Consider the following 56,396-nt stretch of genomic DNA (forward strand, 5'->3'; position numbering starts at 1 on the left):
GAGCGTTGGAGACGATCACGAGCGATACGCCGGCGGCGCGTAGCTTGTCGCCGTGCGCCTCGACCGCGGCCCGCCCGACCGCGGTCCGCACTGCCATCTCGGCGTAGCTAGTCATCTGCCACGTGCGCCCGCCCTTGTCGACGAACGTCCGCAAGCCGCGGTCGGCGAACCGTTCGAGGGCTCGCTGCGTGGCCTGTCGGCGGGTGTCGATGCCGAGGAGCGGCGTCGCCGATACCTCGCTGATCACCTGCCGGTATCCGTCCTCGACGCCGCGGAGAATCCCGCGGTGCGTCTCGGTGACGAGCTCGATCGTCTCGGCGGCGAGGCGATCAACGGCCCGGGTGTTCGGGGTGCTGTCGCCGATCCTCCGGGCGTCGGCATCGGAGAGGGCGCCGAGCTCGGCGAGGCCGGCCCGCGCCCCGACGTCGTATGCCTCGGTGACTGCCGAGAACACTTCAAGGTCGAGAGCGGTCGCGAGGGCGTCGACGACACCCTGCGCTGCTCGCCGTAGGGGCTGGATGTCGCGCAGTTTGGCGACCGCCCATCCGGGGGCGTCGAAACCCTCGGCGAGCTGCCGCGCGACGATGCCGAGCAGGCGCTGCTCGGCGTCCGCGTACAAGTCGCGGACGGCGGTCGAGAGGTCCTCGGCCATTCCTGGATGGATTGGCACGAAGGAAATCACCTCCTTGCCACCCGAGGCGACAAGTTACGCAGAGCTCTGTAGCATTGCTCTACGTAATCGTCGCTGGCTTGAAGGGTAGGAAGTGCCGTGGCTGCCGCGTTCCCGCGTATGAGCTTTGAGCAGGCTGAGAAGATCGCCAAGTCCATTCCGGAGCCCACTGCCTCCACCGTGGTCGAGCTCTATTCGCTTCGTCAGCAGGCCCTAGTAGGCGATAACCAAACCGCCAGGCCAGACGACCCTATGGAAGGGCTCAAGTGGGACACCTGGAAAGCGAAGGCGGGTATGTCGAAGGAGGACGCCCAGGCCCAGTTCATCAGCCTGGTCGAGAAGTTCCAGGAAAGGAATATGAGTCTCTGAGCTGTGGGTGGCCTCCCCAGCTCGGGATCAGGCGAGGGTGCCAGCCTGCATGGGGTCCGGCACAGCGGCGCCGGTCTCAATGAGGATCCGGTCGACCTCGGCCTGTACGTCGGCCGCGTCCCACTCGGGATGAAGTATCCGAACGCGCGTCTCGGCCGAAACTGCTTGCGCTTGCTGGAGGAGCGACAGGGTCTGAGCGACCGAGGATGTGTCCTCGGTGATCGTGTCGCCGAAAGTGACGCGGGGCCGCTCGGGCACGATCCGCGGCGTGAACAGCGTCCGGTCGAGCAGTAGCAGAACGAGCAGCAGGTCGGCGACGGGCGGTGTCCAGTACCTCACTTTCTTGCCCCGGGTGACCATGCTCTTTCGCTCGCGCGCCTTGATCTCGGTCGCGGTCACGGCGGCGCCCTGGTCGCCGAGACCGAACGTCGCCGCCGAGTATCCGGCGCTCATCACGGCTTGCCGGGTGATCGCGGCCGAGGTGCGCTCGTGCTCGTCGACCCTGATCGAGAACTGATTCAGGGTGATGCCGGCGCCGCCCTGCTCGGTCGGCGGGATGTTGAGCAGCGTCCAGATTTCCCGGTCGTCGTCAAAGCTCGCGCCGCGCCCGGGCCCGTGGTCGCGTAGGTACCCGTCGGGCACGAGCAGCCGCGCCCGGGCGAGCCGCAGATCGCGAATCCAACTCGTCCATGTCGTGTCGAGGCTGTCGAACAGGTCGTACAGCGGGGCGGCGTAGTCGCTGCGCCCGAACGGTGAGCCGCGGTGCTTGCGGTGGGGGCGGATGTTCGGGCAGTAGGCGGCGGTCAGTAGGTCGATACCGGTCTCGATCGCGTCGCCCTCGGGGCCGAGCGAGTCGGCGAGCGCGGCGACGTCGGGGTGCTCGGTGAGGGGCACCCGTACGCCGAGGGCATCCTGCGATCCCTGGTAGAGCCCGTGCTCGATCCGGCCCGGGGAGTGGCGTTCGAGGTGGCGCCATACGGTGACCGAGTCCGAGGTGAGCTCGCGCCAGAACGTGACGGCGACGAGCTGCCCCCAGCGCCATTCGGGCACGGCGGCGTCGGGGTGCACGGTGGTGAGCAGGGGCCGGCCGGCGAGCGAGCGATCCCACGTGACGCGCAGATAGACGCCGCCAAGCGCGGCGGCGACCTCGGCCGCTTCGAGCAGGGTGTTCGCGATGCCGTCCGACTCGGCGAGCTCGTCGAGTCGGTCCTGCGTCGCGGTGTCGGCGACGGTGAACTCGGGCGGCTCGGCGAACAGAAGATCGGCGCTTGCGGTGGCGATGTCACCGGGCAGGGGAATGTGCAGCCGCTGATCGGGCACCCCGGGCTGCTCGGCCCGGTCGCGCCCCCACAGGCGACGCCGCCCGTCGCGGCGCTGCGGCTGGTTGCGGTAGACGGCGGCGAGCTTGTCGCGATCACCGGAGTACCACGCATCATCCACCCGGACCTCGGCATAGTGCCGTGCGAGGGCCGACGGCGGCCACGACACGCCGTTGTCAGGAAGCGCCACAGCTCACCCCCTGCCGACGAGCCCGAGCTCGCAACGCTGCGCACGGCCGGCAGTGCCGGGTGCCGTTCGGTGCGACGTAGGTGTTTGCTCGGTTGAACTGGTGCCCGCGGGCGCAATGGGTCTGACGCGCGCGGCGCGCGGCGGGGGAGATCCCGCGCCGGATGTTGGTCCGGTGGCTCACCACTTCGAGGTGGTCCGGGTTCACACAGTGGCGCCGACGGCACAGGTGGTCGATCACGAGACCGCGGGGAATGCGCCCGCGGGTGAGCTCGTACGCGACGCGGTGGGCATACTGCGGCCGGCCGCAGATCTTGAATTGCCCGTATCCGTTGGGCTTGACGTGTGCGGTCCAGTCCCAGCACCCGAGGGGGCCGGGTGCGACCTTGTCGAGGAACCGGTCGGTCAGCTCACGCACGCGATCACCCCCTCGCGTGCTCGGGCCCGGGCGCAGTGCTGCACCCGGGCGGGGGAGTGGGGGGCGATCAGGCGGCGGTCGTTAGCAGCCCGCGCCACTCATGCACGGTGGAGTGCACCGCGTACCGCAGCGCGTCGAGCGAGTGGTCGTCCGCCTTGACGGGGCGGTCTTCACCGCGGGCCGCGGCGGCGTCGTCCCACACGTACGTGGGGAACTCGGCGAGCAGCCCCTCGCACGAGCGGTGAATGAGCAGGGCGCCGGCGTCGAGGGCGTTCGCCACGCTGCGGATGCCGTCGAGCACTGCGTTATTGGCTCGGGCGACGTTCGGGTACCCGTCGGCCCATAGCTGTGTTGAGAAGCTCGCGGCCGAGGGGTCGACGAACGTCCACTCGGGCCGCACGCCGAGCGTGTCGATCCAGTCGCGGACGGCGCGGCTGTACTGCGCGTCGGTCATCTGCCGATGCGCGGCGCGGGCGTCGTGCCTCCACTCGCTCACCGCGTACAGCCGGCCGTCGACGCCGAGGCCGAGCAGGATCGCCACGAACGGATTGCTTGTGCCGTAGTCGATGCCGACCCAGTAGCGGCGCATCTCGGGCAGCTCGTCGACGACGTGCTGCTGCTCGTCGTACATGTCGAAGATCGCGCCCTCGGCGACGACCCACTCGCCGAGGATCATTCGGCGCCGCCATAGTCCGGTGTACTCGGCAGACAGTGCCTTGACGTAGGCGGATGACAGGGCCGGATTGTCGGCGAGCTTGAAGTGCCAGGAAGCGAGGTCGAGCTCGTGCTGCCGGTCGAGGTACTTCGCTTTGAGCCAGTGCCGCGGCCCGTCCGGGTTCGTGGTGCCGATCAGGATTGCGCCGGCGACAGACAGGCGGGCGAGTAGCTGCGTGAAAAAGGCTTCCGGCAGCAGCGTGACCTCATCCGCGTACGCGACCGACGCGGTCAGACCGCGCAGCCGCCCCTCGGACCGGGAGTCACTCGCGCCGATCAGGTGCACAACCCTGCCGAGGATCACGGCGGTTGTCGCGCCTCGGGTGTGGTGGACCTCGGCCGCGGTGTCCGAGAACAACTCGGGGTCTTGCAGCGGCTCGATCACGTTCCGCTCGATCGTGGCGAGCGATCGACCCACGATCAGAATGAGTCCCGAGGCGGGCGCCCGCCGGACGGCGAGCAGGAAGCGCAGCAGCGACGAGATCGTTTTGCCGGAGCGCACCGACCCGTGCCAGAGATTGATACGGGCGGTCGCTTCGCGGATCGACCGTAGTTGCTTGTCGGACAGGTGGCCCGTCGAGGGAATCACCCCCCGTCGGCGTCGTCCCCCGTGGGCCCGAGCAGGGCGTCGGCGAGGCGGTCGAGCATCCCGCCGGCGCTCGTCGACTTGTTGGAGCGTGCGAGCTCGGCGACCTTGGCGTGTACCTCGGTCAGGGCCCGGGCGGCGGTGGCGTAGTCGCGGGCGTCGCGCGCCGAGTCGGCGGCGCCGACCCGCTCGACTTGAGCGAGCGCGCCGTCGAGGGCGTCGTCGGCGAGCTGCTCGCGCCGGGCCGATGCGTCGGCCCTACGGGCATCGGTGGCGGCGGCGACCCGCGCACCGCCGGAGAAGGTGAGCCCCTCGGCGGCGGCGATCTTCGAGACGGTCGCGGCGCCGCGGCCGAGCTCGCGAGCGATCTGGTTACGGGACTTGCCCTCGGCGTGCAGGCGCCGGACTGCTGCTCGGTCGGCGTCCGTGATCGGGTCGGCCACGGGATCACCTCCCGACCTGGGGACACGCGAACGCCCCGCCACGGGGGGATGTGGCGGGGCGTCGAGGTCAGAGTGTTTCCGGGCACGCCGGAGGCGCTCCCGACTATAGGTCACGGATTGATAACGGCGCAAGTGGTTGTCCCGGCGCGATGGCGGGGCGACCGGCATCCTGCCTGTGGCCCCTGCTGCGCTGCCGCACGATGCAAGGCAGGTGATGCCCTCCTTCAGCACCCCGAGGCATCCGCCCGGGAGAGGAAAACTGGGAGTAGCGCCCCGTTCCAAAAAAACCGAATACCCGAGTACGGCGTGCGGGCTTGGTTCTCGACTCGATCACTAGAGCAGGTGGTCGATTCGAGCTGCCATGCGCCCGGATCGACCGCCCTTCCCGAGAGGTGAAGCGGTCCGTATGGAATCGGTCGGTTGGGCTGCGGCGGCGGTGGCCGGACTCGGTGGCTGTGTGCTCGTCGTGGGGCACGCCCTCGATCAAGTGCCCGCCCTCGTCGACAAGGCGGTACGCGCGCTCGCAGCTGTACGTCGGTTACGCGACGAGTGGCGGCGCTAGTAGGAAGCGCCCCCCCCTTCATCCCCAGCACTGCTTGGGCGGGCGCAAGCGCCTTACGGTGCTGGGGATTTGGTGGGTACAGTCGTATCGCCTCACTCCGTGAGTGGCCTCCGGTCGAGAGCCCGGGGGTTCATGGGGGCCCGGCCGCACAAGGCGGCGGGGCGCGCTTACGGAGGTGGACCGATGGCCGACAAGCACGAGTCGACCACACGAGGGACGTGGTTGCGCGAGTTCGCTTCGCGATTCGCCGTAGCCCTGAGCGTGAAAGCGCTTTGGGTGGTGATCGTGGAGCTCGTACGCCACGACTCTTAGCAGTCTTTGACTGCTTGGCGAGGTTGGAGCGCCGGGGTGGCGCCCCCACCGCCCCAGTGCTCAACCTCGCCGCTTTGCACGCTGCCTCCTCTCCTACGACGCGGCAGGGACCTGCACCCCCAGCGCAGAGATCAGCTCGGGCAAGTCGTCCCACTCCCACACCCGCACCCGTTCGGCGCGGTCGAGGGGGACCAAAGCCGAGCAAGCGCGCCCGCCCGAGCAGGTCACGGCTGGCGGCCCGTCGGGCGCACTGTGCAGGGTGAGCTCGCCCTCGCACCATGGGCACGGCTCGGGCAGCGGGGTCTCGCGCTGGTCGAGGCCGAGGGCGCGCAGCACCCGGGCCTCGGCGATCCGCGCGGTACGCCGTGCCTCGTGCAGCAGGTGCAACGGCAGCACCTCGAACGGCGGCGCGGCGAGGGCGCCGTCGAGCTCGTGCTCGGGCGCGGTGTCCTCATCCTGCACGCGCCCCTCGATCCACACGCACGCCCAGTGCAGCCCGTGCGCCCGCGATCCGGCGGCGCGCCGAGTGTCGGGTGCGCTCGGGTCGGCGCACAGCCATGCCCGGGGGTCGCCCTGCTCGGTGCGCTGTACGGCGGCGGCGAGGGTGTCGGCGAGGTCGAACACGAGCCGCTCGACGCCGCGGCCGGCGTCGAGCGCGCCGAGGTTGAGCGGGGCGGGGTGCTCGCGCAACACGAGCGGGGCCCGGTCCTCGACGACGAGCTGCTCGTCGTCGCCGTCGCGCATCGTGTGTGCGAGCTGCCGCGGGGGCCAGTGATCGGCGGGCGGTTCCTCGATCGCGAGCAGCAGCTCGGCCCACCGGCCGCGGATCGTCCGCAGCGCGCGCACCGTTTCCTGCACAGCCTGCGCGTAACTCACTGTCCCCCCTTGTTGGCTGCTCGCAGCGCCTCGACCTCGGCGGCGTACTGGTCGCGCTCGGCCTCGGCCTCGACGATGGCCTGCTCGGCTGCGGCGACGCGGTGCGTCAGCCGCAGGGCCGCGGCCTGCTGTCCCGTGGCCGAGCGCCGGAAGGCGTCGCCGTCGGCGACCTCGACCTCGACGAGCTGCCGCAGCTTCACCGTGTCCTCGGGGCCGAGCACCCCGCGGTCGGCGCGGGCGAGCAGGACTCGGATCGCTGCGCGCCGCTCGTCGCGCACGGCCTCGCGGGCGTCGCTCCGACCGCGCCGAGACCGGGTACGGGTACGGGTGATCTGGTTCATGGGGTCGTCTCTCCGTTCTCGGCTCGGCGCGGCGTCGTCGAGCAGGTGGTGCAGGTGGTCGGGCACGGCCGGCGGCCGAGGCGGCGCAGCTCGCGGTCGAGGCGGTCGTCGATCCGGACGGCGTACGCGAGGGTGGCGCCGAGGGCGAGCGCGAGCGTCACGGCGAGGGCGAGCAGTGCGGCGCTCATGGGGTGGTCTCTCCGTTCGGTCGGGCACGGTGCAGCAGTCGATCGAGGGCGCGCCGAGCGCCGCGGGTCTCCCGCGCGCGAGGCGCGACCGGTCGCGCGGGAGATTGGTGTTCATGGCGTTGGTGAATACCGACGTGCCGCAGACGTACGTCGTCTGTGACGTGCCATCCCTCGCGAGCGAGGCGGTCGGTCAGGCTGGCGACCACGAGCGAGGCGAGGTGCGGGTGCACGTTGAGCTCGTCGGTCAGGTGCGCAGCGATCACGGCGCGGGCGGCGGCGGGGATCACCGGGCCTCGCCCCCGCCGCTGGTGTGGCGGGCGCGGCCGTCGCGGCGCGGGGCCGGCGGCTGGCACATGATCCGGGCGAGGCGCACCTGCTCGGCGTCGGTCTCTCCGTTGCTGAGCTCGGCGATCAGCGCTTCGACGCGCGAGGGGTGAACGCCGGTGAGCGGGCGCCGGCCCTTCCCGCGGTTGCGGAAGCTGCTCCGGCATTGCTCGTCGACGGCGGCGAGGCAGTGCGGGCACTGGACGCCGAGCGGGTCGGGCAGACCCTTGGCGACGAGCTGCTCGCGGTGGGCCCGGGCCGGCCTGAACTGCCGCAGCTCGGCCGCAACATGAGCGGGCATGTACCGGCGCGGGCCGGCGCCGACTCCGGACATTAGCGCGGCGAGACGTTTCTGCCCTGCTGCGTTGATCTCGGCCCGGTACTGCGCCGGCGCGGCGTGGCCACGGGCGACGGCGGCCCGGGTGCCGAGCAGTTCCTCACGCCATGCCTGCGGGTTGTCCGGATCGGCGGACGGCACCGGGTCGGTGTGGCGGTTCATGAGCTCGGCACGGTGCGGCCCCCACGCGGCGAGCAGGTCGTGCGGCTCGATCGCCCGGAACTGCGAGCTCTTGTTCCCGCCCTGCTGCTCGTAGTAGCGGCGGGCGGCGCGGGCGGCGTCCCATCCGGTTTCGGGCATGGTCGCCGGCACCTCGGCGACGGCGGCGGTCCACTCCGAGATGGTGCGGGCGGACTGCTGCGGGTCGGCGAGGGCGCGGCGCACTCGGCTGTCGAGCGTTCCGGCGAACGCGAGCAGGGCGGCGATCTGTTCGGGCGTCATGGGCGGCTCTCCTTTTGGGTGAGCAGGGCGAGGCCGGCGGCGAGGTTGTCGGCGTAGTTCGCGGTCGAGGCGGACACCCGAGGTGGCGTGTTCGACGCCGACCGGTCGAGGTCGCTCCAGACCTTGAGCCAGTAGCGGGCACTCTTCGGTGCCTCGCCCGGGGTGGTGCGGCGGGCGGCGAGGTCGACAAGGGCCTCGACGCCGTGCGCCTGTACGAGCCGGTAGACGTCACGCTGCTCGCCAAGGCCGAGCGACCACCGGACGGCGATCGAGGCGGCGACGAGAGCGGCGTCGAGCGGACGCAGTTCGGGAACCAGCGCAGCCGCGGTGTTCGTCGCGCGCGGCTGCTGCTGTTCGTCTTGTAGAGAGCTTCTTTTGTTCTGGGGGCCGGTAGCAGGCCCCCCGGGGGCCGGTGTCCGGCCCTCCCCGGGGCCGCTGACCGGTCCCCCGGGGGCCGATGTTCGGCCCGGGTCGGTGACCGGCCCGGGCCGGTCACCGGTCCCCCTCTCGTCGAGCAGGGGGAGGCGGTAAACCGTTTCTCCGCCGGGGCCGAGCTCGCCCTCGACGATGCCGAGCTCGCCCGAGGCGAGCAGGGAGTCGACGGCGTCCCGGACGGTGGAGCGCGCGGCACGGGTGCGGCGGATGAGCGAGGCGGTACCGGCGTAGGCGACGCCGTCGGCGCCTGCCCGATCAGCGATCGCGAGCAGCACCAGACGAGCGGCGCCTCGACTGTCGGACTGGGACCAAACCCAATCCGTCGCGGCGAGGCTCAACGGTTCGTCTCCTTACGGGGATCGGCGAGCCCGGAGGTTCGGGCCGACCGGCGAGTGCGGCGGGCGTGTGGGCGGGGCAGCGGTTGCCGACGACGTAGCGGCGGGTACCTATCGCGCGGCAATAGTCGCCGGCGGCACCGTCCCAGTGATCGCAGATCACGCCGCAGATTCAGCGGCGCCGATGTACCGGGCGTAGACGCGGTACTCGGTCGTGCCGCCCTCGGTCACCGTGCGGGCGACCGCTTCAAATGAGCCAGCCGGCGCGTAAGCGGGCAGACGTGCATCGCGGATCGCGCGGGCGGCCGAGGCGGCGCTGTCCAGACTTGCCGGCTTGCGGACAACTCCCCACACCTGCGGGTGTGTCCGCAGCTCGTTCGCGATGCGGCGGTGCTTGGTGTTGCGCTGCGCGGGCGGCGGCCCGAGGTACTCCACTGAACTCATGATCAACCCCCTGTGTCAACAGACGTGAACAGCCTTGGTTACGGCACGGCAAAACCGGCAGGTAGGCTGTAAACGTTCATGAACACTGACGACCCTAGGTCGACCAAAAGTGCACGTCAACGAGATTCGAGACTGGGTGTTTCGGGTGCTGGCTGATTAGATGGCCCTCGACGTTCACGTTTGCTGACAAGGAACGGGGGTGCCGGGGCCGTGCCCGACGCCGACATACACGCGCCCGAGCCCGAGCTCGGCACACCCTTTGCCGACCTCGTACGCGAGGCGCGCGCGGAGCGAAAGTGGTCGTTCCGGGATTTCGCCGAGGCAGCGGTCGACCCTGCAACGGGCTACAGCCCTTCACACACAACCGTTTGGAACATCGAGAAGGGCAACCCGGTGAAGGTGTCGCCCGCGCTCGTGCGAGCGGTCGCTGTTGTGGTGCCTCAGTCTCTTCGGGAAGTCCAGATAGCTGCCGCAGCGCAGTACATCGGCATGACGACGAGCACCTCGGGGGCTGAGCGCGCGCCGCTCATCGCCGAGTCGTCGGGTGAGCGGACGGTCGTTGCCCACGTGCCGGGTCTCGACCTGACCGCGGAAGAGATGCCGCTCGTTCGCAAGCTGTTGGAGAAGATCGACCAAGCGGCGCAGCGGGCCAGCTAGTCCTGCTCGATCGCCCGCTCGCACGCACCCTCGGGGCCCATCCACCACGCGATGAGCTGATACACCGTGGCCACGTCCAGCCGTGCACGCAGCTCCGACAGGGCGTTGCTGATCGTTTTCGAGCTGTATCCGAGGTGCTTGGCGATCTGCTGCTGATCGCGCCCGTCACACAGCTCGCGCAGGATCGTGCGCTGTAGAGCGGTCGTGATGGCCGATCGCTGCGGCGGCTCCTGCGTGTGCCAGTCGAGCGCGAGCTGCCACTCTTGCTCAAACTGGGCGGCGAAGAAACCACACGCGGCCCGGTCCCGGACGACGTACGCGCCGTCGAAGCTCGGCCGGCCGTCGGCGTGGTCCTCAACGATCGCGAACTCGCGGTCGATCAGCACCAGTCGCATGAACGGACGGGTCAAGGTCCGAAACTGCGCACCGTGAGCGGTGAGCAGCGAGACGCGCTCGACCGCCCCGGGATTCGAGCGGGTGCTCGTGCTGTAGAGCGTCCGCATCGCGACGCCCCTGTCTACCGCGTCGCGGTCGCGATCCGTCGACAGGTCGATGACCTTTCGAGGCCGGGGGCCGGGCTGCGCGGTGAGCATCTCGTGCCGCGCGCCGTCGACCGCAACCGCGATCGCCGCGTTCACAGCATCCTTGCCCTCAATCCATACCGACCCGGTACCCACGCCGCGAGTGCGGGGGCGACCGCATGCCCGCAGTTTCTCGACGAACTCGGGGATCTCGGCGAGCAGCCGCGCCGCTCCTTCGAGTTGCTGCTGTACCGAGGTCCGCAGGCGGCCCTCTATCTCGTCGATGTCGACGGCGGCGTACCCACTCGGCTGGAACGCGTCGGGGACGATCAGCCCCGCCCCGAGCAGCCGCCCGGCCGCCCCTTTGTCGGTGTCCGCGATCGGCTTCCCGTCGGCGATCAGGCCGTAGGCACACAGCTCGGCCTCAGACAACAGCGGCGCCCCCGACACACGTCCCCCTACGGTTCGGATCTTGGAACTTCCTACCTTTGACCAGGGGAAACGGTTGTTCGAACCCCCCGGAATCGTGCAGCGTATCCCGTAGTGGAATCTATGTCGCTGGTGTATCTACGTGGCATATCCAACATACGGGAGGGGAACCCAACAAATGATCATGAAGCGCCTTCGGGCAAGTGTGGTCGCGGCACTGGCGATCGGTGCCGTACTCGTCGGACTCACTGCGATCGAGGTCGAGGCCCCCGGCGCCGTCCGCGCAGACAGCTCATGGAACTTCGTCCCGCTGCCGGTCGAGCCGACGCCCGCGGCATCGACGCCCGCGCCGGCCGACAGCTCCTGGAACTAGGCGCCCGCCGAGGGGCGTTGCAGGCACACAGCGAAGGACAGACAGAACCAACGGATAGGCGTAAATGGGGAGCGTCCACGCAGGGCGCGACCGCGGGGGGCGGTAATGATCTCTGTAATCCGAGCACCACTCGACAGCGGCGTATGGGCCGTCGCCACGACGCGAGGGGGGCGGGTGTACGTCGCCCTTGACGAGCAGCACATCACGGCGGCCGGTGCCCAGGCTCTCGAACAGGTGCTCAATGATCTCCGCGAACCCGGGCCGGGCGCACCGGGTGCCGAGGGGGACGCCCCCCGGGCCGCATGACAAATGGGCCGCACGGTGCGAACCGTGCGGCCCCTTCTGCGTGTCGGTGGGCCGGTGTAGCGTGTAGTTCGAGCAAGCGACGTTTATGCAGGTCAAGGGCCGTTTTCTGAGTGCCCGTTGCGTGCCCAATGCGTGCCCATTGCGTGCCCGAACTGCTCTGTACCGGTTGTCATGAGTCGGCACGGGAAGGCACCGCCGCACGGCTTGACCTGCGGTTATCGCTATACGGCGGCACCCCGTGGAACTATCCGACAGGACTCATCTAGCGCTCGTAATGCGTAGGTCTCGGGTTCGAATCCCGAAGGCGGCTCAGAGAAACCCCAGGTCACGTCACTCATGACGTGACCTGGGGTTTTCTGTTGCTCGGGGCTTCGGGGCAGGGGAAACGATCTTCGCGTCCTGGCTGACAGTGGGCTCCGCTAGCCTGCTCTGCGTGATGACTGGTGAGCTGAAGAGCAAGATCGACCGACTGTGGGATGCCTTCTGGTCCGGTGGCATCTCCAATCCACTCGAGGTCATCGAGCAGATCACCAACCTGATGTTCATCCGGCGCCTCGACATCCTGGAGCAGGCCAAGGAGAACAGGGCCAATCGCACCGGGCGGCCGGTCGACAATCCGATCTACGCGGACGACGCCCAGGTCCTGCGCTGGTCGGTGTTCATCAACGAGTCCCCTGAGAACATGCTCGCCCGGGTTCGCGACGGCGTCTTCCCCTGGCTGCGCGCGCTGGGCGGTGAGCAGTCCACCTACGCGCACCACATGAAGGACGCGCGCTTCACGATCACCACGTCGAATCTGCTCACCAAAGCCGTCGACATGATCAACGGCATCGACATGGGAGACAGGGACACCAAGGGCGATCTCTACGAGTACATGCTCAGCAAGATCGCCACGGCCGGGCAGAACGGCCAGTTCCGTACGCCCCGGCACATCATCCAGCTCATGGTGGAGATGATGGCCCCTCAGCCCGGTGATGAGATCTGCGACCCGGCGTGCGGTACGGCCGGCTTCCTGGTCGCCTCCGCCGAGTACGTCGAGCGCACGCACCGTGAGGCGCTGTTCGAGCCGGCTCAGAGGCAGCACTTCAACGCGAGCATGTTTCACGGGTTCGACTTCGACAACACCATGCTCCGCATCGGCAGCATGAACATGCTGCTGCACTCGGTCGAGAACCCCGACATCCGCTACCGGGACTCGCTGGCTCAAAGCGCGGCGGGCGAAGCCGACCGGTACTCGCTCATCCTTGCCAACCCGCCCTTCGCCGGCAGCCTCGACCACGACGCGACGGCAGCCGACCTGCAGAAGGTCGTCAAGACGAAGAAGACCGAACTTCTGTTTCTCGCGCTCTTCCTGCGTCTGCTCAAGCCCGGCGGCAGGGCTGCAGTCATCGTCCCGGACGGGGTGCTGTTCGGCTCCAGCAAGGTGCACAGGGAGCTGCGGAAGCTGCTGGTCGAGGGCCACAAGCTGGACGCGGTGGTCAAACTGCCGAGTGGCGTGTTCAAGCCGTACGCAGGAGTGTCGACGTCCATCCTGTTCTTCACCAAGACCAACAGCGGTGGCACGGACCACGTTTGGTTCTACGAGGTCGCGGCAGATGGCTGGAGCCTCGACGACAAGCGCACACCCCTCCTCTCCACGGACAAACTAGGGCCGCTCGTCGGGGACGGCGCCCTGAACGAGGATGAGCACGCCAAGAACAACCTGCCCGATGTGTTGTCCCGCTGGCGACGCCGGAACGGCAGTGAGCAGGAGCGGGCAAGGACCGAGCAGAGTTTCTGTGTGCCCAAGGCTGAGATTTCCGATCAGGACTACGATCTGAGCTTCAACCGGTACAAGCGGGTCGTCCACGCGGAGGTCGTGCACCGTGCACCGCGTGAGCTCATGGACGAGCTGGCAGGTATTGAGGCGGAGATCCAGCAGGGGATGAGCGCGCTGAAAGGGCTGCTGGCATGAGCTCGATCCGCCGACTCGACGAGGCGTGCACGCTCATCATGGGGCAGGCGCCGAAAGGTGACGCGTACAATAATTCCGGCAACGGATGGCCGTTGATTGCCGGGGCCGGAGACTTTCGCGAAGGCCGGCCGGCGCCAAAGAAGCACACGACCGAGGCTTCCAAGCTGTCCGGACCGGGCGACATCATCCTGGGGATCCGCGCTTCAATTGGTGACAAAGTTCTTTCGGATGGCGAATACTGCCTGGGGCGCGGTGTTGCGGCACTGAGGCCGAATTCTGACGTCGATTCGCGTTTTCTGTGGCATTGGCTCACCTATAGTGCGCCCATCCTGGCGGCCAAAGGCAAAGGGGCGACATTCAAGCAGGTGAACCGGAAGGACATCGGGGAGATGTCATTTCCGGTCCTTGCGCTTCCTGAGCAGCAGCGTATCGCTCAGGTGCTGGATCGGGCCGACGCGATGTGCGTCAAGCGCCGAAAGACCCTCGGCCTCCTCGATGACCTCGCACATTCCATCTTCGCGGATATGTTCGATGAGGGGATCCGGTCGGAACGGTGGAAGGTGTTGCCCCTTGCGGATGCGGTGAGGACCGGGACGATCGTGACCTACGGGATCGTGCAAGCCGGCGATGAATATCCCGGTGGGGTTCCGTACATCCGCACGGGAGACATCAAGAACGGCGAGATTGCAGCTGATCAGCTCCGACGAACCGATCCAGCCATCGCCGCGAAATTCTCGCGGTCTCGGGTCGATGTCGGAGATATCGTCATGAGTATCCGCGCAACTGTGGGAACCACAGCGGCGGTGACTTCGGAAATCTCTGGCGCGAACCTTACCCAGGGAACGGCCAGAATCTCCCCTGGTGATTCCACTGACCACTCCTATTTGCTCTACTACCTTCGCTCCAGGTGGTCTCAGGAGTGGATCGCAAGGCAGGTTAAGGGGGCGACGTTCCGGGAGATTACGCTCGCCAGGCTGCGCGAGTTGCGTATCTCTATTCCTCCTCCGGAGCTCCAGGATGAATTTGCCCGGAGAATTGCGGAGCTAGATCGCCTACGGCAGGCGCAGGTCAGGCATCTTGCAGGGCTGGAATCGCTCTTCGCCTCTCTCCAATATTGCGCCTTTCAGGGTGGGCTGTAGCCCAACGGGCTCGACGCGAAAGGGTTGTCGATGTGAGCAACTTCGGGTTTCTCCAGGCAGAGTGGCCTGAGCTCCACCGTGAGGCGGTGCACGCCGAGCGCCTGGCGTACGCGGACCCCCGGGCGTCTGCGTTCTACGCGCGCCGGGTGCTGGAGCTTGCAGTGACGTGGCTGTACGAGGCGGATGACAGTCTCAAGCCGCCGTACCACGATGATCTGGCTGCGTTGATCGCCGAGCCGACGCTGGTGAAGGTGGCCGGCCCCGCGATCCGGGCGAAGATGGACGTGATCCGTCGGCAGGGCAACATCGCTGTGCACCGCAAGAACCCCGTGGCCTCGAAGGACGCGGTACGCACGGTCGCCGAACTCTTCCACGTCCTGTACTGGATGGTTCGCACCTACACCCGGGACCAGACCCAACTGCCGTCCGCCACCCTCGCCTTCGACACGGTGCTCATACCTCGACCGGTTCCGTCCGAGGTTCGGATCGCCAAGCAGGCCGAGCTGAAGGCGCAGGCCGAGAAGTACGCCGAGCAGGACGCCGCGCTGGCCGCCGTGCGGAAGAAGAACGAGGACCTTGACGCCGAGATCGCCCGGCTGCGCGCGGAGATCAAGGCAGCCAAGGCCGCGAACGGGGCGCAGCCGGACACTCACGACTACAACGAGGCCGAGACCCGTACCCTGATCATCGACCTCCTTCTCAAGGAGGCCGGCTGGGCACTGGATCAGCCGAAGGACCGGGAATATCCGGTCACCGGCTTGCCCGCCTCGGCATCGCCCTCGGGTAATGGCAAGGTCGACTACGTCCTGTGGGACGACGACGGTAAGCCTCTGGCTGTCGTCGAGGCCAAGCGGACCACCCGCGATCCGAAGCAGGGCAAGTTCCAAGCGACGCTCTACGCCAAAGCCCTGGGAGAGCAGTTCAACCAGCGCCCGGTCATTTTCTACACCAACGGGTACCGCACCTACCTCTTCGACGACCTCGACTACCCGCCCCGCGAGGTCCAGGGCTTCTACACCAAGGACGAGTTGCGGCTCCTGATCCAGCGCCGGGCCAGCCGTCGGAGCCTCGCCAAGCTGCCGATCAACGAGCAGATCGCCGGCCGCCACTACCAGTCCCGCGCAATCAGACGGATCGCCGACTCGTTCGAGAAGGACTCGCTGCGCCACGCGCTGCTCGTCATGGCGACCGGTTCCGGCAAGACCCGCACCGTGATCGCGCTCAGCGACTTGATGATGCGTGCCAACTGGGCCAAGCGCATCCTCTTCCTCGCCGACCGTACGGCCCTGGTCAAGCAGGCGACCAACGAGTTCAAGAAGCACCTTCCGGGCGCTCCCGTGGTCAACCTGCTGGAGGAGAAGGACCCGAACGCGCGTGTGTTCGTCTCCACCTACCCGACGATGATGAACCTGATTGACCAGACCGATACTGAAGGCCGCCGGCTCTTCGGCCCTGGGTTCTTCGATCTGATCGTCGTCGACGAGGCACACCGATCGATCTATCAGCGGTATGGGGCGATCTTCGACTACTTCGACGCGCTGCTCGTCGGCCTGACAGCGACTCCCAAGGACGAGGTCGACCGGAACACCTACCGGCGCTTCGAGCTTGAGGACGGCGTGCCGACTGACGTCTACAGCCTGGACGAGGCCGTGTCCGAGGGCTACCTGGTGGCACCACGTGCTGTCGACGTCCCGCTGAAGTTCCAGCGCGGCGGCATCAAGTACGACGACTTGTCCGACGAAGACAAAGAGAAGTGGGACGAGACGGAGTGGAACGAAGATGGTGAGATCCCTGACGAGATCACCACGGAGGAGCTGAACAAGTACCTCTTCAACGCCGACACCGTCGACAAGGTCCTGCAGACCCTCATGACGCACGGCCTGAAGGTCGACGGCGGGGACAAGCTAGGCAAGACCATCATCTTCGCGGCCAACAACCACCACGCGGAGTTCATCGCCGAGCGGTTCGACAAGAACTACCCGCACCTCAAGGGTGCCTTCGCGCAGGTCATCACCTACCGCAAGGAGTACGCCCAGAGCCTGATCGACGACTTCTCCGATACGGCAAGGCTTCCCCAGATCGCCATCTCCGTGGACATGCTGGACACCGGCATCGACGTTCCGGAAGTCGTCAACCTCGTCTTCTTCAAGTTGGTGCGGTCCAAGACCAAGTTCTGGCAGATGATCGGCCGAGGCACCCGGCTCGCCCCGGACCTTTTCGGTCCCAACCGGAGCAAGGACGGCTTCCTCGTCTTCGACCTCTGCCAGAACATCGAGTTCTTCAACCAGAACCTGATGCGCGCCGAGGGAAAGGTCGCCCCGTCGCTGAGCCAGCGGATCTTCGAGCGCCGCGCTGACCTGCTCCTCGCCCTCGGCGAGCCCGCAGACTCCGGCGAGGAGCGAGCAGCCGGGGCTGCAACGCGCCCCGAGTCGGACGGCACGGTCAGTGAGTACGGCCTGCGCTGGGACCTGGCCAATCGACTGCACGAAGAGGTCACGGCGATGAACCCGGACAACTTCCTGGTCCGCCCGCACCGCGAGCAGGTCGAAGCCTTCGCCGACTTCGATGCCTGGCTTGCGTTCACGCCCGACGCACACGGTCAGGCGGTTGATCATCTGGCCGGCCTTCCGACTGCGTTCCGCGACAAGGACGACACCGGCGAGGAGGCCAAGCGGTTCGATCTGCTCGCGCTCCGACTCCAGCTCGCCGTGGTGAACGCAGATCCGGGCTTCACCCGTCTTCGCGATCAAGTCCAGGAGATCGCTTCCGCCCTGCTCGACCAGCTGACGATCCCGGTGATCAAGGCCCAGCAGATCCTGCTGGACGAAGTCGCAGGCGACGAGTGGTGGCAGGACGTGACCCTGCCCTTGCTGGAGTCCATGAGACGGCGCCTGCGCGGGCTTGTCCGACTGATCGAGAAGACGAAGCGCGGCGTCGTTTACACCGACTTCGAGGACGAGCTGGGCGAACTGACCGCTGCCTCGCTCAAGGGGATGGAGATCGGTACCGACCTCACCCGCTTCGAGCAGAAGATCCGTATCTACCTCAACACGCACCAGGACCACCTCGCGATACAGAAGATCCGTCGCAACAGGCAGATCACGGCCCTGGACCTGGCCGAGCTGGAGGCGATCTTCGTCGAGGCGGGCATCGGCACCGCGGAGGACATCACCTACGTCAAGGACGCCAACGGCGGCCTGGGGTTGTTCCTGCGGTCTCTGACCGGCCTGGAGAGGGAGGCAGCGGCCCTGGCCTTCGATGCGTTCCAGCAGGGCAAGTCGTTCACTGCGAACCAGCTCCGCTTCGTCAACGAACTGATCGACCATGTGGCTTGCAACGGCACGATCGACGTCGACGCGCTGTACGAATCGCCGTTCACGGCATTTGCACCGACCGGCCCGGAGGCGATCTTCCCCGAAGGCGACGTGGACGTCATGGTGGCCGTCATTCACTCGATCCGCTTGACCGCCGTTGCCGCAGAAGGCGTGGCCTGACCAAGCGTTGGTTTTTGTCACGGGGCGGGGGAGGGCATCGGTCGCGCTCGCCGGTGTCCTCCACCGCCCCGGGGGTGTGGGTCAGGAGGTTCGGGCTCGCTGGGTTACCACGATGCAGGTGAGCACGATGGCGGCGGTGAGGGGGACGGCCGCGGTGATCTGTTCGCCGAGCAGGAGGACCGCCCACACCAGCGTCAGCAGCGGCTGCGCCAGCTGGAGCTGGCTCGCCCGGGCCACGCCGATCAGGCCCATGCCCTTGTACCAGACCACGAATCCGCCGAACTGCGATATGCCGGCGATGTAGGCCATGCCGAGGAGGGCCTTCGCGGTGAGGTGCACGGGCTCGTGCGGGAGGGCCCACAGGGTGACGGCGAGGTTGACCGGGGCGGCGAGGACGACGCCCCAGGCGATGACGCGCCAGCCCGGCATGCCCGCCGCGGAGAGCCGGCCGCCGAAGGCGTAGCCCGCCGCGCAGACCAGCAGGGCGCCGAAGAGGAAGAGGTCCGCGACCGTCGGGCGGCCGTGGTTCTGCGACAGCGTGAACACGAGGACGGTCGCCGCTCCGACGCCGGCCGCGGCCCAGAAGACCTTCGACGGGCTGCGCCGGGTGAGGACCGCGGAGAACACCGCCGTGGCCATCGGCAGCGCACCGATCACGACCGCCGAGTTCGCGGTGGACGAGGTCTGCAGGGCGAGCGTCGTGAGCAGCGGGAAGCCGACGGCGCAGCCGCCCGCGACGACCGCGAGCGCGGGCCAGTCCTTGCGTGCCGGAAGCGGCGCCCGGGTGATCAGGAGCGCGACGACCGCGATGACGGCCGCCAGGACGCCGCGCACCCCGATGGCGCTCCACGGCCCGAACCCGTCGAGCGCCCACACCGTTCCGGGGAAGCTGAAGGAGAAGCTGACCACTCCGAGCGCGGCGTAGAGGGTGCCGCCGGAGACCGCCGGTGTGGTGGTGAGGGGGGCGAGGGAACCCTGTTGCACGGTCATGACTGTCCGTTCTTTCGCTTCCGGGAGATTTCTTCGAGCCGGGCGGAGATTACCTGCGCGAATCGCATGGCGGAGGTTTCCGAGAACGGCATGCTGAGTGACGGTTCGCCGAGCTCGAGTTCGAGCACCAGGGGCTGTCCGTCGGGGCCGCGGATGAGGTCGACGCGGCTGTAGAGGAGGGGTTCTTCCAGTTCCAGGTGTGCGGCCGCGGCGTCCAGCGCGGCCTCGGCGACGGCGCGTTCGTCCTCGGCGGCCTCCCGCGCCGTACGGGCCTCCTGCGTCGGCTCGTCCACCCTGCCGTCCGGCAGGAGCAGCGCCCGCTTGCGGATGGCGTGGCTGTAGACGCCGCCGAAGAGGATGAGGTCGGTCTCGCCGTACTGGTCGATCGAGTCCATGTAGGGCTGCAGGATGACGTGGGAGTCCTGGTCGAGCAGCTTGGCGACGTAGGCCGCGGCCTCGGTCTGCGACGACCGGGCGAAGCGCTGCACGTCCTTGGAGTAGGCGCCGATGGTCGGCTTGACGACGATCTCCCGCGCCCCCTCGTGCCGGGCGAGGAAGGAGCGTACGGCGGCCTCCGGGTCCGTGCCGGGGGCCACGAAGCCGCTCGGTACGACCGGTACGCCGGCTTCGGCCAGATCGGCCAGGTAGTGCTTGTCGAGGTTCCAGCGCACCACCGGGAGCGGGTTGAACAGGTACGTCACGTCAGTGACGTACTCGCACCATTCCAGGAACTCCTGGAGGCTCTCGACGTAGCTCCAGGGCGAACGCAGGAGGACCGCGTCGAAGCGATCCCATTCGATGTCGGGATCTCGCCAGGAACAGATCTCGGCTCTGATGCCGACCGCCTGGCAGGCTTCGAGCAGCAACGGCATGTCGTAATCAATGGCAAGGCTGGTCTCGTCGGTGACCAAAGCCAGATGGCTGCCCATCGGGTGACTCCAATACGGGAAGGACGGCAGGGGGGAAGGACTGCCGTTCGGGGGCGGCTACCAGGGGACGGTTTCGCCGCTGTGGGTGTAGGTGCCGGTCGGGCCGTCGGCGTCGAGCAGGGCCATGGCGACGCTCGTCCTGGCTCCGTCGGTGACGTCCAGATCGCCGGCGCCGTCGTTCATCCCGGTCTTCGTGTAGCCCGGGTGCACGGCGTTGACCTTGACCGGGGTGTCGCGCAGTTCGTAGGCCAGGTGGACGGTCCAGGAGTTGACCGCGCTCTTGGACGCGCTGTAGGCCGGGAGGGACTTGAACATGGGGCTGTACGCGTAGGAGTCCGGGTCGCTGTGCGTGGTCAGCGAGCCGAGCAGGCTGGACACGTTGACGATGCGTCCGGCCGTGGACCGGGCGAGCAGCGGGAGGAAGGCCGTGGTCACCTCCACGACGCCGAACAGGTTCGTGTCGAAGGTCTCGCGCCACTGCCGCATCGGCTGCTCGGAGGGCTGCTTGCCGTACTCCTCGATGCGGATGGCGGCGTTGTTGACCAGGATGTCGAGGCGGCCGTGGCTGCCGTCGACCTCCGCGGCCGCGGCCCGGATGCTCTCCGGGTCCGTGACGTCGAGTACGAGGGGGTCGGCGGCGAGGCCGTCGGCGCGCAGCTCGTCCGCGGCCCCGTTGACGGCTTCGCGGTCGCGGCCCGCGAGGAGCACCCGGATGCCGGCGGAGGCGAGCTGGCGCGCGGTCTCGAGGCCGATGCCGCGGTTGGCGCCGGTGACGAGGGCGAGGGGGGAGGAGGGGTCGGGCATTGCGGTGCTCCAAGTGAGGGGGGAGGGGGGACTGCGGCCGCGGTCCGGCTAGAGCGTGGTCAGGAACTTGGCCACGGGTGTGCCGAAGCGGGCGGTGTCGATCAGGAAGGCGTCGTGTCCCTCGGGCGAGTCCATCGCCAGGAATTCGACGTCCGTGCCGCCGGCGGCGAGGCCGTCGGCGATCTGCTGCTGCTGGCGCAGCGGGAAGAGGAGGTCGGTTTCCACCCCGATGACCAGCGCCTTCTCCAGCCGGATGCGGGAGAGGGCCTCGTCGGTGGTGCCACCGCAGGACTCGCCGAGGTCGAACCGGTCCATGCAGCGGCTGAGGCAGAGGTAGCTGTTGGGGTCGAAGCGGTGCGCGAAGCGGCGGGCGTGCCGTTCCAGATAGTTCTCCACCTGGAATTCGTGGCCGAAGGGGTCGTCGTCCGTACGGTCCTGCGGCGCGATCCGCGCACGGCCGAACCGGCTGTCCCACTCCTGGGCCGACCGGTAGGTCATCATGCCGAGCTTGCGCGCGGTGAACATGCCGCGCTGCGGGTAGTTCTCGTCGTCGTAGCGGCCCTGGTTCCACTGCGGGTCGCACCGGATCGCCTCACGCTGCAGGGAGCGGATGGCTATCGAGAACGGCAGGGCGCCCGCCGCGCCGCAGATGTTGATGTGGCCGCGGGTCAGGCCGGGATGGCGCGCCAGCAGGGACAGCGAGCTCATGCCGCCCATGGAGGTGCCGATCACGCATGCCAGCCGGTCGACGCCCAGGGCGCGCACCGTGTGGGCGGCGGCGTCGGCGATGTCCTCCATCGACAGCTCCGGGAAGCCGGGGCCGTAGGGCTCGCCGGTGCCGGGGTCGACCGAGGCGGGGCCGGTCGATCCCTTGCAACTGCCGAGCGAGTTCAGGCAGATCACGTACCAGCGATCGGTGTCGACGGGCTTGCCGGGGCCCACCATCGCCTCCCACCAGCCGGGCGCGGTGTCCGCAGGGTGGGAGGCCGCATGAGCGTCGGGCGAGAGACCGGTGAGGATCAGGACCGCGTTGTCGCGTTCCGGGGACAGCCGTCCGACGGTCTCGTACGCGATGCGCGCGCCGGTCAGCGTTCCGCCGCGGCGCATGGCGAATGCTGCGGGGAGGTCGATGAAACGGGCCGCGGGGGGGATGAATTCCCTCATGTGTCTGGTTCCTGCCAGGTGTGGGTGTGCCGCGAGGCGAGGGCGCCGTCTGCCGGGTCAGGCCGCGCCGTCCCCGGTCTCCAGGGAGGCGAGCCATTCGTCGTCCGAGCCCTCGACCATGCCCTCCATGAGGAACGTGGAGAGGTAGCGCTCGCCGGTGTCCGGGAGCATGGCGAGGAGTACGGAGCCCGCCGGTGCGGTCTCGGCGACGCGCAGGGCGGTCGCCAGGGTGGCGCCGGCCGAGATGCCGGTGAAGATGCCTTCCTCGGCGGCGAGCCGGCGGGCGGTGTCGCGTCCCTCCACCTCGTCGATGGTCACCAGTTCGTCGATGACGCTCCGGTCCATCACGCCCGGTACGAAGTTCGGTGCCCAGCCCTGGATCCGGTGGACGTTCCACTCCTGGCCGGCGAGGACGGCGGCGTTGTCCGGCTCCGCGGCGATGATCTGCACCGCGGGGCGGGCGGCCTTCAGCATCTGGCCGACGCCGGTGAGGGTGCCGCTGGTGCCGAAGCCGGTGACGAAGTAGTCGAGCCGCTTGCCGGCGAAGTCGCCGAGGATCTCCGAGGCGGTGGTCTCGCGGTGGTAGGCGGGGTTGGCCGGGTTGTCGAACTGGTTGGCCCGGAACCAGCCGTGCCTCTCGGCGAGTTCGTCCGCGATCCGGTTGCCGCCGCTGCTGCCGAGGTGGCCCGGGAAGAGGAGCACCTTGCCGCCGTACGCGCGGATCAGCTTGCGCCGTTCCGCCGAGTAGGTGTCGCCCATCACCGCCACGAACCGGTAGCCGCGGGCGGCGGCCACCATCGCCAGGGCGATCCCGACGTTTCCGGAGGTGCACTCGACGATGGTGTCGCCCGGCTTCAGCAGCCCCTTCGCCTCGGCGTCGAGGACGACGGAGAGGGCGAGGCGGTCCTTGACCGAGCCGCCGGGGTTGAACGACTCCACCTTCACGTAGACCGAGGTGTGCGCGGGGGCGAGGCGGTTGAGCCTGACGATCGGGGTGCGGCCGATGGTGTCGAGGATGCTGTCGTAGAGGGGCATGGGGGAGTACTCCTTGGCAGGGCGGTGCCGGCGGCGCCGGCTGCGGGGATCGAGGGGGATCGGGGGGGGGGGGCTCGGGGGCTCGGGTGCTCGGGCGGCTCGGGGAACCCGGTCGCGGCCGGTCCCGGCGGGGGCCGGCCGCCGGAGGGTCCGGGTCGGCCGCGCCCGCCGTGTGCGTTCTCGGGGCGGATGCCGCCCGGTCCCCGGCAGGGGCAGTCGCCGGAGGGTTCGGCGGCCAGGCCGCGAGCCCGCCGTGTGCGTTCTCGGGGCCGGCCGCCGGCCGGACTAGGCGGCGGCCGGGGTGCTCTCGAAGGCGGGGGCGACCATGGCGAGGATCGTTTCGACCGCCTGCTCACTCAGCTCGTCGTCCAACGGGGCGTTGAACTCGGCCAGTTCGACGCCGCGCAGCTGCGCGGGCGGGATCGCGTCGAAGATCGCCCGGATCTGCTCGGGGAGCAGGCCGTCCGGCACCGTGTAGTCGGCCGGTACATGGCCCGGTTCCATCACGTCCCAGTCGATGTGCACCCACACCGGGGAGTCGCCGATGGCGGCCAGGATGTTCTCGGCCGTCGTCTCCGACGGGGGGATGACGCGGACGCCGTGCTTCGCGATCAGTTCGGCCTCGGCCTCGTCGATGTCGCGCGAGCCGACCAGGATCGCCTGCCCGGGGCGCAGGCCGGCGCCGTGGCCGCTGTCCCAGAGCCCGCACGCACCGGAGAGGACCATCCCGCCCAGGTATCCGGTGCCGGTCGTCTCGGGCGTGTTGAAGTCGCCGTGGCCGTCGATGTAGAGGACCACGGCGTCCGGGTGCTCCCGGGCCACGACGGGCAGGGTGGCGAGGCTCGCCGAGCAGGTGTTGGAGATCATGACCGTCCGCCGGCCGTTCCCGATGCTCTCGGTGACGGCCTCGCGCAGCCCGGCCAGCGTCTGCGCCGCCTGCGGGAGGCTGACGGTCCAGTCGTCGTCGGCGGGCGGCGCGGGCTCGCCGATGAAGCGGCCGGTGAGTCCGTAGCGGAGCTCCAGGGCCCGCGCGATGCGGGCGGCGCCCTCGATCATCCGGGCTTCCCGGTCGGCCACCCGTCCCTGGGACACGATGAGCTCGATCATTGTTCAGAAACTCCTGTTCGTTTCAACAGCCGTCTGGTGCTGGAAAGGGCAGACGCCGCTTCGCTCCGCGTTCTCGTCGATGAGCCCGTACTGGAGCCATTCGAGTGCTCCGGCGCCGTAAGAGCCCAGCTGCGGGGAATGCTGGATTCCGTCGTAGCCGTGTATGCGCCTGCGGATGTTCGCGCGGACCTTCCGGCCGCTCGGCGTATCACCGGCGAACACGTCGAAGCGCTCCCGCGGATTGACGACCAGGGCGAAATACGTGCCGAGGTTCCTGCTGCGGCGATTGCGGTGCGCGGGGTTGCTCATGTTGCAGAACAACGGCATTCCGTTGAAGCACATGGACCAGGATGCGGAACCCGGGTCCTGGGCCACGTCCTCCGGCCAGGGCGCGGGATCGAGGCGGTGCAGTTCCTGCAGCACCTGCCAGCCGAAGGAGTGGTACCCCTCGACCGAGCCCGCGGTCACGGCCTCCGCCGAGAACATCACGACCAGCGGATACGCGGTGTCCAGCTGGCCGTCCCAGGCCCTGGACAGCTCGACGTACTCGGTGAGGGCCTCCGCCAGGTGCCGCATGCCGTCGCTGCCGGCGTCCTCCACGAAGACGAACTTCAGGAGCTGCTTCCGGAACGCGTTCCGGGAGAAGACGCACGGGAAGTCCGGATCGGTGAGACGTGAGGCGACCTCTTCGACGGCGGCACGGTGCCATCCCACTCCGCCTTCGAGGACGTGCGTCTGGGAGATCAGCGTCGTGGTCTGCTGCGACCTTTCCACCTGAGCATCCATTTCTACGGGTCCCTGCCGTTTCGAATGAGGGGGCCGAGAGGGCCGGCGATTCCGTTCGGGGCCGTGCCGCGGTTCGTGAAAACTCGCGGAATCAAAGACTCCGGTACGGGGTGCCGTTCATATCCCCACCGTGGCGTCCGGATTGGTTTCACCGGGCCGCGGCCTCACCCATCCTGAACCACGAATTCCGGCCATCACAACGCATTGCCACCAAGGGCTCAGGGGGGTGTACACCGTGTACGCCGATGGTTGTATGGCGATGCGCCCGAGCCCATTTCTAGGCTGCGAACGTGATCAATTCCGCTGGCTACCTGAGCGCCCCCGTTCCGGCTCGTGCTCTGGATCTCCGATGGCGTACCGCCGTGACCACGGCGCGTCTGTGCTGGGCAGAGGCGCGTCCGTCGGTCCAGCTGGTGTTCCTGCTGCGCTTCGCGGTGGGGACGGTGGTAGCCGTACAGCTGCCGCAGGCGCCGGGGCGGACCGTGCTCGGTCTGGCCTCCTGGTGGTGCGCGGTGTCCTGCGCCTACCTGCTCAACGGCGTGACGGACGTTCGCGAGGACCGGGCGAACGGATCCCGGCGACCGATCGCCCGGGGGGACCTCCCGGTCCACACAGCGAAGGCCGTCACGCTCCTGCTGGCCGCCGCCGCCCTGGTGTTCGGCGGGCTGGCGGGGGGCGGGGTCCTCCGGTGGGTGGTGGGTTTCCTGCTGCTCGGCTGGGCGTACTCCTGCGCTCCGGTGCGGGCGAAGGATTCGAGCGTGGCCTGCGCGGTCGTGGTGTTCGGCATGGGCGTCAGCTCGTACGCCGCCGGGGTCGAGGCGGCCGGGTCCGGATGGACCGCGACGGGTGTGGTGTTCGGCTTCGTGATGTCGGCCTGGATGGCGCTGGTCGGCTCCCTGGTCAAGGACCTGGGCGACGCGGGCGGCGACGCGGCCGGCGGGCGCCGTACGGTGGCGGTCGTCCGCGGGGTGGCGGCGGCGCGGGCCCTGGCCGTGGCCGGTGCCGTGCTGGTCGGCGCGGCCGGGACGGCGGCGGCTGCCCTGTGGGCCCCGCTCGCTCTCGTGGGGACGGTGCCGGTGGCGGCCGGCGCGGTGTGGGTCGTCGCCCAGGTGGTGCGCGACGCCCGGCGCGAGAGCGCCGACCGGGAGCAACGGCGGGGCGCCTACCGGGCGTTCATGGTCACGCAGTACGCCGCGAACCTGGTCCTGCTGGCCGCGCTCGTCGCCGGGTAGGGCAGGGGCCGGTCAGGCAGCACCGCCCCTCTGGACGTCCGAGGTCAATCCTGTCCGGGAAACGCCTTGTTGAGGGCCTGCACCCGGGAGCTGGCCCCGAGCTTGCGGTAGGCGTTGTGCAGGTGCCGCTTGACGGTCGCCTCGCTGATCTCGAACCGGCGGCCTATCAGACGGTTCGTCAGCCCGGAGCGCACCGCCTCGAGGATCTGCCGCTCCCGCAGCGTCAGCAGGTCGAGGGCCTGCGCGTCCGCGGTGTCCGAAGGCGCCCCGGGATCCCGCTCCTGCACCTCCGGTACGGGGGGCCGCTGGGCCTCCTCGTAGCCGCGGATCCCCTGGTAGAGACGGCTTCCGGCAGCGGCCCGGAAGGCGACGCTCACCATCTGCGCCGTGGCGTGCCGCTCGGGGGCCTCCACCCACTCGACGGCCTTCGCGACCGAGGGCTGCATGGCCTGCCAGAGCACCTCCGCCGCCCGTACGGACTCGGACACGGGAACCTGCTGGACGACGCGGTGGGCCCCGAGCAGCCGCGAGTACTCCCCGACGCCCGGGGACTCCACGTGCTTGCCGGTGTCGAGCGCCTGCGCGCACTCGGCCACGATGTTCTCCGCCTGATGACGGCACTGCCGCCAGATGTCCTCGCGGGACACCAGGGGGCTGCCGAGCCGCCCGAGCGCCGCCCGGTACGCCTCGATGATCTCAGGTGTGGCAGCACGGAGCTGCTGAGCAGCCGCCTCACGACCCACTGGTGTCTCCCCTCCGGCCACGGGGCGCCGCAGCCGCCGGTCCCGAGCGACGCTCTCCGTGTGAACGCGTGGGGCAAGCTAGCATCCGGGCGGCACACCGGAAAGGGAAGATCCAATTGGTGGAATCCCCTGTCACGCGGTGTAGTTGTCGCTGGCAGAAGCCCCGACCGCCGGGCGGGTCGGGTCACTGACGCGGGGCATCGGCCGGAGCCCGGTAGGCGCGCAGGAAGGCCGCGACGCCGCCCGTGATCAAACGCTCGGTCCGCTCCTGCGGCAGGGGCAGGACACCGTAGTGGGAGAGCTGCACGATCGAGTGCGAGGTCAGCGCCGTGAAGTGGGCGCCCGCCAGGGCCGGATCGCCGTGGGTGTCGATCAGGCCGGCCTCGGCGAGGCCCGCCATCGTGTCGGCCAGGGCGCGGCCGACCGGCTCGGGGCCGGCGCTCTTCCAGGCCTCCAGGACCTCCGCCGGTACGTGGTCGGCCTCGGCGTGGATGTGGCGGACGAGTGCGAAGTGGTCCCGGTAGTCGGCCATGAGGTCGACGAACGCGCGGGCCAGCGCGACGAGGTCGCGCTCCAAGTCCTCCGGCTGGGGCGGGCGTTCCGGAGGCAGGAGGGTCCGGAGCCGGGAGATCTGGGCGTCCTTCACGTCGTTCGAGGTCCAGGTGACGACGGTGCGGAAGAGGTCCGCCTTGCCGCCCGGGAAGTGGTTGTAGAGGGTGCGCGTCGAGACGCCGGCCGCCGCGGCGAGCGAGTCGACCGAGGCGCGTGCGTACCCCTCCCGGCCGAAGACCCCGCAGCACGCGCGGACCACGGCGATCTGCTTCTCCAGCTTGCGGGGCGGGACCTTGCGCCGCGCCTCGTCCATCCAGGCCTCGTTGGTGCCGTTCACGTCCGCCTCCTCGATTTAAGTACAACGGCCGTTGTAATTTTTACAACGCACGTTGTACTTTACCGGAGGGCGGCCGCACCGGGTGGCCGACCCGCTCGACGAGGGGATCGCCATGTCTGCTGCCGAAGCCGTGTCCGCCGCTTCCGCCACCACCGTTGGGGACGCGCCGCTGCGCGTCGCCGTCGTCGTCGGCAGTGTCCGCGAGGGCCGCGCCGGGCGGGCCGTCACCGACTGGTTCCTCACCGCCGCCGAGGGGCAGGGCGGGCTGGAGCTGGACGTCATCGACCTCGCGGAGGTCCACCTCCCGCTGGTCATGCCGGGTTGGGGCGGTACGCCGAGCCCGGAGGCGGCCGCCGCGCTGGCCGACGTCACGCCGCGGCTGGCCGAGGCCGACGCCTTCGTGATCGTCACCCCCGAGTACAACCACAGCTTCCCGGCCGCCCTGAAGAACCTCATCGACTGGCACTACGTGCAGTGGCGCGCCAAGCCCGTCGGGTTCGTCTCGTACGGCGGGCTCGGCGGCGGCCTGCGTGCCGTCGAGCAACTGCGGCTGGTCTTCGCCGAGATGCACGCCATGACGATGCGCGACGCGGTCAGCCTCCACGGGCCGTGGTCGGGGCTCGGGGAGGACGGGGTGCCGCGCGACACCGCCGTGACCGAGAGCGCGGCCAAGCAGATGCTCGGCCAGCTGCTCTGGTGGGGGCGGGCGCTGCGGACGGCCCGCACGATCCAGCCGTACGAGGGCTGAGGGGGGTCGGGGGACATGGCATCGAGCACGGCGGGCGGGGCGGTGGCCGGGACGGCGGCAGGGGCGCCGGCCGGTACCGCGACCGCACCTGCATCCGCACCCGCTTCCGGGTCCGCGTCCGAGTCTTCGGTGTTCAACCGGACCATCGCCGTCGTGATCATCGGCTCCGTGATGTCGGTGCTCGACATGACGATCGTCAACGTCGCATTGCGCCGCCTCTCGGAGGCGTTCCAGGCACCGCTGGAGACGATCCAGTGGGCCGCCACCGCCTACACGCTCGCGCTCGCCGCCGTCATTCCCACCGCGGCGTGGGCGATGGCGCGGATCGGAGCCAAGCGGACCTACCTGACCGCCCTCGTCCTGTTCACCCTCGGATCGCTGCTCGCGGCGGCGGCATGGGACGCGGGCACCCTGATCGCCTTCCGCGCGGTGCAGGGGCTCGGCGGCGGACTGCTCATGCCGGTCGGCATGACGATGGTGATGCGCGCCGCGGACCGGGAGCGGCTCGGGCGGGCCATGGCGCTGAGCGGGCTGCCGATCATCATCGGGCCGGTGATCGGGCCGGCGCTGGGGGGCTGGCTGGTCGACACCGCGTCCTGGCGGTGGATCTTCCTGGTCAACCTGCCCATGGGGGCGCTGGCCCTGGGGCTCGCCGCGAAGCTGCTGCGGCCCGACGCGCCCCGGGGAACGGGGGCCCCGGCTCCCCGCCTGGACGTGCCGGGCCTGCTGATGCTCTCGCCGGGGCTGGCGCTGCTCCTGTTCGGGCTGGCGCGCGGCGGCGAGGGCGGCGACTTCGCCGCGCCCGGGGCGCTCGCACCCACGGTGGCCGGTGCCGTCCTCGTGGCCGGGTTCGTGTGGCGGGCGCTGACGGCCCGCGAACCACTGCTGGACCTGCGGCTGTTGGGCGACCGTACCTTCGCCGCCGGGATCGGCACGCTCGCGCTGTTCACCTGCGGCTACTTCGGGTCGATGCTGCTCGGGCCGATGTACTGGCAGCAGGTGCAGGGGATGAGCGCGAAGGCGGCGGGGCTGCTGGGCGCCCCGGTGGGCCTCGCGGTCGGCACCGCGATGCAGATCGCGGCGCGGCGCGTCGACCGGGTGGCGCCGCGACGGCTGGTCCCGGCCGGGATCGCGGTGGGCGCGTTCGGCATGGCGCTGTCGGCGTTCAACGTCGGGGTGGCGGACGTGGCGGCCTGGCGGGTCGTCGGCTCGGCGATGGTGATGGGGATCGGCGCGGGCATGGTCCTGATGCCGACGATGACGACGGCGAGCCGGGGCCTGCCGAGCGACCGGATGGCGGCGGCGAGCACGGCGCTGAGCATCAACGCCCAGGTCTGGGCCTCGGTGGGGACGGCGCTGATCTCCGTACTCCTCGGCGCGGCCGGCGCGGACCCGGCCGGCTTCCGCCTCGCCTACGGGGCCGCGGCGGCCCTCCTCGCCCTGGCCGTGCTCCCCGCGGCGCTCCTCCCGAGCCGCCGCCCCTGAACCGCCCCGCGCGCCCCCTCGCGGCCCCGGTCCCCGGGTCGCTGGGGGCGGGGGAGGGGGATACGTTGGAGGGACGGACGGGGGCTTGGCTTGGGGTGGCAGGAGGCCGGGCATGACGACGCGCTGGCGGAAGGCCGCCGTTGGGGCGGCCGCGGTGGGGCTCGTGGTGGTTCCCATGGGCGTCGGAGCCGGGTACGCGTGGGACGCGGCGGGACCCGCCCCCGTGGTGGCGGCCGCCGACCCGACGCCCGGGTCCGAGGAGTTCCCGCAGCTGACCCCGGCCGTGGCCGCGCAGCTGGACCAGGCCGTCAAGAAGGTGCTGGCCGAGACCAAGGTGCCGGGGGTCGTGGTGTCCCTGTCGGCGCCGGGCAAGGGCGAGTACGTGCGCGCCTTCGGGGTCGCCGACAAGGCGACGGGCGCGCGGATGGCCACCGACATGAACATGCGGATCGGCAGCGTGACCAAGACCTTCACCGTGACCGCCCTGCTCCAGCTGGTGGACGAGAAGAAGGTCGGGCTGGACGACCCGATCGGGAAGTACGTGGCCGGGGTCCCCAACGGCGACCGGATCACCCTGCGCCAGCTGGCGGAGATGCGCAGCGGCCTGTTCAACTACTCGGAGGACGAAGGGTTCTACAAGGCGCTGACCGCCGATCCGCGACGGCCCTTCACCCCGCGGGAACTGCTCGCCTTCGCCTTCCGCCACCCGGTGCTGTTCGCGCCGGGCGCGGAGTTCTCGTACTGCAACACCAACCTGATCCTGCTCGGCCTCGTGGTGGAGAAGGTGAGCGGCGCCAAGCTCGCCGACTACGTCAACACGGAGGTCGTCAAGGCGGCCGGGCTGAAGCACACGCTGTTCCCCACCGGCGCGGAGTTCCCCCGTCCGCACGCCCAGGGCTACACGGACCAGACGGCCTCCGGGAAGACCGAGGTCTCCACCGACTGGAACCCCTCCTGGGGCTGGGCGGCCGGAGCGATGATCTCGGACCTCGCCGACCTCAAGTCCTGGGCGAAGACCCTGGCCACGGGAACCCTGCTCACCCCCGCCACCCAGGCCCAGCGGCTGAAGGTGGTCCCGGCGCTGCCGGGCGCCGGGTACGGCCTCGGCATCTTCAACGTCCAGGGCTGGATCGGGCACAACGGCTCACTGCCCGGCTACGGGGCGCTGGTCGTGTACATGCCCCAGACGCAGGCCACGCTGGTCCTCCTGCTCAACACGGACATCGGCTACCGGGGGAACGAGCCGAGCACGGTGTTCGGCGAGGCCATCACGAAGATCGTCACCCCTGAGCACGTCTTCACGCTGCCCGCCCAGCCCGTCACGGGGCATTGAGGACCGGGTGGGCGGCGCCTCGAAGACCCTCTAGAACCGGACCATCGACGGGCCGGACCCGCCCTCCGCCGTCAGGAAGGGCTCGCACGCCCGGAACCCCGGCCGCCCGGCCGCGAACCGCGCCGGGAAGCGTCCGACAGCGGTGTTGAAGGCCGACACGGCGTCGTTGTAGGACTGCCTGGCGTACGCGGTCCGGTCCTCGGTGGCCTCCAACTGCCGCAGCAGCCCTGCGAACCCGGTGTCGGCCCGCAGCTGCGGGTAGGCCGCCGAGAGGGCCAGCAGCCCCCGCACCCCCCTCCGCAGAGCGACCTCGGCCCGGGCCCTGTCGGCCGGGCCGGACGCGCCGAGCGCGGCCTCGTGGGCCCGTTCCGCGACCTCCAGGGTGTCGCGCTCGTGGGCGGCGTGGGCCCGGGCGGCCCGGACGAGGCTCGGCACCAGGTCGTAGCGCAGCCTGAGCTGGACGTCGAGCCGCGCCCAGGCGTCGTCCACCCGGCCCCGGCGCCGGACCAGCCGGTTGCGGGTGGTGATCAGCCAGAGCGGAACGAGCAGGACGAGTGCGGCGCAGCCGGCCGCGACGGTGATGCCGAGCGGTGTCATCGTTACCCCCCGATCCGGGCCGGTCCCCTGCCGGCCCCCGCCGTAGCGTAGGGCCGCCGAAGGGGATTCTCGGCTCCCGCGCACAATGGATCACGGCGCGCGGGAGCGGTACGTGGACGAGGGAGACGCACATGAACGGTCAGACGGCAGCACAGCACGAAGGGGAGTCCCGGTCGGCTGATCCCGGGGTCGCCGTGCGCACTGCGGGGGAGGCGGACCTCGACGTGGCGGCGGAGCTGTTCCGCGGCTACCTGGACTTCTACGAGGTGGACGTCGAGGATCCGCAGGGCCCGTGCGCCTTCCTCGCGGAGCGGATCCGCAAGGACGAGTCGCTCGTACTGCTCGCCGAGGTGCCGGGCGCCGGCACGGTCGGCTTCGCACAGGTCTACCGGGCCTTCTCCTCGCTCACCCTCAGCACCGCGTGGATCCTCAACGACCTGTACGTCGCCCCCTCCGGCCGCCGTACGGGCGCGGGCCGGGCGCTGCTGCGCGAGGTGCTGCGCCGGGCCCGCGAGGCCGGGGTGTCCGGGGTGCAGTTGGAGACCGCGTACGACAACCGCGTCGCGCAGGGGCTGTACGAGGCGGAGGGCTTCGTCCGCGAGGAGTTCCACGTCTACTTCCACGACCTCGGCTGACGGGCTACTCCCGCACCCGGATCCAGTACAGGAAGCCCGCGCTGAGCAGCAGCAGCGCGGCGGTCAGCGGCCACAGGAGGAGCAGCGCCGGCCCGGTCGCCACCAGCGCGGCGAGACCGTAGAGCGCCACGGCCGAGCCCAGCAGGCCCTGGAGCGCGACCGGTGTCCTCGCCGCCCGGACGACGAGCAGGAGCAGGACGGCGCAGGCCGGGTACAGCCACGGGTGGGCCCGGCCGGGGCCCTGGAACAGCACGAGGTCGCGGAGTTCGCGGTATTCGGACCAGGCGGTCTCCCGTGCGGCCAGTTCGAACGGGGCCTGCCAGTGCACCGACAGCTCCCGGGCCTTCTCGAACGGGAGCGTCCAGTGGGTCAGTGCGAGGATCTGCCAGAGGAGGAGGACCAGCGCGCCGGTCTGGCCCGCCCCGGCCAGGGCGCCCAGCCCGGCCCGGGACCGGGGGGCCGGGGTGTGGTTGACGTAGACCGGATCCGGGGTGCGGGCCGGCTCCGGCGCGGGGCGCGGGGGCGGCGGAGCCGGGGGTGCCGGGCGCGGCTGGGGTGCCGGGCGCGGCGGGGGTGTCGCCGGAGGTTTCGGAGGCACGGGCGGGCCGTCCGGGGGCTTGCCGTACTTGAGCCGGGCCTCGCGGGCGCGGCGCATCGCCTCGGTCTTCTCGTCGGCCATGTCCCCTCTACCTGTCCCCTGTTCCTGTTCCTGTTCCCGTTCCTGTTCGCCGTCCGTTTCCGGGGTTCCGATTCAGCGGTGGCGGCCCCCGGAAGCACCGGCGTTGCGGCCGCGCTGCCGTTCCTCGTACGCCTGCTTCTGCCGCCGGGTGATCTCCGCTTCGTCGCCGTGGCCGTCCCACTCGCGGGGGTCGCTGCGCAGTGAGGGGTCGCCGCAGACCGGGCAGTCGGGGCGGCGGTGGGTGCGCGGCCAGATGCTCTGGAAGGCGTACTGCCCGGGGACCTCGCCCAGCACCCGGGGGAAGAACCAGTGGTCGGGTTCCATGGCGAACAGCGCCAGGGAGAGGTCCTTGTGGAGCGGGGTGGCCAGGAACCCGCCGATCCGGTCGTGGCCGCCCACCGGGTGGAGCAGGGCCAGCGCGATCTTCGCCGCGGCCGCGGTCAGGTGGTGGATGTCCGTCAGCAGACCCGGTACGGCGAACAGCCGGCCCGTGCCGTAGTCCGTGCGCGGCTGGCCCAGTTCGCCCAGGGATTCGCGGACCCCGCCGGTGGCGCACATCCAGCAGGGGGATCCGGGGGTGGTGAACACGACCTCCCCGCCCGCCGCGCCCTCGTACAGCCCGACGAAGAGGGCCGGGCGGCCGACGAAGTAGGCGAGGTGGTTGAGGCGCTGCTGGGCGTGGTTGTCGTCGGTCGCGGCGATGACGAGGTGGGCGTCGGAGATCCGCTGCTGCCAGCTGTGGTTGTCCAGGGCGGCGACCTCGCGCTTGAGGACGGTGATCCGCAGGCGCCGGTTCACGCGCTTCAGGCGCCGGGCGGTGGCCTTGGCCTTGTTCCGGCCGATGTCCCGCGAGTCGAACATCGAACGGCCCAGGTTGGCGGGCTCCACGCGGTCGGGGTCGACCAGGGTGATCCTGCCGACCCCCGAGCGGACCAGCACCTCGGCGAGGTAGCTGCCGACGGAGCCGACGCCGACGAGCAGGACGTGGCTGTCGGCGAGGGTGGGCGACAGCAGACCCCTGGTACGGGCGAACAACCCCGCGCGGGCCGCCCTGGTCCGGCCGATCCCGACCCGCATGGTGAGCCGGCGGATCCGCCCGGGGGGCCGCTCGGCGGGACGGGCCGCGGCTTCGGGGGAGACCGAGGAGGGCGCGGGGCCGGGCGGCGGAACGGCCACGGGCCCGGCCGCGGAGGCGCGTGGGTCGGGCAGCGAGGGCTGGGCGGCCGGGGAGGGCAGGGGGGACGGGCCGTCGCCCTGGTCGCCCGGGAGCGCGTCCTGGCGCCCCGGACCGGCGGCGAACGACTCGACGGCACCGGAAGCGGCCCCGGCACCCGCGCCCCCACCGGCCTTCCGCAGCGCCTCCCGGAGCCTTTCCCGCTCCGGCACCCGGTGGTCCCAGGGCAACTCGCTGACCAGCAACTCAGGATGCCGCCCGTCGGCCCCGGCCTCCTCCAGCAGCAGCGGCGCCGTCACCGGGAAGTCCGGGGTGGCGAAGAGGTACCGCCGCGCCCCGGACCGGCCGCGCGGCAGCGGGACCCGTACGCCGGCCACCCCGCCGACCACGCAGGTCAGCGGGAAGGCGTCGGACCAGGAGATCCCGGCCTCCCGGAGGGTGGCGGCCAGGGGCACGACCACCGGGCGCAGCGGCTGGAGCTGCACCCCGCGGGCGGTCCACATGGCCCCGAAGAAGGACATCCGGGCGTTCTCGATGCCCAGTTCGTGGCGTTCGAGCGGGGTGGTGAGGTCGTGGGTGACGATCGGGGCGATGTACCGCCCGAGGTCGGGGACGGCGTCCAGGGTGCGGCCGTACTCGCGGTGGTCCTGCTGGGAGGGGTGGGGCATGCCGCGCGGGTGCGAGTGGACGATGCCCTTGAACCGGATCGGACCGGCCGCCTCCTGGCGGCCGATCTCCTCCAGCAGCCAGCCGGTGTTGCTGTACTCCACCCGCGTGACCTGCGCGTGGGCGTCGTGCACGAAGCCGGTCAGCACGTCGCGGCCGCGCAGCCCGAGCAGGGCGCCGCCCTGCTCGGGCCTGGTCCGCCCGATGTCCTTCCCCACTTGGTCGATCACGTAGTCGAAGACGTGTACGGGCAGCACGGCATCGGTCCCTTCCGCTCCGGGTGGGCTGCTACTGCTTGCGGTTGAAGGGGAAGGGGTGGCCCATCTCGACGAAGTCCACGCCCAGGGCCCAGGCCGCCGAGCGGGCGTAGGCGTCCTGGAGGGTGGGCTGGCCCGAGCCGGGCCGCTCCGAGAGGCAGATCAGCCCGCTGCCGTAGAGGTGCACGCCGTGGGCGTCGTGGCTGGGCAGGGATTCCAGTTCGGGCTCGATGAGGCGCACCTGGTACTCGGTGCCGTTGAAGTGGGCGCACATCACGTACGTCCGGTTGAACATCGTGGTGATCTCGTAGACCCAGCCCTCGGCGCCGGGGGCGTCCTCGTAGTAGGTGTTGGCGGGAAACTTGGTCCGTACGACCTCGTACTCGCGGGCCAGCCGGGCCTCGGCGCCGAGCGCGGCGAAGGTGCTCTGCGGGACTCTCGACAGCGGGGCGTCGTCCTCGCCGCCGGTGCCGAGGCGGACCTTGCCGTCGCGGTCGACGTAGACCTCCTGCTGGCCGGTGGATTTTTTGGACTGGCTGGCGAAGAAGCTGTCCCGGATCGCGTTGAGGTCGTACATGTCGGCCATGTTCGTCATCCCTCCCCAGGGGAACGGTGGCGGTGCGGTGAGGTGAGGTGCAGTCAGGTGGTCTGGTCGCGGGTGATCAGCTCCCACACCCGGACGGTCTTCGGATCGTCGGGGCCGTGCGCCGTCAGGTGGTCCTGGTACAGCGCCTCGAACTCAGCGGCAGCCAGGGCCTGTTCTCCGGCGGCGGCCAGCCAGCGGGCCCGGTCATAGCGGATCTCCGACATGCGCGGGTCGGTGGCGGAGAGGACTCCGGCGACCGCGGTGAGCAGTTCCAGCAGGTGCTGGGCGGCCAGTGCGGCGTGCCCGGCCTCGCCCAGGTAGCGGGCCAGGTTGAGGGAGCACACGAGGGCCAGTTCGTCATCGGCTCCGAGGACCTGGCGGGCCCGCGCGGCGACCGGGGCGAGCCGGTCGGCCGCCTTGGAGGGCTGCCCGGCCCGGGCGAGGGCCTGGGCGAGGTGCAGGACGACGAGCCAGCCGCCGCGGTGGTCGGAGGGGAGCACGCCGGAGGCGTAGTCGAGGACCTCGCCGAGCCGGCTGACCCGCTCGACGGGGTCGGACACCGCCTCCAGCACGGCGTTGCACCGGGCCTCGACCTCGGCCGCAGGGTCGGCCGGCGGCCCGGGCGGCGGGGGCGGGGGCGGCGGGCCGTGCGGGGAGGCGAGCACGGTGGGCACCGGGGTGGCCGCCGCGCTGAGGGCGCGGAACAGCGCGGCCATCTCCCGGGCGTCGGCCGGGCGGTGGCCCGGGTTCTTGGCGAGCAACCGCGTCACCAGGACGTCCACGGCGGGCTGCACCTCGGGGCGCAGTTCGCGGACGGTGGGCACCACGGCGTGGCAGTGCTGCTTGGCCAGCGCGCCGTAGTCCCCGTGGGAGACGTAGGGCTGGCGGCCGGTGAGCATCTCGAACAGGACGCAGCCGACGGAGTAGAGGTCGGTGGCGGGGGTGACGGGCTCCAGGAGGAACCGCTCCGGCGCCATGTACTCGGGGGTCCCGAGGAGTTGGCCGGTGGCGGTCACCCCGGCCGCGTACCCGAGCTCGCCGACGGCGGTGTAGGAGCGGGCGATGCCGAAGTCGAGCAGGATCAGCCGCTCGGCGGGCTCCCGGACCATGACGTTTCCGGGTTTCACGTCGCGGTGGACGAGGTTCCGGGCGTGTACGGGGACCAGCGCGTCGCACAACTGGGCGGCCCAGGCCAAGGCTTGGGCCACGGGCAGCCGGTGCCCCTTGGGGACGGCGGCGCGCAGGGTGCGGCCCTCGATGAACTGGGTGATCAGGTAGAGGTGCCAGGAACCGGCTATCTCGGTCTCGTCCACGTCGTGGATGCGGACGATGTGCGGATCGTCTATGGCCGCGAGGATCCTGGCTTCGCGCAGGAAGCGCCGGGCCGCATGGGTGCCGCGGTCCGCGACGCGGAGGAACTTGGCGACGACGGTGCGGTCCAGCCGCAGGTCGCGGGCCTTCCAGACTTCTGCCATGCCTCCCGGGAAGTGCTCAAGTAACTCGTACCGGTCCAGTACAAGGCGCCCCAAAGGCGCGGGGTTCGCCCCCCGCATACCCGACATGGCTCAATGGTGGCACTTGCGTGTTCATCGGTTGACCGAATTCGTGAAACATTCCGGCGGCCCATCGCGTCAACGAGGTGAGACGGATGCGAGGGGGAGTACATGCGGCAGGGTCGCAGAGACGGGTTCCGCGAGTTCGCGGAAGGACGCTCGGCGCATCTGTACCGGTCGGCCTGTCTGCTGGCGAGCGGGGACACCCACCTCGCCGAGGACCTCGTGCAGGAGACGCTGGGGCGGATGTACCTGCTCTGGGGACGGATCTCCCGCATCGACAATCCGGCGGCGTACGCGCAGACGGTGCTGGTACGGGCCTTCCTGACCCACCAGCGCCGGCGGTCGGCCGGGGAGCGCCCGGTCGGTGAGTTCCCCGACTCGGACACGACGGCCCCGGCGGCGGCCGGCGGAGGCGATCCGGCGCTGCGGCTGACGCTGCTGGAGGCGCTGGGGCGGCTGGCTCCCAAGGACCGGGCCGTGCTGGTGCTGCGGTACTGGGAGGACCGCAGCGTCGAGGAGACGGCCGACGCGATGAACGTCAGCTCGGCGGCGGTCCGGACCAGGTCCTCGCGGGCGCTGGGCCGGCTGCGCGAGCAACTGGGCGGCAGCCTGGCCGAGTTCGCGGGGCTCTGAGGTCGTATTCGGCCGTCCGGCCGGTCCCGTGGTTCTGCACACCCATCAAACGGAAGGTCTGGTTCCCCATGTCCTTTGAAGACGAGCTCGGCGAAGCCCTCCGGCGTGCGGGGGATGATTTCACCACCGACCGGCGTGCCCTCGTGGACGCCGGGGAGCGGCGCGGCCGCCGGCTGGTGGCCCGCCGCCGGGCCGCCGTGGTCGGCGGATCGGTCCTCGCCCTGGCCGCGATCGGCACGGTCGGCGCCTGGTCCGGCGGCCTGATCGACGGCCCCGGTTCCGGTGCGAGCGCCGTGGCCGCCTCCGGCTCGGGCGCCGCGTCGCCCTCGGGGGCCCCCAAGGGGGCCACGTCGCGCATCGGCACGGGCGCGGTCTCGGCCGACCAGCTGATCGACGTGCTCAAGAGCCTGCTGCCGGGCGGAGAGGTCTCCCAGACCACGGCGCGCGGCACGGGCGACGAGCCGGGCCCGATGGTCTCCGGCGTGTACGACGACGGGAAGGGCAAGTCGGCGATCGGCGTCTCCCTGCAGCGGGTCAGCCCGGAGGAGGTCGCGGGCAGCCGCATCCTGGAGTGCCCCGACGAGAACCTCCGCGAGTTCGACTCCTGCAAGGTCGAGGAACTGGACGCCGGCACGCGGCTGCTGACCTACCAGGGCTACGAGTACCCGGACCGCCGGGAGGAGACGAAGCTGTGGCGGGCGGTGCTGGTCACCGCCACGGGCTACCAGGTCGACGTACAGGAGTGGAACGCGGCCGCCGAGAAGGGCGCGCCGGTCTCGCGGACCAACCCGCCGCTCAGCCCGGCCCAGTTGAAGAGCTTCGCGACCTCCCCGCTGTGGCTTCCGGTGTTCCAGGACCTGCCGCCGGCGCCGACCGGCTCGGCGGGCGCGCAGCAGGTCGCGCCGCCCGCCTCGGGCCGGGCGGTCCGGGAAGTCCTGGAGGAGCGCGTCAAGTGGTTCGGGGTTCCCGTCGTCGGCGGGGGCGGCCAGGGGGACCAGGGCTACGTCGTGCTGGACGAGGGCAAGGGCCGCTCGCTGGTCGAGGTGGAGGTCCAGCGGGGCAACCAGGCCTACGGGGCCGTCGCGCAGTACTTCGAGCACGCCGGGTACACGACGCTGCCGGACGGCACCAAGATGGTGGTGAAGCAGGAGCCCGGAGAGAAGGGCGGCGCCGGGGTGGTCCGGTGGATCGTGGACACGCTGCGTCCGGACGGCAGCCGGATCATCGTCTCCGCGTACAACTCGAAGAACCAGAGCACGGCCGCGACCCGGGCGGAGCCCGCGCTGACGATCGAGCAGCTGAAGTCCATCGTGACGAGCGAGGCGCTGATCACCTTCGCCAAGTGAGCGGGGCGGTACGGGCGGTGCGGGGGGTGCGGGCCGGGCGCGCCGTCACTTGGCGTCGGCGTAGCACTCCACGACCGCCGTGGTGAAGGGGAACCGGACCGGGGTGTCGCCGAAGGCGATCCGGCCGGCCCGGTCGGCGGCGGTGCGGATCGCCTCGGCGACGGCCGCGGCCTCCTCGGCGGGGCAGTGCACGATCACCTCGTCGTGCTGGAAGAACACCAGCTCGGCCCGCATGCCGGCTAGGGCCTGACGCAGGGCGGCGAGCAGCAGCAGGGCCCAGTCGGCGGCGCTGCCCTGTACGACGAAGTTGCGGGTGAACCGGCCGCGGGCCCGGGTGTTGGTGGAGGCGTAGCTCGGGGTGTAGCCCTCCTCCTGCTCCTGCGGGATCCCCGCCTCCCCCTCCTCGGGGGCCCCGGCCGGCGGCGGGCAGGTGCGGCCCAGCCAGGTCCGTACGAGCCGGCCCTCCTCGCCGGCCTTCGCCGCTTCGTCCACGTACGCCACGGCCCGGGGGAAGCGGCGGCGCAGCGCGGCCAGGTTCTTGAGGCCGTCGCCGGAGGTCTGCCCGTAGACGGCGCCCAGGACGGCGAGCTTCGCCTTGTCGCGGTCGCCGGAGAAGCCCTGGCGGGAGACGGCGGTGTAGAGGTCCTCGGGGCGGCCGGCCACCTCCATGAAGGCGGGGTCGCGGGAGATCGCGGCGAGGACGCGCGGCTCCATCTGGTCGGCGTCGGCGACGACGAGCCGCCAGCCGGGGTCGGCGACGACGGCCCGGCGGATCACCTTGGGGATCTGGAGGGCCCCGCCGCCGTTGGTGACCCAGCGGCCGGTGAGGGTGCCGCCGGGGATGAACTCCGGGCGGAAGCGGCCGTCGCGGACCCAGTCCGCGAGCCAGCTCCAGCCGTGGGCGGTGTAGATCCGGTACAGCTTCTTGTACTCGAGCAGCGGCTCGACGGCCGGGTGGTCCAATTCCTGGATGGCCCAGCGGCGGGTGGACTTGAGCTTGATCCCGGCTTCGGCGAAGGCCTTGATGACGTCGGCGGGGAGGTCGGGGCGCACGCGCCGGCCGAAGGCGGCGGAGACCCGGTCGGCCAGCTCGGCGAGGCGGCGGGGCTCGCCGCCGCCCGCGTAGCGCTCGCCGAGCAGCTCGGTGAGCAGGGCGCGGTGTACGTCGGCCCGCCAGGGCAGGCCCGCGCGGTTCATCTCGGCGGCCACGAGGAAGGCGGCGGACTCGGCGGCGACGAGCAGCCGCATCCGGTCGGGGTGGGCGGTGGCGTCGAGGCGTCTGGCCTGGTCGGCGTGGACGGCGATCAGGGCGTCGAGGGGGAGCGGGGCCGGGCGGGGGTCGAAGAGGGAGTCCTGGGCGCCGCGCTCGGCGGCGCGCTGCGGGGGGTCGGGCGGTACGGGGGTGCCGGTGAGCCGGGCCCAGGCGGCGGCCGCCGAGCGGGGCTCCCCGAAGCGGCCCTCGTGGGCGAGGAGGAGGAGCTCGGCGGCCTCGATGTCGTGGCACCGCTCGACGCGGGCGCCCGCGGCTAGCAGGCGGGGGTACACGGCGGCCGTGGACGGCCAGACCCACCGGGTGCCGGGTGGTGCGGCGCGCACGGCCTCGGCGGGGTCGCGGACGCCGATCCCGGACCCGCCGCCCGGGTCCACGGGCGCGGCGAGCCACGACCCATCGCCGTCCTCGGCGAGGGCCCACCGGTTGGCGTGCTCGCTCACGAGTGCGAGTCTCCCACCGGGGTCTGACACTCCCGCGCAACCGTGCCCCGTGTCCCGCCCGCGCCCCCGTTGCCGGGGCGGAGCCCCCGCAAAGGACATGCCAAGCTGAACGGGTGAGAAACCTTGCCGAGACCGTCGACCGGGCCTGCGCCGCCGCACTCTACGCAGAGGACGACGCCGGTCTCGACACGGGGGCCTCGGTGCTCGTCGCCGAGCCGACGCGGTGGGGCGGGGTCGGGCGGGAGCTGCTCGCGCGCGGGGAGGCGTACGTACGGCAGGCCTGGGAGCGCGGCTGGCGGCCGGCCGACGTGCTCCGGCTGGTGCGGCGGGACCTGGACGACCGCCACCTGCGGATCACCGGCGACCTGATCGCCGCCGAGGCGCGCCGCTACGCCCGGCTCCCCGAGCGGTGGACCGACGCCGAGGTGTGGTGGCCGGGCGACGAGCAGTACGCGGACGGGCTCGCGCAGCGGGAACGGGCGGACCGGTTCACGCTGGCCACCGCCGTCCTGGAGGTGTTCCGGCTGCTGATCCGGCTGCCCTCCATCGAACCGGTGGGCCCGGTCCCCGGGGACCCGGCCGCCGACGCCCTGGAGCACGCGCACATCGAGCCCCGCATGCTCGGCCGCATCCGGGCCCTGCTCGCCAAGGCCGAGGCCACCACCTTCGCGGAGGAGGCGGAGGCCCTCAGCGCCAAGGCCCAGGAGCTGATGGCCCGGCACACGGTGGATGAGGCCCTGCTCGCGGCGAGCGGCAAGGTCCCGGCCCGGGCCCCGGCGGCCTGCCGGATCGGCGTCGAGCCGCCGTACGAGGAGGCCAAGGCGGTACTCCTGGACGCGGTGGCCACCGCCAACCGCTGCCGGGCGGTGTGGAACAGCGGTCTCGAGTTCTCCACCGTGGTCGGGTTCGAGAGCGACCTGGAGGCGGTGGAACTGCTGTACACCTCGCTGCTCGTGCAGGGCACGGCCGCCATGACCCGCGCGGAGGCCGCGCAGCGGTCCGGCGGGCGCAAGCGGACGAAGACCTTCAGGCAGTCCTTCCTGCTCGCCTACGCCAGCCGGCTCGGCCAGCGGCTCGCCGAGACCGCCGAGCACACGGCGAGCGAGGCCCCGGACAACCTGCCGGCGCTGGTGGCCCGCGACGTGGCCGTGACCTCGCGGGCGGAGGAGATGTTCCCGCGGACCACGACGACGCGGTTGCGCGGGGCGACGGACCTCGCGGGCTGGGAGGACGGCACGGCGGCGGCCGACGCCGCGCACGTCGGGCGCCGCGGCAAGCCGCTCCCGCGCTAGCGCGGGGTGGTGCGGGTGGGGGCGCCGCCGCGGCGCCGCTGCCGGGGCTCCGCCCCGGACCCCGCGCCTCAAACGCCGGCGGGGCTGAAATTGCCCTCCGGGCAATCCAGCCCGCAGGGGTGCGGTGGTCGATCCGGAGCGATCAGGACAAAAAGGTTACGCTCGGCGGCATGGGCTGGTTCCGGGCGCTGAAGGACACCGCCCGGTCGGGCATGGCGGTCGAGCGGACCCGGCTCGAGCCGCTCGTCGCGCTGCGCGCAGCCGCCGGGCTCGCGATCGTCATCGGCGCCGGCCTCGCCCTCCTCGGCCCCGGATCCGCGGCCAGTTCCGCCTTCGGGGCCTTCATGGCCGCCGTCGCCACCTTCCAGCAGAGCTGGCGCCCGCGCCCCGTCCTCGCCCTCGCCTCCGGTCTGACCCTGGCGGTCTCCACCTTCGTCGGCTACCTCGTCGGCTCCTCGCACACCGCGCTCTTCCTCGCCCTGCTCGCCGTCTGGACCTTCCTGGCCGGCCTCCTGTGGGCCGCCGGCCCCACCGCCGGGATCATCGCCTCCGGCAACGTGGCGATCATGCTGGTCACCGTCACCCTGCCCACCTCCGTGCCGCAGGCCGCCGGGCACGCCGCGATGATCGCCGCCGGCGGGGTGGTCCAGGCGGCGCTCATCGTGCTGTTCCCGGTCCGCCGCTGGGGCGCCCAGCGCGACGCCCTCGCCGACGCGCTAGCCGCCGAGGCCGACTACGCCCGCCGGCTGCGCCAGGACCCGGTCGCCTCCTTCGACCCGGCCCCGCTGATGCGCGCGCGGGCGGCCGCCACGGTGACGCCGCGGCAGGCCCGGCGCCGCCCCTCCGAGCTGCACGGGGCGCGGGGGCTCGCGGAGCGGATCCGGCCCGTGCTGGCCTCGCTCGCCGATCCGGCCGTCGGGGCGCCCGCCGAGGGCCCGGGGCGGGACCGGGTGCGCGAACTGCTCGCCGCGGCGGCAGCCGTCCTGGACGCCGCCGCGCACGCGATCCGGCACGGGGACCCCGTCCGCCTGCCCGCGCCGGACCTCGCGGTCCTCAAGTCCCCCGATACGCCGGACCTCCTCACCGGCGCGCCCCTGCGGGCGGCGCGCCGGCTCGCCGCCCTGCTGGACGACGTACTGGAGACCGCCGAGCCGGGATCCGGGCGCACGGCCGACCCCGGCGAGTCGATGCTGCGCCCCACCCTGCCGGAGCTCGCCCCGCTGGTGCTGAAGGCCGTACGGGCCGAACTGCACCCCGGGTCCCCGGTCCTGCGCCACGCCCTGCGCGTGACCGCCGTGGCCTGCGCGGGCCTGACCATCGGCCACGCGCTGCCGCTCGGCCACGCCTACTGGGCCCCGATGGCCTCCGTGATGGTCATGCGGCCCGACTTCAGCCAGACCTACTCGCGCGCGGTCGCCCGCTTCTGCGGCACCCTCCTCGGGGTCGCCGTCGCCACCGGCATCGTGCAGCTGGCGCAGCCCGGCATGTACCTGTCCGGCTTCCTGGCCGTCCTCAGCGCGGGCCTGATGTACGTGCTGATGCGCACCGGGTACGCCGTCGCGCAGACCTGCGTCGCCGCGTACGTCGTCTTCCTGCTCGGCATGGGCGGGGTCCGCTGGGACCAGACCGTGCCCGACCGGGTCGCCCTCACCCTGGTCGGCGGGCTGCTGGCGATGGTCGCGTACGCCCTCTACCCGGCCTGGGAGACCCCGCGGCTGCGGACCCGCCTCGCCGACTGGATCGCGGCCGACGGGCGGTACGCGGCCGCCGTCGTCGGCCAGTACGCCGACCCGGCCGGGGCCCGGCGCGCCGATGTCCGCGAGGCCCTGCTGGCCGCCCGCGACGCCCGGGTCGCCTGGCAGGAGGCCGTGGCGCGGGCCGCCGGGGAGCCGGTGCGCCACCGGGGACTGTCCCGCGCGGCCGCCGACGGTGCGGGGGACGCCCTGGCCGCGCTCGGCCGCGGGGCCATGCTGCTGGAGGCCCACATCCCGGAGCCCGCGCACGATCCGGTCCCGGGCGCGGCCGCCCTGGCCGAGGCACTGCGCACCGCCACCGAGGCGGGGGCGAAGGCGGTACGGGAGCGCCGGGTGCCGTACTGGGGCCCGGTCCGGGCGGTGCTGGCGGACGGGGAGGGCCCCGCGCCGGGGGTGCTGCGCGGGGCCGCCGAGCAGCTCCTGGGCTCGCTGGACGAGGTGTCGGAGGCGCTTCGCCCGTGAGGGTGATCTGCAACCGAACCCGGGCCGGCCTTCGTCTGACCTTCGGCGGAGCTTCACCGGGGCTTCGTCCGGGCCTGTCTGTGATCAAGGGAGCACCCCGCGTGCACGTGCATCTGCCCATGCATGCGCCCTTGAACACAGCTATGATCCGGTGCAGTTGACATCTGCACTATCGGGGGCTTCCTGTGGACCACGCGTACAACGGGATGGCAGCTGCAGAACTCGACGGAGTGACCTGGCAGAAGAGCAGGCACAGCAACTCACAGGGATCCTGTGTGGAGTTCGCGAAACTGCCCGGCGGCGACGTCGCCATGCGCAACTCACGCTTTCCGGACGGACCGGCACTCGTGTACACGCCGGCCGAGATAGAGGCCCTGCTCCTGGGCGTCAAGGACGGCGAGTTCGATCACCTGATCAGCTGAGGGAACGGCGCATCCATCAAGCCATGCACGTGCAGCGGCCGGGAATGATCGCAACGATCAATCCCGGCCGGTTTTCGTGGAACTGAGGGCCGTTCGGCCTCGGAGCGGCTCAGTCCTGGAGCAGGAACAGCGCCCAGACCACCTTGCCGGTCAGCCGCCCCGCGAGCGGGTGCCAGCCCCAGCTGTCGCTGTACGAGTCCACCAGGAACAGCCCGCGCCCGGACTCCAGGTCGAAGTTCTCCTCCGTGCGCTCCGGTGAGAAGGCCCCGCCGGGCCGGTCCTCGCTGGGGTCGCGCACCGCGCACACCAGCCGGGTGCTCCACCGCATCAGGTGCAGCCGTACCGGCGGCTCCGCCTCCGCGGCCGGCCGCCGCGAGTCCTCGGGCAGGGCGTGGCGCAGCGCGTTGGTGACGAGCTCGGAGACGACCAGGGCCACGTCGTCGAAGCGGTCGTCGAGACCCCACTGCGACAGCGTGGAACGGGTGAAGGTACGGGCGCCCCGCACCGCCTCGAAGCGGGCGGGCAGAGCACAGGAAGCGGACCCGGAGACAGCCGTGGGGTCGACCGGGGGCAGCCCCTGCCGTAACGGCTCGAGCATGGTCGATCCATTCGTCCCCATGCGAGGCACTCCCGGGATTCGCGGACGGAGCGGTCGTGTCCGTCCAGAAAGAACTGCGGGGTGGGTCCGTGCGCCGGCGCGAGGAGCACGCAGGTGCGCGGGGACCATCGTTCCGAATGGCGGAGCCGGATGCAAGGGCAGATGCACGTGCACGCGCCGGACCTGTCCGCTCCCGTGACGGTTCTTGCTCATTTCTTCCTACGCATACTTACGGACTTCTTTTGCGGGACGCCGAATTCCGTTACAGAACGAGTACGGGCCGATGCGTTTTGGTGGCAGACTGCGGCCCCTGGGGTACGGGGGCCCCGCGACGCACGCGCACACCACGCGCACGCCAATGCGATGGGGAGGGCAGTACTAGTGACCGCAGAAGCAAGCGGTTCTGTGGTGCGCCGCATCCTCCTGGGCTCCCAGCTCAGGCGACTCCGAGAATCCCGCGGCATCACCCGTGAGGCGGCCGGCTACTCGATCCGCGCATCCGAATCGAAGATCAGCCGCTTGGAGTTGGGAAGGGTGAGCTTCAAGGCCAGAGACGTCGAGGACCTCCTGACGCTCTACGGAGTCACGGACACTACCGAGCGCGAGTCCCTCCTGGGACTGGTCCGCGAGGCCAACGCGACCGGCTGGTGGCACAGTTACGGCGACGTGCTGCCCGGATGGTTCCAGACCTACATCGGCCTGGAGGGCGCCGCCTCGCTCATCCGCATCTACGAGGTCCAGTTCGTGCACGGCCTGCTGCAGACGGAGGCCTACGCCCACGCCGTCGTCAGCCGCGGCATGCCCGGCGCCACCGCCGCCGAGATCGACCGCCGCGTCGCGCTGCGCCTGGAGCGCCAGAAGGTCCTCGTCTCCGAGAACGCCCCGGTCTTCCACGCCGTCCTCGACGAAGCCGCGCTGCGCCGCCCGTACGGCGACCGCGACGTCATGCGCGGCCAGCTGGAGCACCTCATCGAGGTCTCCCAGCGGCCCAACGTCCAGCTCCAGGTGATGCCGTTCTCCTTCGGCGGCCACGCGGGCGAGAGCGGAGCCTTCACCCTGCTGCGCTTCCCCGAGTCCGACCTCCAGGACATCGTCTATCTGGAACAGCTCACCAGCGCCCTCTACCTGGACAAGGAAGAGGAAGTGGGGCAGTACGAGAGGGCGATGCGACGACTTCAGGACGACTGCCCGGACCCGGACCGGACCCGGGATCTTCTCCGCGGCCTCCTTCAACTGTCTTGATTCGCACGTAGTATGACGTCTGATCAGTGCATGACGACCGATCGGTCTCCGGTGCAGCGCACGGGTGCGCGCTCGCAGTAAGGGATGGCATGTCCATATTCAGCGACCTGGCTCACCAGTACATCGACGGCGAATGGCTGGCCGGTACCGGTTCGTGGGACATCATCGACGTCAACCCCTACAACGGCGAGAAGCTCGCCGCCATCACCGTCGCCACGGTCGAGCAGGTGGACGAGGCCTACCGCGGCGCCGAACGGGCGCAGAGGGAATGGGCCGCCACCAGCCCCTACATCAGACGCGAGGTCCTGGAACGCGCCCTGCGGATCACCGAGGAGCGCGAGAAGGAGATCGTCGAGGCGATGATCGACGAGCTCGGCGGGACGCGTCCCAAGGCCGAGTACGAGGTCCACCTCGCCAAGGAGTTCATCCGCGAGGCCCTCCAGCTGGCCGTCCGCCCCGAGGGCAGGATCCTCGCCTCGCCCGTCGAGGGCAAGGAGAACCGGGTCCAGCGCCTGCCCGTCGGCGTCGTCACCGTGATCAGCCCCTTCAACTTCCCCTTCCTCGTCACCCTGAAGTCGGTCGCCCCGGCGCTGGCCCTGGGCAACGCGGTGGTGATCAAGCCGAACCAGAACGCCCCGGTGGTCGGCGGCGGGCTCATCGCCAAGATCTTCGAGGAGGCGGGCCTGCCGTCCGGCCTCCTCAACGTGCTGGTCACCGACATCGCCGAGATAGGCGACGCGCTCCTGACGCACCCCGTCCCCAAGGTGATCTCCTTCGCGGGATCGGACCGCGTCGGCCGCCACGTCGGAGCGGTCGCCGCCCGCCACTTCAAGCGGACCGTCCTGGAGCTCAGCGGCAACAGCGCGCTGGTCGTCCTCGACGACGCGGACCTCGACTACGCGGTGGACGCGGCCGTCTTCAGCCGGTTCGTCTACCAGGGCCAGGTCTGTATGGCCGCCAACCGCATCCTCGTCGACGCGGCCGTCGCGGAGGAGTTCACCGAGAAGTTCACCGCCCGCGTGCGGGGCCTGAAGACGGGCGACCCGCGCGAGGCCGACACGCAGATCGGCCCGCTGATCAACTCCTTCCAGGCCGACGCCCTGACCGCACTCGTCGACCAGGCCGTGCAAGCCGGCGCCACGGCCCTCGTACGGGGCTCTACGCGCGGCAACCTGGTCGAGCCCACCGTGCTGGCCGGGCTCCCCGAGGACTCCCCGCTGCTGGCCCAGGAAATCTTCGGCCCGGTGGCGCTGCTGGTGGTCTTCGACGGCGAGGACGAGGCCGTACGGCTGACCAACGCCACCCCGTACGGCCTCAGCGGCGCCGTGCACACCCGGGACGTGGAACGCGGCGTCCGCTTCGCGCAGCGCATCGAGACCGGAATGATCCACGTCAACGACTCCACGATCGGCGACGAGCCGCTGGCCGCCTTCGGCGGCGAGAAGGCCTCCGGCCTGGGCCGCCTCAACGGCGAGGCCACCGTCGAGGCCTTCACCACCCAGAAATGGATCTCGGTGCAGCACGGCCGGAGCCGCTTCCCGTTCTAGACTCATCCGGGCGTACGGCATGCGTCCGGGGGAGATCGAGTTGAGCAACATACCGGAGACCGGCCGGACCCCTCGGGTCCAGAACCGTCTCGTCGTCATCCAGATCGTCGTCTTCTCGCTGCTGCTCACCCTGGGCGGCCGGCTCTGGTACCTGCAGATACGCAATGGCCAGGGCTACACCGACGAGGCCAAGAACAACCACGTCCAGCGGGTGGTCCAGCCCGCCGTGCGCGGCTCGATCCTGGACTCGCGCGGAGTCCCGCTCGCCGACAACGCGACCCACCTCGTGGTCTCCGCCAGCCGCACCGAGCTGCTGAAGATGAAGGACAAGGGCAAGGACGTCCTCACCCGCCTCGCCGGGATCCTGGGCATGGACCCCCAGGAGGTCGTCGACAAGGTCCGGCTCTGCGACGCGAAGACCCCCAAGCCCTGCTGGAACGGCTCTCCCTACCAGCCCATCCCGGTCAGCGACGAGGCCACCACCGAGCAGGCGCTCCAGATCCACGAGCACGCCGAGGACTTCCCCGGCATCACCGCCGAGCCCACCGCCATGCGCCGCTACGCCGCACCGGACGAGGCCAACACCTCCCAGGTGCTCGGCTACCTCTCGCCGGTCACCGACGAGGAGATCGCCAAGGCGAAGAACTCCGACTCGCCCTACCTGCGCTCCGACCAGGTCGGCCGCTCCGGCCTGGAGCGCACGTACGACAAGGAGCTGCGCGGCAAGGCCGGCATCACCCGCTACGAGGTGGACAACCTGGGGCGCGTCACGGGCCAGGGCCAGACCGACAAGGCGCAGCCCGGCTCCAACATCGTGACCTCCATCGACTCGCGCGTGCAGGCCGTCGCCGAGCGCGAGCTGAACAACGCGATGATCGAGGCCCGCAAGACGTACGACAAGAACACCCGCAGGAACTACGAGGCGGACTCGGGCGCCGTGGTGGTCATGGAGGCCAAGACCGGCCGTGTCGTGGCGATGGCCTCGAACCCGACCTACGACCCCAACGCCTGGGTCGGCGGCATCTCGGCCAAGGACTACGCCGGGCTGACCGACAAGGAGTCGAACTACCCGCTCCTGAACCGGGCGATCCAGGGCCAGGCGGCACCGGGCTCCATCTTCAAGGTCGTCTCCTCCACGGCGGCGGTGAACGCCGGCTACCCCTTCAACAACCGCTACCCCTGCCCCAGCTCCTACTCGGTCGGCAGCCAGACCTTCACCAACTTCGAGTCCCAGGGCCACGGTGACATCACGATCGGCCGGGCCCTGGAGGTCTCCTGCGACACCGTCTACTACGCCCTCGCCGACCAGGAGTGGAAGAAGGACGGCGGGATCAACCCGAAGAAGACCCCGAGCGACTGGTTCTTCAAGACCGCCCATGAGTTCGGGCTCGGCAAGCCCACCGGCATCGACCTGCCCAACGAGGTGAGCGGCCGCGTCCCCGACCGCAAGTGGAAGCAGGACTTCTTCGAGGCGAACAAGGCCGCCTGGTGCCGGGACGGCAAGAAGAACGGCAGCTTCGCCGAGAAGATCGCCTACGAGAACTGCCGCCAGGGCAACCAGATGCGCGAGGGCGACGCGATCAACTACTCGATCGGACAGGGCGACACCCTCGTCACGCCGGTCCAGATGGCCTCCATCTACGCGGCCATCGCCAACGGCGGCACCCTGCACCAGCCCAGCATCGGCAAGGCGGTCGTGAGCGCCGACGGCAGCTCGGTCCGGGAGATCGCGCCGAAGGTGCAGGGCAGGCTCCCGATGGACGAGAAGACCCGCGACGACATCGACGAGGCCCTCGCCGGGGTCGCCACCAACGGCAGCGCCGCATGGCGCTTCGGCGGCTGGCCGCAGAAGCAGATCCCGATGCACGCCAAGACCGGCACCGCCGAGGTCCAGGGCAAGCAGACCACCTCGTGGTTCGCCTCCTACACCGGGGACTACGCCATCGTCATGACGATCTCCCAGGGCGGCACCGGCTCCGGGGCGTCCGGACCGGCCGTCCGCAAGATCTACGAGGCGATGTACGGGCTCGACCCGACGGGCAGGCAGGACCTCTCCAAGGCCCTGCTCCCGCAGCCGGCGACCGCGCTGCCCGTGCTGCGCCCGGATGCCGAAATTCCCCCGGCGCAGTAAGGGCAATGAGGACAGGATCTGACCGCATTGCTCCGTAGCGTGGGGGTTGTCAGGGAGAAACCCCCACGCAGAAGGCGGTCGGTCATGGCTCAGATTTCCACCGAAGTGCTCGGCGACGAACGCGGCACGCTCCTTTCCTTCGTCGAGGCCCAGCGCACGGCGATCCGCGAAACGCTGCTGGGGATGAGCGAGGAGCAGGCCGCGAGCCGCCCCACCGTCAGCGCGCTGAGCCTGGCCGGGGTGGCCAAGCACGCGGCCGAGGTCGAGCTGGGCTGGCTGCGGATGGCCCAGCAGCGGCCGAACGAGCTCCAGCGCACCCCGGAGACCTGGGGCGACTCCTTCGTCCTGGTCGACGGCGAGTCGATCCCGTCCGTCCTGGCCTTCTGGGCCGGGGTCACGCAGGAGATGGAGGCGTTCGTCGCCGCGCTCCCGAGCCTGGACGACACCTTCCCGCTGCCGCCCAGGCCCTGGTTCCCCAAGGACCACAAGGTCTCGATGCGCTGGATGCTCCTGCACCTGGTGGAGGAGTTCGCCCGGCACGCGGGCCACTCGGACATCGTCCGCGAGTCCCTCGACGGCACGAAGGCCATGGGGTGAGCGGTAAGCCGTAAGCGGCGGGAGGACTTGCACCTCACGTGGCGTGAGGACCCACAGTGAAGGGCGTACCCAACCAGAGGAGCGGAAGGCGATGAGTTACTCCGTGGGCCAGGTCGCCGGTTTCGCCGGAGTCACGGTGCGCACCCTGCACCACTACGACGAGATCGGCCTGCTCTCCCCGAGCGGCCGCAGCCACGCAGGACACCGGCGGTACGACGACGCCGACCTGGACCGGCTGCAGCGGATCCTGTTCTACCGGGAGCTCGGCTTCCCGCTCGACGAGGTCGCGGTCCTGCTGGACGACCCGGAATCGGATCCGCGGGAGCATCTGCGCCGGCAGCATGCCCTGCTGACCGACCGGATCGCCCGGCTCCAGCAGATGGCCAAGGCCGTTGAGCACGCCATGGAGGCGAAGAAGATGGGCATCAACCTCACGCCCGAGGAGCGGTTCGAGGTCTTCGGGGACAAGGACCCCGAGCAGTACGCGGAGGAGGCCGAGCGGCGCTGGGGCCACACCGAGGCCTACGCGGAGTCGCAGCGCCGGGTCGCCACCTACACCAAGGACGACTGGAAGCGGATCCAGGACGAGGTCGCCGACTGGGGCGCCCGGTACGCGGCCGTGGTCGAGGCCGGCGAGCCGGCCGACGGCGAGGCGGCCATGGACCTGGCCGAGGAGCACCGGGTGCACATCTGCTCCTGGTACTACGACTGCTCGTACGAGATCCACACGGGCCTCGGCGAGATGTACGTCTCCGACGAGCGCTTCAAGGAGTTCTACGACGGGATGCGGCCCGGCCTCGCCGAGCACCTGAGGGACGCGATCCTGGCCAACGCGGTGCGCAAGGCGTAAGCGGACCGTCACGCATCCGACCGCATACGACCGCACACGACCCCCTCCGGGCTCTGGAACCGGGTGGGGGTCGTGTGCGTTGATAATTGAGACCGCCCGCCCCGCAGTCCGCCCCCTCATCCAGGAGAGTCCGGAACCCGTGTACACGCTTGCGCTCGGCCCTGAGTGGCTGTCCCCGGACTATCTGATTTCGCACTTCGGCCTGATCGGCATCCTGGTCATCGTCTTCGCGGAGTCGGGACTCTTCGCGTTCCTGCCCGGTGACTCGCTGCTGTTCACGGCGGGTCTGCTGGTCGCGAACGGCGAGTACATCAAGCAGCCGCTGTGGCTGGTCTGCACCCTGATCGCGGCCGCCGCCATCATCGGTGACCAGGTCGGCTACATGATCGGCAAGTTCTTCGGGCCCAAGCTCTTCAACCGGCCCAAGTCCAAGATCTTCAAGCGGGAGAACCTGGACAAGGCGCACGAGTTCATGGACAAGCACGGCCCGAAGGCCATCGTGCTCGCCCGTTTCGTGCCGATCATCCGGACGTTCGCGCCGATGGTCGCCGGCGCCGGCTCGATGAAGTACCGCACCTTCCTCACGTACAACGTCATCGGCGGCATCGGCTGGGGCGCGGGCATCACGATCGCGGGCTACTGGCTCGGTCAGATCGAGTTCATCAAGACCAACATCGAGGCGATCCTCGTCCTGATCGTCCTCATCTCGCTGATCCCGGTGATCTTCGAGGTGCTGAAGGCCCGCAAGGAGAAGAAGGCCCTTGCGGCCGCCCCCTCCTTCGACGGCCCGGACGGCTCCCAGACCCCGGGACAGCGGGGGCGGCACGCGAAGCGGTAGCGCTCCGCTTCGGTTCCGGTTCCGGTTCCGGTTCCGCCGGCGTAGGTCCAGCCCCCGCCGGCGTTTGAGGCGGCGGGGTCCGGGGCGGAGCCCCGCCCCGGGTCGGGACCTGGTTAGAACCCCCGCGTCCGCTTGGCGGCACGCCGTTTGGCCGCGCTGGCCGCCCCCGGAATCCGCATGAACAGGCGCGAGGTCTCCGACCCCAGGTTCACCCCGATCGCGATGGCCAACGCGATGGCCGCGGCGTTCGTGAGCGACCCGAGCCCCTCGTTCAGCCGGTTCTCGGCGATCAGCAGCAGCCCGTAGTACGTCGCCGAGCCGGGCAGCAGCGGCCCGATGGCGGCCGTGACGTACGGGAGGGCGGAGGCGAAGCGGTAGCGGGAGAACAGCTGCCCGAAGAGGCCCACCAGCCCGGCCGCCACGGCGGTGGACGGCACCGGCGAGATGCCCCCCGCGTAGTGCAGGGCCCCGTAGGTCACCCAGGCGACCCCGCCGTTGAGCGTCACGATCCACACGGTGGATCGTTCCTGCTGGAGCAGGATCGCGAAGGTGAACACCAGCACCATCGAGGCCGCGATCTGGACCGGCGGCCGCGAGGTGATCTGGAGGACCTCGTCCGGGTTGGGGGCGGCGCCGAGCTGCAGCCCGAGGTAGAGCACGACGAGCACGCCCATGATGATGCCGATGAAGAGGTACATGACCTCCAGCAGCCGGGCGGAGGCGGTGATGTAGAAGCCGGTCAGGCCGTCCTGGACCGCCGCGACCAGGGCCCGGCCGGGCAGCAGCGCGAACAGTCCGCCGGTGATCACCGCGGAGGCCCGTACGTCGATCTCGGTGAGCTTGAGCGCGACCCCGATCGCGGCGGGCGGCATCGCGGCGACCACGAACTGGTAGAACTCCGGCAGCCCGCGCCCCGCGCACAGCCATGCCAGCCGGTCACCGAGCACCGCCCCGAGAGCCGCCGCGAAGAAGACCAGCACCCCGCCGCCGACCAGCGTGGAGGCGGCCCCGGCGAGCAGGCCGGCGGCGGCCGTGAGGACCCAGCCGGGGTACGGGTGGCGGTTGCGGCGGATCTCCGCGAGGCGGCGGTAGGCCTCCTCGAGGGAGACGTCGATCTCGTGGGCGCTGATGTCGTCGACGAGGCGGTACACGGCCGCGAGGCGGGTGTAGTCGGTGCCGCGGCGGCGGACCGTGCGGTTGGCGGAGACGGGGTCGTCGACGAGGGAGGGCTGGTGCGTGATGGACAGCATCGTGAAGGTGACGGTGGGCTCGCAGCGGTCGAGCCCGTAGGAGCGGGCCACCGCGAACATCGCGGCCTCCACGTCCTCGGCGCCCTCGCCGCCCGCGAGCAGCAGCTCGCCGATGCGCAGGGTCAGGTCGAGCACGCGGCCCACGGCGGGCCCGGACTCGGTCGGCCTCTGCACGAGGTCCGGTACGGGCCGCACGTCCACCGGCATGCGCAGCATCGTGCGCATCCGGTCCTGCCAGGGGGACTCCTTCATGCGCGCTACGGGGAACCCCTGGCCGGGGGTGTAGGCGGGCGGGGAGTGCTGGGCGCTGTAGGTGGCCGGGGCGGCGAAAGCGGAACCCTCGGGCTCGGGGGCGGGCGGCTCGGCCCCGGCCGGACGGGCGAACTCCGAGGTCGGCTGGTCGTCCTCCGGAACCTCCGGCTCCATCCCCGGCGGCACCGAGAACGCGCTGTGCGCCTCGTCCGACTTCGGCTTCCGGTCCTCGGCACCGGATCCTTCGGCCTCCGCCACACGTCCTCCGTCCTCCAGTCCTGGCAGCCCGGTATCAGTATGCGGAACGGGGCGGGCGGGGGCGCGGGGGGTGGGGGGTTCACGCTTGGGCGGGGCCTTTGCCCCCCTCTCACCGCCGCTGTGGGGCGGTGGTTGCCCACCCGCCCCCCTCGGTGGCGAGATCGCGAGGCGGCCGTAAGGCGAGCGGGGTCGGTCCCCTCGGCATTTCGCTCGGGGAAGTCGTCCTGCTGGTCTGTGGCTTCGGGGTTCGGGGGCCCGGTCGCCCGGGGGCAGGGAGGGTTGGGGTTTCCCGTCAGTCTCATCGTCCTTCCGGGTCGGTCCGGCCTGTCAAGGGCGCTCCTGCGTCGCGTCGCTTCGCGATGGCCTTCGGCCACCCTTGACAGACCGGCCCGCCCCGGAAAAACGAAGACTGCCGGGAAGCCCCCAAAGGAACGGGCCGGGTCAGAGACTCATGCACGGGCCTGTCAGGGAGGTGCGGGCCCGCTTTCCGAGTCCGGTCAATGCCCGCCATCCAGGCTGGGCCGTGCCAGGGCCTGGGCAGCCACACAGCCGCAAAGGGCATAGGCAGGGCCTGTATTCCGGGCCGGAGGTGGATCAACCTGCACGAAACAGCGGTGAGGGCCTCATCGGGAGCCCTGGGCGCGTCAGATCGCTACGCGCTGCCCATGTCTCGGCGTCCGGCGGCCGTCGGGGGCTGGTCCGCGTCCGATCGCTACGCGCTGCCCTTGGATTGGCGTCTGCGGGCCGTGGGGGCTGGGGCGCGGCCGATTGCTACGCGCTGCCCTTGATTGGCGTCTGCGGGTCGTGCGGATGTGACAGCGGGCGGTATCCCCCTTGGGGATACCGCCCGCCTTGTCACGTGGGGCGCGGGGGTGTGCCCCGGCCCGTTAGCCCTGAGCGGGAGCTCAGTGGTGGCCGCCCTGCGCCTCGAGGCGCTTGTACGAGGCCTCGATCTCGGCCTCGGCCTCGGCGCGGCCGACCCAGTTCGCGCCCTCGACGGACTTGCCCGGCTCCAGGTCCTTGTAGACCTCGAAGAAGTGCTGGATCTCCAGGCGGTCGAACTCCGAGACGTGGTGGATGTCGCGGAGGTGCTCGACGCGGGGGTCCGAGGCCGGCACGCACAGGAGCTTGTCGTCGCCGCCCGCCTCGTCCGTCATGCGGAACATGCCAATGGCGCGGCACTTGATCAGGCAGCCCGGGAAGGTCGGCTCGTCGAGGATGACCAGCGCGTCCAGCGGGTCGCCGTCCTCGCCGAGGGTGTTCTCGACGAAGCCGTAGTCGGCCGGGTAGCTGGTCGAAGTGAACAGGCGACGGTCCAGGCGGATCCGGCCGGTCTCGTGGTCCACCTCGTACTTGTTCCGCGAACCCTTGGGGATCTCGATGGTGACGTCGAACTCCACGTCCTGTTCCTCCATGATCAGCTTCATGCTTCGAGTGATATAGCGTCCGGCCCAGCCCTGCCGGGTGGGGTGCCATGCTCGCGGCAAGACGCAGTGGTTAAGTGTCCCTCACGCATATGTGTGATCGCGAAAGGGGCTGGTCCGAGGTGCCATACGTCAAGACGTGGCAGCTCATCGCGGGGTCGGCCGTCTCCGGCCTGGCCCTGTCGGTGGCAGTGGTGGCCGCCGCCGGTCCATGGGAC

The 56,396-nt window shown here is 70.7% G+C and carries 52 protein-coding genes and 1 pseudogene (2 of these 53 only partly in view); 23 read left to right on the top strand and 30 right to left on the bottom strand.

Annotation, left to right across the window (positions count from 1 at the left end; all coding sequences use genetic code 11):
- On the bottom strand, window positions 1-670 hold the beginning of the coding sequence (locus tag ACFTXQ_RS09630; protein ID WP_382637682.1) for a phage minor capsid protein. It extends 1,613 nt beyond the left edge of the window; 670 of the gene's 2,283 nt are visible here — the first part of the coding sequence; the start codon lies at window positions 668-670; its stop codon lies off the left edge, out of view.
- A 99-nt stretch (window positions 671-769) separates the two neighbouring features.
- Between ACFTXQ_RS09630 and ACFTXQ_RS09635 the strand changes: the two genes are divergently transcribed.
- Window positions 770-1,039: an acyl-CoA-binding protein gene (locus tag ACFTXQ_RS09635; protein WP_382637685.1), complete on the top strand. Its 270-nt coding sequence runs from the start codon at window positions 770-772 to the stop codon at window positions 1,037-1,039.
- Between the two features lie 27 nt (window positions 1,040-1,066).
- Here the strand turns inward: ACFTXQ_RS09635 and ACFTXQ_RS09640 are convergent, their stop codons facing one another.
- The 10 genes from ACFTXQ_RS09640 to ACFTXQ_RS09685 form a co-directional block, all read right to left on the bottom strand.
- Complete coding sequence (locus tag ACFTXQ_RS09640) at window positions 1,067-2,548, bottom strand: phage portal protein (RefSeq protein WP_382637688.1); 1,482 nt, start codon at window positions 2,546-2,548, stop codon at window positions 1,067-1,069.
- Window positions 2,535-2,963 (bottom strand): HNH endonuclease signature motif containing protein, encoded by a 429-nt coding sequence (locus tag ACFTXQ_RS09645; RefSeq protein ID WP_382637691.1) that lies wholly within the window; start codon window positions 2,961-2,963, stop codon window positions 2,535-2,537. Before ACFTXQ_RS09645 ends, ACFTXQ_RS09640 begins: the two co-directional genes overlap by 14 nt.
- A 67-nt stretch (window positions 2,964-3,030) precedes the next feature.
- The gene (locus ACFTXQ_RS09650; RefSeq protein ID WP_382637694.1) at window positions 3,031-4,266 is read right to left on the bottom strand and encodes a PBSX family phage terminase large subunit; all 1,236 of its coding nucleotides are present in this window, start codon (window positions 4,264-4,266) and stop codon (window positions 3,031-3,033) included.
- Complete coding sequence (locus tag ACFTXQ_RS09655; RefSeq protein ID WP_382637697.1) at window positions 4,263-4,706, bottom strand: helix-turn-helix domain-containing protein; 444 nt, start codon at window positions 4,704-4,706, stop codon at window positions 4,263-4,265. Before ACFTXQ_RS09655 ends, ACFTXQ_RS09650 begins: the two co-directional genes overlap by 4 nt.
- A gap of 967 nt (window positions 4,707-5,673) precedes the next feature.
- On the bottom strand, window positions 5,674-6,456 hold the full coding sequence (locus ACFTXQ_RS09660) for a hypothetical protein (RefSeq protein ID WP_382637699.1): 783 nt from the start codon (window positions 6,454-6,456) through the stop codon (window positions 5,674-5,676).
- Entirely contained in the window at window positions 6,453-6,797 is a 345-nt protein-coding gene (locus tag ACFTXQ_RS09665; protein WP_382637702.1) for a hypothetical protein, read from the bottom strand. The genes ACFTXQ_RS09660 and ACFTXQ_RS09665 overlap by 4 nt, the downstream gene beginning before the upstream one ends.
- Complete coding sequence (locus tag ACFTXQ_RS09670; RefSeq protein ID WP_382637705.1) at window positions 6,794-6,985, bottom strand: hypothetical protein; 192 nt, start codon at window positions 6,983-6,985, stop codon at window positions 6,794-6,796. Before ACFTXQ_RS09670 ends, ACFTXQ_RS09665 begins: the two co-directional genes overlap by 4 nt.
- 283 nt (window positions 6,986-7,268) lie before the next feature.
- Window positions 7,269-8,087, bottom strand: coding sequence for a hypothetical protein (locus tag ACFTXQ_RS09675; protein ID WP_382637708.1), 819 nt, complete (start codon window positions 8,085-8,087; stop codon window positions 7,269-7,271).
- Window positions 8,084-8,797: a hypothetical protein gene (locus tag ACFTXQ_RS09680; RefSeq protein WP_382637711.1), complete on the bottom strand. Its 714-nt coding sequence runs from the start codon at window positions 8,795-8,797 to the stop codon at window positions 8,084-8,086. Before ACFTXQ_RS09680 ends, ACFTXQ_RS09675 begins: the two co-directional genes overlap by 4 nt.
- Before the next feature lie 219 nt (window positions 8,798-9,016).
- The gene (locus tag ACFTXQ_RS09685; RefSeq protein WP_382637713.1) at window positions 9,017-9,301 is read right to left on the bottom strand and encodes a hypothetical protein; all 285 of its coding nucleotides are present in this window, start codon (window positions 9,299-9,301) and stop codon (window positions 9,017-9,019) included.
- Window positions 9,302-9,511: 210 nt separating this feature from the next.
- On the opposite strand from ACFTXQ_RS09685, the gene ACFTXQ_RS09690 reads away from it, so the two are divergent.
- Window positions 9,512-9,958 carry a hypothetical protein gene (locus tag ACFTXQ_RS09690; RefSeq protein ID WP_382637716.1) on the top strand — a complete coding sequence of 149 codons (447 nt, stop codon included), beginning with the start codon at window positions 9,512-9,514 and terminating at the stop codon, window positions 9,956-9,958.
- Here the strand turns inward: ACFTXQ_RS09690 and ACFTXQ_RS09695 are convergent.
- Window positions 9,955-10,911 (bottom strand): LuxR C-terminal-related transcriptional regulator, encoded by a 957-nt coding sequence (locus ACFTXQ_RS09695; RefSeq protein ID WP_382637719.1) that lies wholly within the window; start codon window positions 10,909-10,911, stop codon window positions 9,955-9,957. The genes ACFTXQ_RS09690 and ACFTXQ_RS09695 overlap by 4 nt on opposite strands.
- A gap of 175 nt (window positions 10,912-11,086) precedes the next feature.
- Here ACFTXQ_RS09695 and ACFTXQ_RS09700 point away from each other — a divergent pair, with 175 nt between their 5' ends.
- The 4 genes from ACFTXQ_RS09700 to ACFTXQ_RS09715 all read left to right on the top strand — a co-directional run bounded on the left by ACFTXQ_RS09700 (window position 11,087) and on the right by ACFTXQ_RS09715 (window position 18,174).
- Window positions 11,087-11,281: a hypothetical protein gene (locus tag ACFTXQ_RS09700; protein ID WP_382637721.1), complete on the top strand. Its 195-nt coding sequence runs from the start codon at window positions 11,087-11,089 to the stop codon at window positions 11,279-11,281.
- Between the two features lie 742 nt (window positions 11,282-12,023).
- Window positions 12,024-13,541, top strand: a complete 1,518-nt coding sequence (locus tag ACFTXQ_RS09705; protein ID WP_382637952.1) for an N-6 DNA methylase — start codon at window positions 12,024-12,026, stop codon at window positions 13,539-13,541.
- A complete protein-coding gene (locus ACFTXQ_RS09710) occupies window positions 13,538-14,680 on the top strand; it encodes a restriction endonuclease subunit S (protein WP_382637724.1) in 1,143 nt (380 codons plus the stop codon). Before ACFTXQ_RS09705 ends, ACFTXQ_RS09710 begins: the two co-directional genes overlap by 4 nt.
- A gap of 32 nt (window positions 14,681-14,712) precedes the next feature.
- Entirely contained in the window at window positions 14,713-18,174 is a 3,462-nt protein-coding gene (locus ACFTXQ_RS09715; protein WP_382637727.1) for a DEAD/DEAH box helicase family protein, read from the top strand.
- An 81-nt stretch (window positions 18,175-18,255) separates the two neighbouring features.
- On the opposite strand, the gene ACFTXQ_RS09720 is transcribed toward ACFTXQ_RS09715, so the two are convergent.
- The 7 genes from ACFTXQ_RS09720 to ACFTXQ_RS09750 form a co-directional block, all read right to left on the bottom strand.
- The gene (locus ACFTXQ_RS09720; protein ID WP_382637730.1) at window positions 18,256-19,164 is read right to left on the bottom strand and encodes a DMT family transporter; all 909 of its coding nucleotides are present in this window, start codon (window positions 19,162-19,164) and stop codon (window positions 18,256-18,258) included.
- A complete protein-coding gene (locus ACFTXQ_RS09725; RefSeq protein ID WP_382637732.1) occupies window positions 19,161-20,093 on the bottom strand; it encodes a RimK family alpha-L-glutamate ligase in 933 nt (310 codons plus the stop codon). The genes ACFTXQ_RS09720 and ACFTXQ_RS09725 overlap by 4 nt, the downstream gene beginning before the upstream one ends.
- Window positions 20,094-20,150: 57 nt before the next feature.
- Entirely contained in the window at window positions 20,151-20,897 is a 747-nt protein-coding gene (locus tag ACFTXQ_RS09730; protein ID WP_382637735.1) for an SDR family oxidoreductase, read from the bottom strand.
- Window positions 20,898-20,945: 48 nt separating this feature from the next.
- Complete coding sequence (locus tag ACFTXQ_RS09735) at window positions 20,946-22,061, bottom strand: homoserine O-acetyltransferase (protein WP_382637738.1); 1,116 nt, start codon at window positions 22,059-22,061, stop codon at window positions 20,946-20,948.
- A 57-nt stretch (window positions 22,062-22,118) separates the two neighbouring features.
- Window positions 22,119-23,096, bottom strand: coding sequence for a cysteine synthase A (gene cysK, locus ACFTXQ_RS09740; RefSeq protein WP_382637741.1), 978 nt, complete (start codon window positions 23,094-23,096; stop codon window positions 22,119-22,121).
- 285 nt (window positions 23,097-23,381) lie between these two features.
- Window positions 23,382-24,203, bottom strand: coding sequence for an arginase family protein (locus tag ACFTXQ_RS09745; protein WP_382637744.1), 822 nt, complete (start codon window positions 24,201-24,203; stop codon window positions 23,382-23,384).
- 3 nt (window positions 24,204-24,206) lie between these two features.
- Entirely contained in the window at window positions 24,207-24,977 is a 771-nt protein-coding gene (locus ACFTXQ_RS09750) for a YqcI/YcgG family protein (RefSeq protein ID WP_382637747.1), read from the bottom strand.
- Window positions 24,978-25,351: 374 nt separating this feature from the next.
- On the opposite strand from ACFTXQ_RS09750, the gene ACFTXQ_RS09755 reads away from it, so the two are divergent.
- A complete protein-coding gene (locus ACFTXQ_RS09755) occupies window positions 25,352-26,221 on the top strand; it encodes a UbiA family prenyltransferase (protein WP_382637750.1) in 870 nt (289 codons plus the stop codon).
- Between the two features lie 44 nt (window positions 26,222-26,265).
- Here the strand turns inward: ACFTXQ_RS09755 and ACFTXQ_RS09760 are convergent, their stop codons facing one another.
- Both ACFTXQ_RS09760 and ACFTXQ_RS09765 read right to left on the bottom strand, forming a co-directional pair.
- Window positions 26,266-26,964, bottom strand: coding sequence for a LuxR C-terminal-related transcriptional regulator (locus ACFTXQ_RS09760; protein ID WP_382637753.1), 699 nt, complete (start codon window positions 26,962-26,964; stop codon window positions 26,266-26,268).
- Window positions 26,965-27,148: 184 nt separating this feature from the next.
- Window positions 27,149-27,853: a TetR/AcrR family transcriptional regulator gene (locus ACFTXQ_RS09765; RefSeq protein ID WP_382637756.1), complete on the bottom strand. Its 705-nt coding sequence runs from the start codon at window positions 27,851-27,853 to the stop codon at window positions 27,149-27,151.
- 112 nt (window positions 27,854-27,965) lie between these two features.
- On the opposite strand from ACFTXQ_RS09765, the gene ACFTXQ_RS09770 reads away from it, so the two are divergent.
- The 3 genes from ACFTXQ_RS09770 to ACFTXQ_RS09780 all read left to right on the top strand — a co-directional run bounded on the left by ACFTXQ_RS09770 (window position 27,966) and on the right by ACFTXQ_RS09780 (window position 31,419).
- A complete protein-coding gene (locus ACFTXQ_RS09770) occupies window positions 27,966-28,601 on the top strand; it encodes an NADPH-dependent FMN reductase (RefSeq protein WP_382637759.1) in 636 nt (211 codons plus the stop codon).
- 15 nt (window positions 28,602-28,616) lie between these two features.
- The gene (locus ACFTXQ_RS09775) at window positions 28,617-30,086 is read left to right on the top strand and encodes a DHA2 family efflux MFS transporter permease subunit (RefSeq protein WP_382637762.1); all 1,470 of its coding nucleotides are present in this window, start codon (window positions 28,617-28,619) and stop codon (window positions 30,084-30,086) included.
- Window positions 30,087-30,198: 112 nt separating this feature from the next.
- Complete coding sequence (locus ACFTXQ_RS09780) at window positions 30,199-31,419, top strand: serine hydrolase domain-containing protein (protein ID WP_382637765.1); 1,221 nt, start codon at window positions 30,199-30,201, stop codon at window positions 31,417-31,419.
- Window positions 31,420-31,449: 30 nt separating this feature from the next.
- Here the strand turns inward: ACFTXQ_RS09780 and ACFTXQ_RS09785 are convergent, their stop codons facing one another.
- Window positions 31,450-32,016 carry a LemA family protein gene (locus ACFTXQ_RS09785; protein ID WP_382637768.1) on the bottom strand — a complete coding sequence of 189 codons (567 nt, stop codon included), beginning with the start codon at window positions 32,014-32,016 and terminating at the stop codon, window positions 31,450-31,452.
- A gap of 131 nt (window positions 32,017-32,147) precedes the next feature.
- On the opposite strand from ACFTXQ_RS09785, the gene ACFTXQ_RS09790 reads away from it, so the two are divergent.
- The gene (locus tag ACFTXQ_RS09790) at window positions 32,148-32,651 is read left to right on the top strand and encodes a GNAT family N-acetyltransferase (RefSeq protein WP_382637771.1); all 504 of its coding nucleotides are present in this window, start codon (window positions 32,148-32,150) and stop codon (window positions 32,649-32,651) included.
- Window positions 32,652-32,655: 4 nt separating this feature from the next.
- Here the strand turns inward: ACFTXQ_RS09790 and ACFTXQ_RS09795 are convergent, their stop codons facing one another.
- From ACFTXQ_RS09795 to ACFTXQ_RS09810, 4 genes are all read right to left on the bottom strand, one after another.
- Window positions 32,656-33,330: a hypothetical protein gene (locus ACFTXQ_RS09795; RefSeq protein WP_382637774.1), complete on the bottom strand. Its 675-nt coding sequence runs from the start codon at window positions 33,328-33,330 to the stop codon at window positions 32,656-32,658.
- Window positions 33,331-33,402: 72 nt separating this feature from the next.
- Entirely contained in the window at window positions 33,403-35,427 is a 2,025-nt protein-coding gene (locus tag ACFTXQ_RS09800) for a ThiF family adenylyltransferase (RefSeq protein ID WP_382637777.1), read from the bottom strand.
- Between the two features lie 31 nt (window positions 35,428-35,458).
- A complete protein-coding gene (locus ACFTXQ_RS09805) occupies window positions 35,459-36,022 on the bottom strand; it encodes a hypothetical protein (RefSeq protein ID WP_382637780.1) in 564 nt (187 codons plus the stop codon).
- 44 nt (window positions 36,023-36,066) lie between these two features.
- Entirely contained in the window at window positions 36,067-37,488 is a 1,422-nt protein-coding gene (locus ACFTXQ_RS09810; protein ID WP_382637782.1) for a serine/threonine-protein kinase, read from the bottom strand.
- 189 nt (window positions 37,489-37,677) lie between these two features.
- On the opposite strand from ACFTXQ_RS09810, the gene ACFTXQ_RS09815 reads away from it, so the two are divergent.
- Together ACFTXQ_RS09815 and ACFTXQ_RS09820 are read left to right on the top strand one after the other, a co-directional pair.
- Window positions 37,678-38,202 (top strand): SigE family RNA polymerase sigma factor, encoded by a 525-nt coding sequence (locus tag ACFTXQ_RS09815; protein WP_382637784.1) that lies wholly within the window; start codon window positions 37,678-37,680, stop codon window positions 38,200-38,202.
- A 68-nt stretch (window positions 38,203-38,270) separates the two neighbouring features.
- Window positions 38,271-39,548: a hypothetical protein gene (locus tag ACFTXQ_RS09820; RefSeq protein ID WP_382637787.1), complete on the top strand. Its 1,278-nt coding sequence runs from the start codon at window positions 38,271-38,273 to the stop codon at window positions 39,546-39,548.
- Between the two features lie 45 nt (window positions 39,549-39,593).
- Here the strand turns inward: ACFTXQ_RS09820 and ACFTXQ_RS09825 are convergent, their stop codons facing one another.
- Window positions 39,594-41,360 (bottom strand): bifunctional 3'-5' exonuclease/DNA polymerase, encoded by a 1,767-nt coding sequence (locus ACFTXQ_RS09825; RefSeq protein ID WP_382637789.1) that lies wholly within the window; start codon window positions 41,358-41,360, stop codon window positions 39,594-39,596.
- A gap of 14 nt (window positions 41,361-41,374) precedes the next feature.
- Between ACFTXQ_RS09825 and ACFTXQ_RS09830 the strand changes: the two genes are divergently transcribed.
- The 3 genes from ACFTXQ_RS09830 (at window position 41,375) to ACFTXQ_RS09840 (ending at window position 45,191) form a co-directional block, all read left to right on the top strand.
- The gene (locus ACFTXQ_RS09830; RefSeq protein ID WP_382637792.1) at window positions 41,375-42,553 is read left to right on the top strand and encodes a DUF2786 domain-containing protein; all 1,179 of its coding nucleotides are present in this window, start codon (window positions 41,375-41,377) and stop codon (window positions 42,551-42,553) included.
- Between the two features lie 170 nt (window positions 42,554-42,723).
- Entirely contained in the window at window positions 42,724-44,769 is a 2,046-nt protein-coding gene (locus ACFTXQ_RS09835) for an FUSC family protein (RefSeq protein WP_382637794.1), read from the top strand.
- Between the two features lie 185 nt (window positions 44,770-44,954).
- Entirely contained in the window at window positions 44,955-45,191 is a 237-nt protein-coding gene (locus ACFTXQ_RS09840) for a DUF397 domain-containing protein (RefSeq protein ID WP_112450436.1), read from the top strand.
- Between the two features lie 109 nt (window positions 45,192-45,300).
- Here ACFTXQ_RS09840 and ACFTXQ_RS09845 read toward each other — a convergent pair whose 3' ends face one another.
- Window positions 45,301-45,810, bottom strand: a complete 510-nt coding sequence (locus ACFTXQ_RS09845; RefSeq protein ID WP_382637797.1) for an ATP-binding protein — start codon at window positions 45,808-45,810, stop codon at window positions 45,301-45,303.
- 342 nt (window positions 45,811-46,152) lie between these two features.
- Here ACFTXQ_RS09845 and ACFTXQ_RS09850 point away from each other — a divergent pair, with 342 nt between their 5' ends.
- The 6 genes and pseudogenes from ACFTXQ_RS09850 to ACFTXQ_RS09875 form a co-directional block, all read left to right on the top strand.
- A complete protein-coding gene (locus ACFTXQ_RS09850) occupies window positions 46,153-47,031 on the top strand; it encodes a helix-turn-helix domain-containing protein (RefSeq protein WP_382637800.1) in 879 nt (292 codons plus the stop codon).
- 89 nt (window positions 47,032-47,120) lie between these two features.
- Complete coding sequence (locus tag ACFTXQ_RS09855; protein WP_382637802.1) at window positions 47,121-48,578, top strand: aldehyde dehydrogenase family protein; 1,458 nt, start codon at window positions 47,121-47,123, stop codon at window positions 48,576-48,578.
- A 40-nt stretch (window positions 48,579-48,618) separates the two neighbouring features.
- Window positions 48,619-50,709: a penicillin-binding protein 2 gene (gene mrdA / locus ACFTXQ_RS09860; protein WP_382637805.1), complete on the top strand. Its 2,091-nt coding sequence runs from the start codon at window positions 48,619-48,621 to the stop codon at window positions 50,707-50,709.
- Between the two features lie 84 nt (window positions 50,710-50,793).
- The gene (locus ACFTXQ_RS09865) at window positions 50,794-51,306 is read left to right on the top strand and encodes a DinB family protein (protein ID WP_382637808.1); all 513 of its coding nucleotides are present in this window, start codon (window positions 50,794-50,796) and stop codon (window positions 51,304-51,306) included.
- A gap of 91 nt (window positions 51,307-51,397) precedes the next feature.
- Complete coding sequence (locus tag ACFTXQ_RS09870) at window positions 51,398-52,156, top strand: MerR family transcriptional regulator (protein WP_382637810.1); 759 nt, start codon at window positions 51,398-51,400, stop codon at window positions 52,154-52,156.
- 139 nt (window positions 52,157-52,295) lie between these two features.
- Window positions 52,296-52,934, top strand: a pseudogene (locus tag ACFTXQ_RS09875) (VTT domain-containing protein); the annotation flags it as partial.
- Window positions 52,935-53,107: 173 nt separating this feature from the next.
- Here ACFTXQ_RS09875 and ACFTXQ_RS09880 read toward each other — a convergent pair.
- The gene (locus ACFTXQ_RS09880; RefSeq protein WP_382637812.1) at window positions 53,108-54,754 is read right to left on the bottom strand and encodes a threonine/serine exporter ThrE family protein; all 1,647 of its coding nucleotides are present in this window, start codon (window positions 54,752-54,754) and stop codon (window positions 53,108-53,110) included.
- 905 nt (window positions 54,755-55,659) lie between these two features.
- Window positions 55,660-56,154, bottom strand: coding sequence for an inorganic diphosphatase (locus ACFTXQ_RS09885; protein WP_030031597.1), 495 nt, complete (start codon window positions 56,152-56,154; stop codon window positions 55,660-55,662).
- A gap of 146 nt (window positions 56,155-56,300) precedes the next feature.
- Here ACFTXQ_RS09885 and dacB point away from each other — a divergent pair, with 146 nt between their 5' ends.
- Window positions 56,301-56,396, top strand: partial view of a D-alanyl-D-alanine carboxypeptidase/D-alanyl-D-alanine-endopeptidase gene (dacB, locus tag ACFTXQ_RS09890; protein WP_382637814.1) — the 5' end (the start) only. It continues 1,326 nt past the right edge of the window; the window shows 96 of its 1,422 coding nt (coding positions 1-96); it begins with the start codon at window positions 56,301-56,303; the stop codon falls past the right edge of the window.

This window comes from Streptomyces sp. NPDC057010 (assembly GCF_042673805.1).
Classification (GTDB): Bacteria; Actinomycetota; Actinomycetes; order Streptomycetales; family Streptomycetaceae; genus Streptomyces.

Coding starts and splice junctions, on each gene's coding strand:
- ACFTXQ_RS09665 (WP_382637702.1), bottom strand. CDS start 6,797: ATGAACCAGATCACCCGTACCCGTACCCGGTCTCGGCGCGGTCGGAGC.
- ACFTXQ_RS09670 (WP_382637705.1), bottom strand. CDS start 6,985: ATGAGCGCCGCACTGCTCGCCCTCGCCGTGACGCTCGCGCTCGCCCTC.
- ACFTXQ_RS09675 (WP_382637708.1), bottom strand. CDS start 8,087: ATGACGCCCGAACAGATCGCCGCCCTGCTCGCGTTCGCCGGAACGCTC.
- ACFTXQ_RS09685 (WP_382637713.1), bottom strand. CDS start 9,301: ATGAGTTCAGTGGAGTACCTCGGGCCGCCGCCCGCGCAGCGCAACACC.
- ACFTXQ_RS09700 (WP_382637721.1), top strand. CDS start 11,087: ATGATCATGAAGCGCCTTCGGGCAAGTGTGGTCGCGGCACTGGCGATC.
- ACFTXQ_RS09705 (WP_382637952.1), top strand. CDS start 12,024: ATGACTGGTGAGCTGAAGAGCAAGATCGACCGACTGTGGGATGCCTTC.
- ACFTXQ_RS09710 (WP_382637724.1), top strand. CDS start 13,538: ATGAGCTCGATCCGCCGACTCGACGAGGCGTGCACGCTCATCATGGGG.
- ACFTXQ_RS09720 (WP_382637730.1), bottom strand. CDS start 19,164: ATGACCGTGCAACAGGGTTCCCTCGCCCCCCTCACCACCACACCGGCG.
- ACFTXQ_RS09725 (WP_382637732.1), bottom strand. CDS start 20,093: ATGGGCAGCCATCTGGCTTTGGTCACCGACGAGACCAGCCTTGCCATT.
- ACFTXQ_RS09730 (WP_382637735.1), bottom strand. CDS start 20,897: ATGCCCGACCCCTCCTCCCCCCTCGCCCTCGTCACCGGCGCCAACCGC.
- ACFTXQ_RS09735 (WP_382637738.1), bottom strand. CDS start 22,061: ATGAGGGAATTCATCCCCCCCGCGGCCCGTTTCATCGACCTCCCCGCA.
- cysK (WP_382637741.1), bottom strand. CDS start 23,096: ATGCCCCTCTACGACAGCATCCTCGACACCATCGGCCGCACCCCGATC.
- ACFTXQ_RS09745 (WP_382637744.1), bottom strand. CDS start 24,203: ATGATCGAGCTCATCGTGTCCCAGGGACGGGTGGCCGACCGGGAAGCC.
- ACFTXQ_RS09770 (WP_382637759.1), top strand. CDS start 27,966: ATGTCTGCTGCCGAAGCCGTGTCCGCCGCTTCCGCCACCACCGTTGGG.
- ACFTXQ_RS09775 (WP_382637762.1), top strand. CDS start 28,617: ATGGCATCGAGCACGGCGGGCGGGGCGGTGGCCGGGACGGCGGCAGGG.
- ACFTXQ_RS09780 (WP_382637765.1), top strand. CDS start 30,199: ATGACGACGCGCTGGCGGAAGGCCGCCGTTGGGGCGGCCGCGGTGGGG.
- ACFTXQ_RS09785 (WP_382637768.1), bottom strand. CDS start 32,016: ATGACACCGCTCGGCATCACCGTCGCGGCCGGCTGCGCCGCACTCGTC.
- ACFTXQ_RS09790 (WP_382637771.1), top strand. CDS start 32,148: ATGAACGGTCAGACGGCAGCACAGCACGAAGGGGAGTCCCGGTCGGCT.
- ACFTXQ_RS09795 (WP_382637774.1), bottom strand. CDS start 33,330: ATGGCCGACGAGAAGACCGAGGCGATGCGCCGCGCCCGCGAGGCCCGG.
- ACFTXQ_RS09805 (WP_382637780.1), bottom strand. CDS start 36,022: ATGACGAACATGGCCGACATGTACGACCTCAACGCGATCCGGGACAGC.
- ACFTXQ_RS09810 (WP_382637782.1), bottom strand. CDS start 37,488: ATGGCAGAAGTCTGGAAGGCCCGCGACCTGCGGCTGGACCGCACCGTC.
- ACFTXQ_RS09815 (WP_382637784.1), top strand. CDS start 37,678: ATGCGGCAGGGTCGCAGAGACGGGTTCCGCGAGTTCGCGGAAGGACGC.
- ACFTXQ_RS09820 (WP_382637787.1), top strand. CDS start 38,271: ATGTCCTTTGAAGACGAGCTCGGCGAAGCCCTCCGGCGTGCGGGGGAT.
- ACFTXQ_RS09825 (WP_382637789.1), bottom strand. CDS start 41,360: ATGTCCTTTGCGGGGGCTCCGCCCCGGCAACGGGGGCGCGGGCGGGAC.
- ACFTXQ_RS09835 (WP_382637794.1), top strand. CDS start 42,724: ATGGGCTGGTTCCGGGCGCTGAAGGACACCGCCCGGTCGGGCATGGCG.
- ACFTXQ_RS09845 (WP_382637797.1), bottom strand. CDS start 45,810: ATGGGGACGAATGGATCGACCATGCTCGAGCCGTTACGGCAGGGGCTG.
- ACFTXQ_RS09850 (WP_382637800.1), top strand. CDS start 46,153: ATGGGGAGGGCAGTACTAGTGACCGCAGAAGCAAGCGGTTCTGTGGTG.
- ACFTXQ_RS09855 (WP_382637802.1), top strand. CDS start 47,121: ATGTCCATATTCAGCGACCTGGCTCACCAGTACATCGACGGCGAATGG.
- ACFTXQ_RS09865 (WP_382637808.1), top strand. CDS start 50,794: ATGGCTCAGATTTCCACCGAAGTGCTCGGCGACGAACGCGGCACGCTC.
- ACFTXQ_RS09870 (WP_382637810.1), top strand. CDS start 51,398: ATGAGTTACTCCGTGGGCCAGGTCGCCGGTTTCGCCGGAGTCACGGTG.